Annotated in this window: 47 protein-coding genes and 2 pseudogenes (1 of these 49 running past the window's edge); 33 read left to right on the top strand and 16 right to left on the bottom strand. The window is 63.7% G+C overall.

Annotated features, from left to right (window positions below; genetic code table 11):
* From BN4332_RS35785 to eccE, 14 genes are all read left to right on the top strand, one after another.
* Positions 1–394, top strand: the 3' end of a protein-coding gene (locus BN4332_RS35785) for an EspK C-terminal domain-containing protein (RefSeq protein ID WP_494337824.1). It extends 1310 nt beyond the left edge of the window; only the last 394 of its 1704 coding nucleotides appear in the window; the start codon falls outside the window, past its left edge; it ends in the stop codon at positions 392–394.
* 213 nt (positions 395–607) lie between these two features.
* Positions 608–2128: a type VII secretion protein EccB gene (gene eccB / locus BN4332_RS31905; protein ID WP_066904202.1), complete on the top strand. Its 1521-nt coding sequence runs from the start codon at positions 608–610 to the stop codon at positions 2126–2128.
* Between the two features lie 100 nt (positions 2129–2228).
* On the top strand, positions 2229–2633 hold the full coding sequence (locus BN4332_RS31900) for a hypothetical protein (protein ID WP_160110984.1): 405 nt from the start codon (positions 2229–2231) through the stop codon (positions 2631–2633).
* Between the two features lie 60 nt (positions 2634–2693).
* On the top strand, positions 2694–6527 hold the full coding sequence (locus BN4332_RS31895) for an FtsK/SpoIIIE domain-containing protein (RefSeq protein ID WP_066904196.1): 3834 nt from the start codon (positions 2694–2696) through the stop codon (positions 6525–6527).
* Positions 6528–6591: 64 nt separating this feature from the next.
* Positions 6592–7254 (top strand): helix-turn-helix domain-containing protein, encoded by a 663-nt coding sequence (locus BN4332_RS31890; protein ID WP_066904193.1) that lies wholly within the window; start codon positions 6592–6594, stop codon positions 7252–7254.
* A 183-nt stretch (positions 7255–7437) separates the two neighbouring features.
* Positions 7438–7734 carry a PE domain-containing protein gene (locus tag BN4332_RS31885; RefSeq protein WP_066904190.1) on the top strand — a complete coding sequence of 99 codons (297 nt, stop codon included), beginning with the start codon at positions 7438–7440 and terminating at the stop codon, positions 7732–7734.
* A 33-nt stretch (positions 7735–7767) separates the two neighbouring features.
* Entirely contained in the window at positions 7768–9174 is a 1407-nt protein-coding gene (locus tag BN4332_RS31880; protein ID WP_074133259.1) for a PPE domain-containing protein, read from the top strand.
* 101 nt (positions 9175–9275) lie between these two features.
* Positions 9276–9575 (top strand): hypothetical protein, encoded by a 300-nt coding sequence (locus tag BN4332_RS31875; protein WP_066904184.1) that lies wholly within the window; start codon positions 9276–9278, stop codon positions 9573–9575.
* Between the two features lie 93 nt (positions 9576–9668).
* Complete coding sequence (locus BN4332_RS31870; protein ID WP_160110983.1) at positions 9669–9932, top strand: hypothetical protein; 264 nt, start codon at positions 9669–9671, stop codon at positions 9930–9932.
* A 2-nt stretch (positions 9933–9934) separates the two neighbouring features.
* On the top strand, positions 9935–10942 hold the full coding sequence (locus BN4332_RS31865) for an ESX secretion-associated protein EspG (protein ID WP_066904179.1): 1008 nt from the start codon (positions 9935–9937) through the stop codon (positions 10940–10942).
* A gap of 127 nt (positions 10943–11069) precedes the next feature.
* Positions 11070–12560: a MinD/ParA family ATP-binding protein gene (locus BN4332_RS31860; protein ID WP_160110982.1), complete on the top strand. Its 1491-nt coding sequence runs from the start codon at positions 11070–11072 to the stop codon at positions 12558–12560.
* A complete protein-coding gene (eccD, locus tag BN4332_RS31855; protein ID WP_084459485.1) occupies positions 12557–14095 on the top strand; it encodes a type VII secretion integral membrane protein EccD in 1539 nt (512 codons plus the stop codon). The genes BN4332_RS31860 and eccD overlap by 4 nt, the downstream gene beginning before the upstream one ends.
* 692 nt (positions 14096–14787) lie before the next feature.
* A complete protein-coding gene (locus BN4332_RS35015; protein WP_276079873.1) occupies positions 14788–15759 on the top strand; it encodes a S8 family serine peptidase in 972 nt (323 codons plus the stop codon).
* Entirely contained in the window at positions 15696–17396 is a 1701-nt protein-coding gene (gene eccE / locus BN4332_RS31845) for a type VII secretion protein EccE (protein WP_160110981.1), read from the top strand. Before BN4332_RS35015 ends, eccE begins: the two co-directional genes overlap by 64 nt.
* Before the next feature lie 64 nt (positions 17397–17460).
* Here the strand turns inward: eccE and BN4332_RS31840 are convergent, their stop codons facing one another.
* Complete coding sequence (locus tag BN4332_RS31840; protein WP_066904170.1) at positions 17461–18189, bottom strand: adenylate/guanylate cyclase domain-containing protein; 729 nt, start codon at positions 18187–18189, stop codon at positions 17461–17463.
* A gap of 1747 nt (positions 18190–19936) precedes the next feature.
* Positions 19937–20093: pseudogene (locus tag BN4332_RS31835) on the bottom strand (translation initiation factor IF-2 N-terminal domain-containing protein); the annotation flags it as partial.
* A 92-nt stretch (positions 20094–20185) separates the two neighbouring features.
* Here BN4332_RS31835 and BN4332_RS31830 point away from each other — a divergent pair.
* The 3 genes from BN4332_RS31830 to BN4332_RS31820 all read left to right on the top strand — a co-directional run bounded on the left by BN4332_RS31830 (position 20186) and on the right by BN4332_RS31820 (position 22116).
* On the top strand, positions 20186–20857 hold the full coding sequence (locus tag BN4332_RS31830) for a Pycsar system effector family protein (protein WP_066904166.1): 672 nt from the start codon (positions 20186–20188) through the stop codon (positions 20855–20857).
* Between the two features lie 171 nt (positions 20858–21028).
* Positions 21029–21508: a hypothetical protein gene (locus tag BN4332_RS31825; protein ID WP_066904164.1), complete on the top strand. Its 480-nt coding sequence runs from the start codon at positions 21029–21031 to the stop codon at positions 21506–21508.
* 230 nt (positions 21509–21738) lie between these two features.
* Positions 21739–22116, top strand: coding sequence for a hypothetical protein (locus BN4332_RS31820; RefSeq protein WP_160110980.1), 378 nt, complete (start codon positions 21739–21741; stop codon positions 22114–22116).
* Positions 22117–22171: 55 nt separating this feature from the next.
* On the opposite strand, the gene BN4332_RS31815 is transcribed toward BN4332_RS31820, so the two are convergent.
* From BN4332_RS31815 to BN4332_RS33475, 4 genes are all read right to left on the bottom strand, one after another.
* The gene (locus BN4332_RS31815; RefSeq protein ID WP_096867197.1) at positions 22172–22666 is read right to left on the bottom strand and encodes a hypothetical protein; all 495 of its coding nucleotides are present in this window, start codon (positions 22664–22666) and stop codon (positions 22172–22174) included.
* Positions 22667–22740: 74 nt separating this feature from the next.
* Entirely contained in the window at positions 22741–23484 is a 744-nt protein-coding gene (locus BN4332_RS31810) for a DUF2637 domain-containing protein (protein WP_084459483.1), read from the bottom strand.
* A 104-nt stretch (positions 23485–23588) separates the two neighbouring features.
* Positions 23589–24401, bottom strand: coding sequence for a hypothetical protein (locus tag BN4332_RS31805; RefSeq protein ID WP_235654364.1), 813 nt, complete (start codon positions 24399–24401; stop codon positions 23589–23591).
* Positions 24402–24403: 2 nt separating this feature from the next.
* Complete coding sequence (locus BN4332_RS33475) at positions 24404–24829, bottom strand: helix-turn-helix domain-containing protein (RefSeq protein WP_160110979.1); 426 nt, start codon at positions 24827–24829, stop codon at positions 24404–24406.
* Positions 24830–24948: 119 nt separating this feature from the next.
* On the opposite strand from BN4332_RS33475, the gene BN4332_RS31800 reads away from it, so the two are divergent.
* The 8 genes from BN4332_RS31800 (at position 24949) to BN4332_RS31765 (ending at position 35454) form a co-directional block, all read left to right on the top strand.
* Positions 24949–25341, top strand: a complete 393-nt coding sequence (locus BN4332_RS31800; protein ID WP_066904156.1) for a hypothetical protein — start codon at positions 24949–24951, stop codon at positions 25339–25341.
* Entirely contained in the window at positions 25338–26393 is a 1056-nt protein-coding gene (locus BN4332_RS31795; RefSeq protein WP_160110978.1) for a hypothetical protein, read from the top strand. The genes BN4332_RS31800 and BN4332_RS31795 overlap by 4 nt, the downstream gene beginning before the upstream one ends.
* Before the next feature lie 6 nt (positions 26394–26399).
* Positions 26400–27383 (top strand): hypothetical protein, encoded by a 984-nt coding sequence (locus BN4332_RS31790; RefSeq protein ID WP_074133257.1) that lies wholly within the window; start codon positions 26400–26402, stop codon positions 27381–27383.
* A gap of 204 nt (positions 27384–27587) precedes the next feature.
* Positions 27588–27863 carry a hypothetical protein gene (locus BN4332_RS31785; RefSeq protein ID WP_066904150.1) on the top strand — a complete coding sequence of 92 codons (276 nt, stop codon included), beginning with the start codon at positions 27588–27590 and terminating at the stop codon, positions 27861–27863.
* Positions 27864–28406: 543 nt separating this feature from the next.
* Complete coding sequence (locus BN4332_RS31780) at positions 28407–30854, top strand: ATP-binding protein (protein WP_235654363.1); 2448 nt, start codon at positions 28407–28409, stop codon at positions 30852–30854.
* A complete protein-coding gene (locus tag BN4332_RS31775) occupies positions 30851–33025 on the top strand; it encodes a hypothetical protein (protein WP_066904146.1) in 2175 nt (724 codons plus the stop codon). Before BN4332_RS31780 ends, BN4332_RS31775 begins: the two co-directional genes overlap by 4 nt.
* On the top strand, positions 33022–34866 hold the full coding sequence (locus BN4332_RS31770) for an AAA family ATPase (RefSeq protein ID WP_066904144.1): 1845 nt from the start codon (positions 33022–33024) through the stop codon (positions 34864–34866). Before BN4332_RS31775 ends, BN4332_RS31770 begins: the two co-directional genes overlap by 4 nt.
* Before the next feature lie 27 nt (positions 34867–34893).
* Positions 34894–35454, top strand: coding sequence for a hypothetical protein (locus tag BN4332_RS31765; RefSeq protein WP_160110977.1), 561 nt, complete (start codon positions 34894–34896; stop codon positions 35452–35454).
* Positions 35455–35601: 147 nt separating this feature from the next.
* On the opposite strand, the gene BN4332_RS31760 is transcribed toward BN4332_RS31765, so the two are convergent.
* The 5 genes from BN4332_RS31760 to mobF form a co-directional block, all read right to left on the bottom strand.
* Complete coding sequence (locus BN4332_RS31760) at positions 35602–36021, bottom strand: hypothetical protein (RefSeq protein ID WP_066904140.1); 420 nt, start codon at positions 36019–36021, stop codon at positions 35602–35604.
* A gap of 136 nt (positions 36022–36157) precedes the next feature.
* Positions 36158–37537 carry a hypothetical protein gene (locus tag BN4332_RS31755; RefSeq protein WP_066904138.1) on the bottom strand — a complete coding sequence of 460 codons (1380 nt, stop codon included), beginning with the start codon at positions 37535–37537 and terminating at the stop codon, positions 36158–36160.
* Between the two features lie 102 nt (positions 37538–37639).
* The gene (locus tag BN4332_RS31750; protein ID WP_235654362.1) at positions 37640–39058 is read right to left on the bottom strand and encodes a type IV secretory system conjugative DNA transfer family protein; all 1419 of its coding nucleotides are present in this window, start codon (positions 39056–39058) and stop codon (positions 37640–37642) included.
* 88 nt (positions 39059–39146) lie between these two features.
* Positions 39147–43982 carry an AAA family ATPase gene (locus tag BN4332_RS31745; RefSeq protein WP_338066818.1) on the bottom strand — a complete coding sequence of 1612 codons (4836 nt, stop codon included), beginning with the start codon at positions 43980–43982 and terminating at the stop codon, positions 39147–39149.
* 40 nt (positions 43983–44022) lie between these two features.
* Positions 44023–45051, bottom strand: a complete 1029-nt coding sequence (gene mobF / locus BN4332_RS34780) for a MobF family relaxase (protein ID WP_268811545.1) — start codon at positions 45049–45051, stop codon at positions 44023–44025.
* 307 nt (positions 45052–45358) lie between these two features.
* On the opposite strand from mobF, the gene BN4332_RS31740 reads away from it, so the two are divergent.
* Both BN4332_RS31740 and BN4332_RS31735 read left to right on the top strand, forming a co-directional pair.
* On the top strand, positions 45359–45901 hold the full coding sequence (locus BN4332_RS31740) for a hypothetical protein (RefSeq protein WP_066904134.1): 543 nt from the start codon (positions 45359–45361) through the stop codon (positions 45899–45901).
* 60 nt (positions 45902–45961) lie between these two features.
* On the top strand, positions 45962–46477 hold the full coding sequence (locus BN4332_RS31735; RefSeq protein WP_235654361.1) for a hypothetical protein: 516 nt from the start codon (positions 45962–45964) through the stop codon (positions 46475–46477).
* Between the two features lie 23 nt (positions 46478–46500).
* On the opposite strand, the gene BN4332_RS31730 is transcribed toward BN4332_RS31735, so the two are convergent.
* A complete protein-coding gene (locus BN4332_RS31730; RefSeq protein WP_066904132.1) occupies positions 46501–46827 on the bottom strand; it encodes a hypothetical protein in 327 nt (108 codons plus the stop codon).
* A gap of 265 nt (positions 46828–47092) precedes the next feature.
* Between BN4332_RS31730 and BN4332_RS31725 the strand changes: the two genes are divergently transcribed.
* On the top strand, positions 47093–47608 hold the full coding sequence (locus BN4332_RS31725; RefSeq protein WP_160110976.1) for a hypothetical protein: 516 nt from the start codon (positions 47093–47095) through the stop codon (positions 47606–47608).
* 181 nt (positions 47609–47789) lie between these two features.
* On the opposite strand, the gene BN4332_RS31720 is transcribed toward BN4332_RS31725, so the two are convergent.
* From BN4332_RS31720 to BN4332_RS31710, 3 genes are all read right to left on the bottom strand, one after another.
* Positions 47790–48053, bottom strand: coding sequence for a redoxin NrdH (locus BN4332_RS31720; RefSeq protein WP_066904128.1), 264 nt, complete (start codon positions 48051–48053; stop codon positions 47790–47792).
* A gap of 432 nt (positions 48054–48485) precedes the next feature.
* Positions 48486–48971 (bottom strand): hypothetical protein, encoded by a 486-nt coding sequence (locus BN4332_RS31715; RefSeq protein WP_066904125.1) that lies wholly within the window; start codon positions 48969–48971, stop codon positions 48486–48488.
* 86 nt (positions 48972–49057) lie between these two features.
* Positions 49058–50815 (bottom strand): DNA cytosine methyltransferase, encoded by a 1758-nt coding sequence (locus BN4332_RS31710; RefSeq protein WP_264077649.1) that lies wholly within the window; start codon positions 50813–50815, stop codon positions 49058–49060.
* Between the two features lie 130 nt (positions 50816–50945).
* Here BN4332_RS31710 and BN4332_RS33470 point away from each other — a divergent pair, with 130 nt between their 5' ends.
* From BN4332_RS33470 to BN4332_RS31685, 5 genes and pseudogenes are all read left to right on the top strand, one after another.
* Positions 50946–51677, top strand: coding sequence for a hypothetical protein (locus BN4332_RS33470; RefSeq protein ID WP_131816137.1), 732 nt, complete (start codon positions 50946–50948; stop codon positions 51675–51677).
* Between the two features lie 64 nt (positions 51678–51741).
* Positions 51742–52998 carry a helix-turn-helix domain-containing protein gene (locus tag BN4332_RS31700; protein ID WP_023861397.1) on the top strand — a complete coding sequence of 419 codons (1257 nt, stop codon included), beginning with the start codon at positions 51742–51744 and terminating at the stop codon, positions 52996–52998.
* 82 nt (positions 52999–53080) lie between these two features.
* On the top strand, positions 53081–54286 hold the full coding sequence (locus tag BN4332_RS31695; protein WP_003891614.1) for a tyrosine-type recombinase/integrase: 1206 nt from the start codon (positions 53081–53083) through the stop codon (positions 54284–54286).
* A pseudogene (locus tag BN4332_RS31690) lies at positions 54273–56511 on the top strand (tyrosine-type recombinase/integrase). Before BN4332_RS31695 ends, BN4332_RS31690 begins: the two are co-directional and overlap by 14 nt.
* A complete protein-coding gene (locus BN4332_RS31685) occupies positions 56508–56921 on the top strand; it encodes a DUF6262 family protein (RefSeq protein WP_003891612.1) in 414 nt (137 codons plus the stop codon). The pseudogene BN4332_RS31690 and the gene BN4332_RS31685 overlap by 4 nt, the downstream one beginning before the upstream one ends.
* A gap of 221 nt (positions 56922–57142) precedes the next feature.
* On the opposite strand, the gene BN4332_RS31680 is transcribed toward BN4332_RS31685, so the two are convergent.
* On the bottom strand, positions 57143–57671 hold a 529-nt coding region (locus tag BN4332_RS31680; RefSeq protein WP_066904314.1), incomplete at its 5' end, for a TetR-like C-terminal domain-containing protein.

Raw genomic sequence — 57671 nt, 5'->3', positions numbered from 1 at the left:
TCCGTTCACCCAAGCGGTGATGTCAGTAATGCAACAGGTTGGTGAGTACCCGCAGGAGCTGCGTGAAGCGTGGGCTGTAGTGCGGGCTAACCGGGAGAAAGATTCCCCCATGTGGGAGTCGTATGGGACGGCGTGCAGGAACTTCTACATGCTGGTGGGCGCGAAATGCCCCGGCGGCATGGACGATGACTTCCGCCCTGAGGACGTTCCGGCGTCGACTCACCAGCAGTACCGCGTCGAGTGGACTGCAGCAAGGGCGATGGAAGTGATGCATGGATGGTCGAGGGCACCGCTTCCCTTGGCGGACATGGTCTACGCCGCAGCGGCTGGAGGCCTTGATGTGCGCGAGATCCTGAGCGAGCCGCTGCGCGCTGTTGAGGAAGACATGGATTGATGAGCGCTGTGAGTAGTGCCGAGCGGTGTTCGGAGCCGATATTGGCGGCGTTTGAAAAAACTGCGCGTCAAGTTTGGACACACTTGTAGCGCTTGCGTCCGCGGTAGCGGTAGCGTCCGGAACGTGGTGGGGAATCAAGGGTCATCTGAGCAGCGCCCGTCCGGGGGTCCGTGGGTTCCGCCGGCCCAAGAGTCGAGCCGCGCGGGACGCGGTATGGGCCTGGCGACACGGACGCAGGTAAGCGGGCATTGGTTCTTGCGGCGGCGCCTCGCATTCGCGTTTCTTCGGCGCTCGGTCAAGATGGAAGTTGATCAGATGCGGTTGCAGCGCGTCCTGCTGATGTTGTCTGTGATTATCGGTGTCGTGTTGGTGATCGGCGGATTGGTGGTCGGTTGGTTCCGGCCAGCCGGTCAGATCGACGATTCGACGAAGATCGTGGCCGATCGCAAGTCGTCGGCGTTGTACGTGTTCATTGATGGTCGACTGCATCCCGCGCTGAATTTGGTGTCGGCGCAATTGATTGCCGGTGAGCCGGCGCAACCCAAGTACGTCAATCCTGCGGAGCTGGCGAAGTGGCCCAAGGGTCCCACGGTCGGAATTGTCGGCGCTCCCGTCGACCGGCCGAGGATCGTATCGCCGGAGACTTCGCGGTGGGCTGTGTGCGATACCGCATCGAACACGATGGCGGGTGCGCCGGTGGTGACTGGGATCGATGGTCGACTGACGCTGGGTGATGGCGCCGATTCGCTGGGTGCGGATGAGGCGCTGCTGCTGTCGTTCGATGGTGTGACGTATCTGGTTCATAACGACATGCGAATGCCGATCGATCTGGGCGATCGGGCGGTGACTTCGGCCCTTGGGATCGAACCTGGCGCGTCTGTCCAGGTCATGTCGCGGGCATTGTTTGATGCGCTGCCTGCGGCTGGTCCGTTGGTGGTTCCGCCAGTTCCGAACGCCGGCGCGCCGACGCGCTTCCAGTGGGCGCCTGGTCTGGTGACCGGTTCTGTGGTGTCGAGTCAGGACGTGACCGGGGGCGAGGACAGTTTCTTTGTGGTGTTGGGCGATGGCGTCCAGCGGATCTCACCGGTGGTCGCGGGGATGTTGCGGCAGAAGGATTCCTTTGGTGCGGCGACGCCGCCGAAGGTCTCGCCGGATCAGTTGGGGGAGGCACCGGTCCGTCAGGTGCTCGACGTGGACTTCTATCCGTCCCGACCGGTACAGCTCGTTGATGGGTCGGCAGTGCCGGTTGCGTGTGTGGCATGGGAGTTCAAGGTGGGAGATCGGCAGGCTCAGTCGCATGTGATCAGGGGGCGCAGGTTGCCGATCCGTAGCGATCAACAAGGTCAGTTGGTGCCGTTGGCCGGTGGTGGTAGTGATGGTGTTCAGGCCAACGAGGTTCTGTTGAGCGATGATCCAGCGACCTTTGTCACAGCGACGGGGTCGGCGCTGGATTCGACGCGTAGGCAGACGATTTGGCTCATATCGGATTCGGGTACGCGGTTCGGCGTGCCGTTCGACGGCGACAGTCTCAAGGCACTGGGCCTTGCTCGCGGTGGGGGGTCGGGTAGCGGTCCCGAACTTCTGGGTGTGCGTTCGGCGCCGTGGGCGATGCTTCAGGTATGGCCTTCAGGTCCGGAGCTGTCGCAGCGGGCGGCCACTACAGCACACGATTCGCTCGACGGGGCGATGGCGCCACTCAAGCCGCAGTCGGCTCAAGCGAATCAGGGAGGGTAGATCGGTGTCTACGTTGCGGTTTAATCCTGGGCCGAAGCCTAAGCTGCCTCGTGGGGTCAGTAGCGCAGCCATCCATGTACCGACGTCGTTGGAGCCGTTGGTGGCTCCCCGGCCGATACCGCGGACGAAGATTCAGATCATTCTTCCGGCGGTCGTGGGGCTGGCGGTGATCGGGATGATCGCTTTGATGATGTCGCAGCCAGGGCTGAGACAGGGTCCGATGGCGGTGTTCTCGCTGCTGTTTCCGATCATGATGATCGGCTCGATGGTGTACATGTTCGCGGGCAACCGGTTTGGTGGGGTGGGAGAAAACCAGCAGCTGACGCCGGCCCAGATGGAGGACCGACGGCGCGAGTATTTTCACGAGCTCGACGAGTTGCGTGACGAAGTACATGCGGCGGCCGAGGCCCAGTTCAACCAGTTCAAGTATCTGCATCCAGAGCCCAACCAGTTGTTGGGTTTGGTGGGTTCAGACCGGATGTGGGAACGAAGCAGGAAGAGCTGAGAAGTGGCAACTCAAATGGAGCAGAGGCGTCCCTCCTCGTTGGATCCGACGTTCGGTGTTGTGCGGTTCGGAGTCGGCAACAGCGATCTGTCGCGCAAGTTTGAAGGGCTGCCGACCTTGGGTCGGTCGTCGGACTACGAGCCGACCACGTATCAGGCGATCAGCGGGTTTTTGGGGACTCAACGCAAAGTGCGTGGAATCGCCAAGCCGGTGGCGTTGCGTTCTACGCCTGGCCTGGCACTGGTCGGCGAGAACGGTCATATGGACGCGGTATATGCGTTGGTCCGGTCGATTGTTCTGCAAGCCACGATGTTTCATGCCCCCAGCGATTTGAAGGTGATGGTCATCACCGACGATGTCTCGCGTTGGGAGTCGTGGTTGAAATGGTTGCCGCACTGCCAGCATTCGACGTTGTTGGACACCGGTGGGTCGCAGCGCTTGGTGTGGACTTCGGTCGCTGCGTTCAACGCGGCGATGGGTGAAGAGTTGCACAATCAGCGTGAGAAGTTCGCCAAGGATTCGACGGCGATGCCGCACTGGTTGGTCATCAACGACCAAAAGAGCATCGATCAGGGGGAGTGGCAGACGGTTACGCGGGCCGACGGCGTTGCGGGTGTGACGTTTATGCGCCTGGCTGCTGAGCGCGGAGAGGGATTGGAGTTCCGCGCAACGTATGTGGTCAGTCCTGAACTGATTCGTTACGGAGACTCCCGGTTCGCGGTGCCTGACCAGATGAGTGAGAGTGCGGCACGCACGATCGCCCGTCGGATGGCTCGGTGGCGTCCGGATGCGACCGTTCGCACGACAGTTGAGAGCACAGCCAAAACGCTGGGGCTGGACGACCTGTTGGGCATTGAGGACTTCGCTCGGCTGGATACGCAACGACTGTGGAGCCCAACCCGATCTGGTCCGCGCTTTGAGGACAGTCCGTGGGGCGATCAGTGGCTTCGCTTCCCGATCGGCCGTGATGATTTCGGCAACGTCGTCGCGATCGACATGAAGGAGGACAGCGACGGTGGTGACGGAACCGCGATGGTGTTGGTGGGCACCACCGGGTCGGGCAAGTCGGAGTTCTGGACGACGTTGATTTTGTCGGCCTGCCTGACGCATTCGCCCGAAATGCTCAACATTATGTTTTTCGATTTCAAGGGCGCCACCACGGCGCAGGCCATCGAGCATCTGCCGCATGTGGTCGCTGCGCAGAACAATCTGCGTGACGATTCGCTGTGGATGGATCGTATGTGCGATGTGCTCTACGGCGAGTTGGAGATCCGCAAGAGCCTGCTCAGTCGGGCCCGGGTGGGTAACGCCGCCGAGTACGAGTACCGCCGTATCCACAAAGGCGAACCGCTGCCGCCGATGCCGACGCTGCTACTCATCATCGACGAGTTCACCCAGATGTTCTTGGAATGCCCTCCGGCACTGGAGGTTTGTGACGAGATCGGCCGGCAGGGCCGCGCGCTCGGGGTGCGCCTGCTGATGGGTTCGCAGCGCCTGGGGCACGAGATGGATCGCGGCATCATGGTCAACGTGCCGATCCGTTCGGCGCTGCGCACATTGGATGCCGCTGATTCCCGCAAGGTCATCGGCGTCGAGGAGGCCAAGTACCTGCCGAAGAAGCCGGGCGGGGCGGGATACCTGCTCGTGCCCGGCAAGGACCTGATCAAGTATCAGACAGCCTATGTTTCCGGCACCTACCACCGGCCGCGGCGCGTGGTGGCCACCGAGGAAGTCCGCACGAAGTCCGGCTACGCGCCGCCCCGTGAATTCCTGCTGACCGGGATGGAGCCGATTGCAGCGCCCGCACCGGCCAATGTCCCAAGCAAGGTCCGCGACGACGAGCCGGATGTGATCGTCGGGTCGGATGGCCGTGAGCTGCGCGATGTTCAAGTGGCCACGAAGGCGCTGCAGGAGCAGACCGCCGGCATGCCGCCGCAGCGGCGCCGCTGGCTTCCTCCGCTAGCGCCGCTGCCGGTGGAGGAGTTGGTCAACCGGTTGCGGGGCAAGCCGTGGCATGTCGACTACGGTCAGAATCCCGATCTGCTGTTCCCGGTTGGCATCGAGGACAGGCCTTTTCAGCATGCACAGCGGGTCTATGCGCTGAACCTGCTCAACGACAACTGTGGTGTGCTCGGGGTGGGCGGGGCTGGAAAGACGGTGGCGATCGCCACCATGCTCGCTGGTGCGGCGATGATGTATACGCCGCAGCGGGTCCAGTTCTTCGTCCTGGCGTTCAGCGGTTCAGACATCAATGTTGTTGAGCGCCTTCCGCATGTGGCCTCGTTCGCGCGGGCCAATGAACGCGAGCGTGTGCTGCGCACGCTCGGTGAATTGGAAGCGTTGATCGATGACCGTGAACGCGCCTTCGGGGAGCTGGGGATTGGGCTTCGTGAATGGCGGGACCGCAAGTTCGGCGGCAAGCAGGGCGAGGTGCCCGACGATCCGTACGGCGATGTATTCCTGGTGCTTGACGGCTGGGCGACGTTCCGGGAGCAGTTTGAGGACAACGGTGTCGTCACGCCCTTGACCCGGGTCGTGTCGATTATGACCAAGGGCCGCTCGTACGGCGTTCACGTGATCCTGTCGGCCGGAGGGTGGATCAACGGAAAGCTGCTGTCGGGCATGTCGAATTTGTTCAGTTCGAACGTGGAGCTGAAGTTGGACCAAGAATCCGATCAGCTCACCCACAACAAGTTGGAGGTGGCCAAGCAGGTCCCCAAGGGGGAGGTTGAGCGCAAGCGGGATCCCGATGAGGTCGAGGACGAATCCGGGGTCGCCTCGCTGGGAGGTGCCGGCGAACTCGGTGAGGCCGCCGAGTCGGAGAAGGTGATGATTGTCGGCCGCGGTACGTCCATGGCCGGCTATCACTTTCAGACAGCACTGCCCCAGGTCACAATTGATGGACGCGTGGTGGAGATCGACGAGGCCATCGAGGCAGTGTCGGGCTACATGGGCGCGGCCGGTTCGGAGGCGAAGCTGCGGCTGCTGCCCGGCCGGGTCACACTCGATGCGGTGTTCGCTCAGGCTGAAAAGAATGGGCAGCTTTCTGGTCAGCTTGTTCCGTTCGGCATTTCCGAGGTCGGGCTGCGCCCGGCTGTGATCGATTTCCTGCGCGCCTCGCACCTGCTGATCGCGGGAGACCCGGAGAGCGGCACTACGACGGCGTTGCGCACGTTGGCTCGGGCATTGATGCGGGTGTTCGATCCCGCCGAGGTCGAGATTTTCGTTGTCGATCCGCAGACCAAGCTGGCGGGCGTGGTCGATGGGCCGCACTTGGGCTCGTATGAAGATCTACCAGCGACGAGCCAGCCGGATTATTTGAGTATTCCCACCAACTTTGGTGCGGCGACGGCTCCGCCCGTCGAAGCAGCGCCCGAGGTTCCGGGGGAACGGCACGAAGGTTATGTCCATCGCCAAGACCAGGTCCGCAGTATGGCGGCTCATTTGGCCGCCGAACTCGAGAAGCGCAAACCTTCGGAAAAGATGACGCAGGCGCAGATCGCCGCGGGTATCGAATGGAAGGGCCGCCAGACGTTCGTGATTATCGATCGTGAAGAACTGGTTCACGGCTGGGGCGGCGGAAACCTCTCGATGGCGGGGCACCCGTTGCAGCCACTGGTTCCCTACTTACCGATTGCGCGCGAGGTAGGCCTGCACGTGATCGTTGGCCGCCGGATCACCGATTGGATGCGGGCCACCGGATCACCGGTCATCAGTGAACTGTTGAGAATGAAGGCACCTGGCGTGGTCATGAGCGGCAGCAAGGGTGAGGGGGAGATCCTCGGGGGTGTGAAGGCCAGCAAGATGCCGGCCGGTCGCGGTATCTACGTCGGGGATCGCTTTACCGCACCGATGCAGATCGCCATCTCGGAGGCGAGCCCCGGTGACATTTAATGCACACGCAGCCAGGAGGCTGGCCAAACTCGTCGATCAGGAACGGGTCGATCAACTACTGCTGGTGCAGGACGTCGCCGAGAAGGCAGGTGTGTCACGGGCGATGGTGTCGCGGCTGATTAACCATGCCGAGATTCCCGGCCGACGGGTGAAGCGCGATGCGATCGCGGCGGCGCTGGGATGGGAGCCCGGAACATTTGATGCGGTTCTGGCCGGTGCTCAGGTGACCGTTGCCGCCCGAGCAGGAGGTGAAGACACTCACGCCGGCGGTTCTCCCATCGCCGATGTCGACATCGCGGCAGCCAAACGTCTGGCGTCTGCGATCGATGATGCGCGAAACGGGATTGGTCTGAGCAAGCTGGATCTAAGTCGGCTGGCCGGGGTGTCGAGGCCGGTGGTGTCCCGGCTGATCAATCACGCAGAGGTGCCTGCAAATCGCAGTGTCCGCGATGCTCTCGGTGCGGCGTTGGGTTGGGAGCCAGGCAGTTGCGATGCGGTGCTCGCCGGAGGAGAGCCCACGTTGCGCGCGACGGCCCGGGCGTCGCTGCTGCTGGCTGAACGGTTACGTGAGATCGCGGCTGAGGCAGACGCTGCGGCGGCAGATTCTGACCAACTGGCTAAACGATGGCGCGAGATCGGTGACAGTGCACGCGCGGCCGCCGAGCTGGCGTTGCGCGGTGGCGGTGCAATTCCTGTCTGCGGGACTAGCCGGCAGGGCGCACAATGAGAGTGCGACCGAGCGCATATGGCGTTGGGGAGTGGTTGCTGAAAGGCGAACTGTCGGGGGGTTCAACAGGGCATGTTGAAAACGGTTGAATTGAGACCAATCTTGGACTGGCTTGTTGCCCCGTATTTTGCTGGCGGATTACGCTCTGCTCAGATTAAGCACCGATGGGGAAGGTGAGTTCACATGTTTTTGGTCGATGCACCGATGCTTGCCGCGCAAGGAGCCACTGAGGCTGTCGGCGCGGCCACTACCGGAGCCGTTGTCACGGGTGCGGCGCCTGCGATGTTGGTGCCCATTCCGATGGGCGGCGAGGAAGTGTCGCTGCTGTTCGCGCAGGCGATCGCTGCCCATGCTGCTCAGTTCGATGCCGCAGCCGGTGTGGGTGTCATGCAGCGGGCGATGTTCGCCGCGTCCTCGACCGCGGCATCGGTGGCGCACGTGGCCACCGATGTCACCGCCGCTGCTCAGCTTGCGCTGTAGCCGAACACGGATTACGTGGGCCAGGAGTAACGGATGTATTGGGGTATCCCGCCGGAAGTTAACGCATTTCGCTTGACGATGGCGGGTGCAGGGCCTACAGCGCATGTGCCGGCAGCCACGGCGTTCGAAACGGTCAGTGCCACCCATATTCAGCAGGCGGCCCAGATGTCCAGCACGACGGCCAACACGGGTGGTTCCTATCTTGGCGCTGCTGGTGTGGCGATGGCGGCGAGTGCTGCGGCACATTCGGCGTGGATGGGCGCTGCGGGTGCGTATGCCCAGAAATCCGCTAAGACGGTCGAGAGCGGAATGGGGATGTACAGCGGTGCGGTCGCGGCCACCGTTCCCTTCGGTCAGATCGTTGCTAATCGTACGCGGGTGGCGACATTACACGCGACCAACATACTTGGCGTGAACACGATCCCGATTGCTGAAGGTGAGGCCGAGTACGTCGAATACTGGGGTCAGAATGCCTCGGCGATGATGAGCTACCTCGCCGGAGTTTCCGGTCTCGTGAGTTCGCTGGCGGTGCCGATGGTGGCATTGCCGGGTATGTCCAACCCGGCAGCGGCAACAGCCGCTGGCGTAGCCGCAACCGGGATGTCGTTGGGTTTGCAGGGAGCCGGTGCCGCGTTGTCTGGAGCGGCGCAAGCTGGTACCGGGGTCGCCGCTACCGGGACGAGCCTGGCCACCGGTGGCACGACGGCCGCGCTGACCGCGGGCGGCCAAAGCGCATCACAAGCGGGTCAACCAGGCCAGATCGCCGGTGGGTTGCCTGGGGCGGGTTCCCCCTCCGCCCCAGGCAACCAGCCCAATGACGCCGGTCAGCTCATGCAGTCCGCCCAGGGGATGATGGGCCCGATGATGCAGGCGCCCGCGATGGCGTCAAGCAGTGTGGGGCAATTGCTCTCGCAGGGACAGCAACTCCCGTCGGCCCTCGGCGGTCAGCTGGGCGGGCTCATGTCGCCGATGATGTCGGCCGCGGGCGGTTTCGGCGGCGGGGGGTCACCGGCGGCAGGCCTGTCCGGTCTGACCTCCATGGGCGCTACGCCGTGGTCAGGACTCAGCAGCGCCAGCGGCGGTTATGCCGGTGGCGGATCGGCGGTCAGTGCCGCATTGACCAAGCCGTCGGCTGCGCCCGGAGGTATGCCTGGCCCAGTCGGGGTGCCGCAGTCCTGGTGGAATACCGCAAGCGCTTCCGAGAAACCTCTAGCCGGCCCGCGGGCCGATACCGGCACGGGCGCGCGGGGGATGGCGGGTGCTCCGATGGGTAGCGGCATGCTCGGCATGCCCGGGGCGGGCGGTGCCGGAAGCGGGCGCAAGAACCGTGACGTCGCAGATCCTGACAAGGAGGTCCTTGTCGACGATGGAAGCGGGCAGGCCGTGCCCGTCTACACCGATGAAGGTGAAGTCGTCTACGTGCAAGGTCAGGAGGTGTAGCGCCGCAACCACTTCCACATAAGCAGGAGGAGTATGCGCCCGGGGCTGCCACCCCACACGGCGCGCGACCTACAGATTCGTAACAGAAGGAGAATACCGGAATGTTCAATACCGATACCGACAGGATGCTCGAAGCGGCGACCTCGCTCGACAATATCCGCAACGAGGTTCTGGCCGCGCTCAATCGCTACGTGACTATGAACCAGGACCTGACCGGCGGGGCCTTCCAGGGTGATGCGGCACTCATGTCGATGCGCACCACAGAAGACATCGCCAGCACCGCGCGGACGGTCTCGGCGCGATTCGAGGCGTGCATCAACCAGATCAAGAGTTCTGCGCATCAGTACACGCAGATGAACCACGACAACACCGCGGCACTGGGCAACATCCAGACTGCCTAGCCGCACCCGCGCCTGTTCATCACCAACATCACACTCGGAAAGCGTTAGGAGACAACAAAAATGGTCAGTGTACAGCGGTATGACCACGTCAAGATGGTCGAGCACGCGACGAGCCAGTCCAGCCTGGTCAATCACTTGCTTGAGCTCAAGCAGGGCGCTGACAACGCCATTCGCAGCGTTGCCGAAATCTGGCAGCAGCACGGCTCGAATGCCGCGCAGGAGTGCCACGCTCAGATCGCGTTGGCCTTCCAGCAGGTCTTCGACACCATCAACCGCCACGGTAGTGCGATTCAAGGGGCCAGCCAGAACGCTGAGACCACCGACTTCGGCGCCGCAGCCGGATTCCGCAACATCTAGGTATGGCCGTCGCAACTGGAGCGCGGCTGTCGACCACCTCGGAAGGGTTGTGGCTGACAGCCGCGCTCTGCGGTATCAGCAGACTTCCACGTGCCCTGAAGGTACGTCCCACCGACGGCATCGAAGGTGCCGACCTGTCCTCTCACCCGGGTATTGCCGTTCTGCAGGAGGCCGGCGTCTATAGCAACGGCGCAGTTGACGCCGATGTTGCGCAGTGGGTGATGACTCTGGGGCGTCCCGACATTGAAGTCACCGTGGAAGTTAACGTGCCTGCGGCGCCGAGCGACCGCCTACTTGGGCCGCCTCCAGTGTTCACGACCACCGCAGACTTGGCGGCCATCAGCAAGGGCGGGGATGCCGCCATCGAGGCATACGCACAGCTTCTGGAATGGCGCAAACAACAACCACCTCAACGGATTGCAACCCTATGCTGCCGCGACGGGTCCTGGGTCAGCGCGGCACGTGTGTGGAGTTCAGCAGTTGAACCTTCAGCCGAGTCTGACGATCAGTCGACGGGTGAGCTTGATGAGGTTGTCGTGACGCCTTTGGGACGCAAACCTGTTGGCACGTCGATTCTGGAGCTTCTCGGCTCAACGGGGCCGGCTGAGTTCCGCGGACTCAGCGTCAATAGCAGAGTGCTGGATTCCATTGTGAGCCAGTGGCAGCACGATCCAGACGGCAACAACCTGGTCGCTCAGCTCGTCGACGAGCTTGAGATCAGCGCTGAGCAGGCACGGATCATCGAGGCTGTAGGGGACCAATCGGCGGCCCGAGCCACGATCGGTGCTTGCGAGTACCACTTCGACGGGCCGCGAACCGCGCAAAAGGCAATGCTGGTGACCGACACCATATATGGCAGGGTGCTCGTCTCAGGTGACACCGGTTTCGATGACCAGGAATGGACGATGCTCACCCCTGGCACTGAAGCTCGCATTCAAAGTGCGCTCGATGAGGTGCTGTCCTCACTGCCGTGCGGCTCGGAATGGTCGCACTACCGGCGACACTCGTAAAAAAGTTACGCGCGAAGTTGGGGTGCGTTCTGGACGTATAAATCCGGCGATTGTTACGCTCGCGACGTGATGAGAAATGCCGCCGTGCCAGGGCGGAATCTCTGGCCGGGGGAGTAGAGGGGAACCCATGAGCGAGCGAGACATCTTCGAGCAGATGGGCGCATCGACGCCCAGCGACGGCACCAGCCACACATCGAATTACCCTCCACCCCAACATAATCAACAAGAGTTCGGCGACGCCGCACACCGGCGGCAAGCTCCACCACCGCCGGTGAACAGCGCGCCGCCGAATCATGTCCCCAGCGGGCCAGACGCTCCAACATCGGTGCCGCCCCGATCGGGCGAGCCGACACCAAGCGAGCCAGCCGGGCACTCACCGGACACGGCAGCAGCGCGCTACGACGACCTGACACAAGAGATCACCCCTCAGCAACTGCGAGAGGCCCGCGACTACGCCGCCCAACAGCGGCAGACGCCAGCCGCTCCGTTCCCGCCCCAGCCTCCCCAGGTTCCCGGCCAGCCATGGCGTGCCGCTCCGCCAGGGACGCAGCGCCGGGATCAGCCCTTCAGCCAACAAAACCCATACCAGGGCGGTCCGCGCGACGGCGGACTCGGCTTCATCTCAGCGGCCGGCAGCGGCGAACTGCTCGGCGACCAGGTCCGCGCCACCGATCTGGTCGCGGTCAAGAAGATCCCGTCGAGTCGAGGCTGGCGCAAGTGGCTGTACAAGGTGACCTTCGGCGCAGTCAACACCGGCGAGTCGCCGGACGAGCAGCGGGTACGGGCCATGAGAGAGCAGATCGCCGCTCCGATGGGCGGAACACTGAGGATCGCGGTCATCGGCGGCAAGGGCGGTGCGGGAAAGACGTCGGCCGCCGTGGCCATCGGTTCAGAAATCGCGGTTCATCGCGCCCATGAACATGTGATCGCAGTGGATGCAGATCCTGCTCAAGGCGCCAACCTGGCAGTCCGAATCGACCGCGCAGCTCCGTCGTCATACGCCGAAATCATTGCTGCCCAAAACATTGTGCGATATTCGGATATGCGCGCCCGGGTCGGTCACAACGCCGCGGGCCTGGACGTGTTGGCATCCCCGTACCACCGCGGCGCCGCGTCCCAGGCCGGCGGCGTCACCGCTGAGGGATATCAGCGGGCCCTGACTAAGTTGGAGAACTTTTACAACGTGGTCGTCACCGACTGCGGTGTTGATATCGGCCATCCCGTGATGGATGGAGTACTCAGCAGCGCCAACGCCGTGGTGATGGTGGCGTCAGCGGTGCCCGACGGCGCCGAAGGCGCGGCCAAGCAGATCGATTGGCTCAGCCATCATCCACGTCACCGGAAACTCCTGGATCGAATGGTGTTGATTGTCAACCACATCCGCCCGGCCAGCAGCGGCAGCGATCGCAAGAGCACAGCGAGTTTGGTCGAGATCATCCAGGAGCGTTTCGGACGATGGATCCCCCCGGAGCGCATTTTCGTCGTGCCCTATGACGGTCATATCGCCACGGCTGGTGTGGTCGAGCTCGACGAGCTCCAGCCATTGACACGTCGTCGAATCCTTGAAGTGACCGCCGCGATCGCTAGCGGCTTCACCACGGTGGCGGAGGCGTCATGAGCACCCCGACACAGAATCGCGACGGTCAGCCGGGACCCACCCTCCAAGGGCCGGCCCGATTGACCCGAGTTGTCCTGTTCGTGGGCGCCGACACCGAAACCGACTATGTGCTGGCCGCAGAAGTCCCACTTATTGCCATCGTCGAGGACCTCATTCCGCGGATCAACCGTCGCCTGCGTCGTCTGCGGCGGCCCGAGCTCGACACAGGCCAGACTTACCAACTGTGCTGGGCGGACTCTCGCCCGCTAGACCCGCAGCGCTCGCTCGACGAGAGCGGCGTGGCCGACGGCGATGCACTGTGGTTGTTGCCGGTTGAAGCGACCGAGAAGTACGAGCCTGTCACGGAAACTGTCTCGACTGCGATTGCCCGTGAGGCTCGCCGCCAGTTCGACACCGTGGATGAGGACACACCTCGGCGCGTGGCCTGCGGACTCGGCGCTGGCCTGATCGCGTGGGCTGAACTGATTATTTTGCGGCAGTGGTGGTTTGACGGGGGCTGGGTGCCGGCAGCGGTGTCCTGGGCGTTGACTGCCGGGCTCGTCGTGGCGGCGTGGTTGGCGGCGCGGGCCGCCCAGCCGCAACGTCGTGCCGCGGCGAGTGCTTTCGCGTGGATTGCGATCATCCCGTTCTGCACGGCGGCTGCGGTGTCAATTCCCGGGTCACCGGGGGCGTGGCACGCGGTAGCGGCGCTGGTGGCCGCGATCGGCGGGATGGTCGTGTTGGCCGTTCTCACCGGAGGCCAACACCTTGTAGTGATTTCGGCCGTGATCACGGTCTCGGGCTTTGCCTCGGCTGCGATGGTGGTGCAGGCGTCGGGCTGGCAGCTTCCTCCCCAACGGATCGCGGTGTTGGCGCTGCTGGCGGTACTGGTACTGGTCACGTTCGCGACGTCGCTTGGGGTGGCAGGATCGGGCACACCTGGACCGTGGTTTCCGTCGCTGACGGGTAGCGGGGTGTTTGAGACACGTCCCGGAGCGGCTCGCGACACCGTGTCACCTGTTTATCCCGCTGGTACTGAAAGTCCGGAGCAGATCGCGGCATGGACCCGGCGGGGCAACGCCATCATCACTGGTCTATTGGTGGGTTGCGGCATCGTCACGGTGGTTGCCGCACGTTATGCAGTGATTCCCGGGCAGGTTGCTGATGGCTGGACGCAGAGTCCGGTGCTGCATCTGCTGTTTACCCTGACGATCTGTGCCATCCTGCTGCTCCGTTCTCGGTCGTTCGTCGACCGCTGGCAGTCGGTGACGTTGACGGTGGCGCCGGTGCTCGCAGTGGCCGTGGTCATCGGACGATATGCCGCCGCCAGTACGCCGCCATCGCTGGCGATGACGCTGATCTGCGTCGGCGCGACGGTGGCCATCGTGGTAGCGGGGCTGATCAATGCGTTGGTGATCGCCCAAGCCAAGATCAGCGCGCCGATACGGCGATGGGTAGAACTCAGCGAGTACGTGCTGCTCTTCGTGGTCGTTCCGATGGCGGTGCTGCTACTCAACCTGATTCCCTGGGCTCGCAATCTTGTCGGCGGCGCGTGATGGTGGCGACTACCTGCCGCGCTGCCCGATCAGCGGCCGCACTGGCATCCGTCGCGATCCTGCTGGCCTCGTCGAGTGGTGTGGCGTTGGCGCTCGACCCCCCGGTCGTGCCGTCCGGACCGCCGCCCGCCGATCCTGAACCTGCCCCGGATGAGCCGATGAAGCAGATCGCTGGATGTGTGCAAACAACAGCGTTGCCGGGCAGCGACTTTCGTGAACTGCCCGCTCCCTTGCAGATGCTCGACATGCCCAGGGCGTGGAAAGAATCCACGGGAGCCGGGGTTGTGGTGGGGATCATCGACACTGGCGTCACTCCTCAACCGCGGCTGCCGCACCTAATCGCCGGGGGCGACTACATCATGGGCCGCTACGGCGATGGGCTTGCTGACTGCGATGCCCATGGCACCGTGATTGCGTCCTTGATCGGTGGCGCGCCGTCAGGCGCGCCGCTACCGGCGCGACCCATCGGCGTTGCGCAGGCGCCACTTCCTGCGGCCGCACCGGCGCCCGCGCCGATCCCACCTCCGCCGCCTCCGCCCACGGTGACGGTGACGGCCACCGCCACCGTGGCACCTCCGCCACCACCACCGCCGCCTCCTGAGGGAATGCCTCCGCCAGCAGCTCCGGCATGGGGGCCAGCACCGGGGATCCCGATGCCCGCGGCGCCGGCGCCCGGTGGGGGTCCAGACGGCTTGATCGGGATCGCGCCGGATGCGGTGCTGGTGTCCATTCGACAATCAGCGCAGACCTTTGGATTCGCCGATCCCCAGTACGGGGAGAACACCCAAGACGTTCGTCGCGCGGGCGACTTGAATTCGCTGGCACGAGCCATCGTTCATATGGCCAACCTCGGGGCCAAAGTCATCAATATCAGTGTGGTGTCGTGTCTTCCAGTGGCAAAGCTTGGCGATCAATCCCAGCTCGGTGCGGCGCTGCGTTACGCCGCGGTGGACCGCGACGTCGTGATCGTGACCGCGGCAGGTAACGCGGGCTCTCAAGGCTGCAACGTACAGAACCCCGATCCGATCCCTGGCGACCGTGTGGACCCGCTGGGCTGGAAATCGGTTCGTACGGTGGCCTCCCCTGCGTGGTTCGACAAGTACGTCCTGGCCGTGTCGGCGACCGACAGCGCCGGCACACCGCTGATGGATCAGCAGGCATCACTGCACGGACCGTGGGTGGGCTTGGCTGCCCCTGGAACCGACATCATCGGCTTGTCCACCGATGGGCGCATCATCAATGCCTCCATCGACAACGACACACTCAAACCGATTGTCGGTAGTTCGTTCGCCTCGGCGTTCGTCGCAGGGACCGCGGCCCTAGTGCGTGCGAAATTCCCAGAGTTGTCTGCACATCAAGTGATTCGCCGCCTGCAGGCGACTGCGACCCCGCCACCTGCTGGGCGTGACAACGTGGTCGGTTATGGCGTGGTCGATCCGGTGGCCGCACTCACTTGGGATGTGCCACCGGGGGATTGGCTGGCACCTGGCGTATCGGCGCCGCTTCATATTCCCGCGCCGCCGCCTGAGCCTGATCCGCGCCCGCGATGGGGTGCGGGAGCGGTGATCGGAGCGGTGAGCGTTCTTGTGGGCGTGGTTATTTGGGTGGCGACAGTAATGCGTCGGCGATCTGGCGCTCAGGCTTGGGAGGACCGATGGTTGTGAATCTTCGGGTGACGAAGCGGTCCGTCGTGGCCGCTGAAGTGACCGCTGCAGTCATCGCCTTGCTGTTGATTGTGTGCAGGGTCAGCCTGGCTGTCGCCTTCGGTGTGGCCGTCTTGTTGGCTGTACTGGTGTGCTTGGTCGAGGTCCGCGATCTGACCGCGTGGCAGTGGGCGCTGCGGCTCGGGCGGTGGATGCGGCGGCGGACCCACCGGATTGTCCCCACGCCGAAATCCGAGCCGGCGAAGCCTGCAAGCTCAGCTTCGGCTGAATCGTCGGGTGCCCAGCAGCAGCAGTCAGGCGTATCCGGCGAGGATCGCCGGGTCGACGTCCGTACGGACGGCTTCACCGATGTGCATGTCGAAGGCGACCGCACTGGGGTGCTGATCGACGGACACACCGTGGTCACGATGGTGGCATTGTGGGGCAAGCCCTACATGCCCACACTACTGAAGCCCGACTCCGCCCAGACACCAAATACGGTGCCCCTCAGCGTGGTTGCCGCAGAGATGAACCGGGCCGGACTCGGTGTGGACGTAGACATCGTGAGCGAAGGTAGACGCACCTCCAACGACAGCTATTCGGAGGCCTTTGCAGCCTTCCTGCGCCGCCGCGCTGCCGTGGGTCAGCGCACCGCAACGATGGTGATCCGGCTCGATACCCATGCCGCCGACACCACCACAGGACTTCTGTGGCGGCCTAACACCGTCACCGCTGCGATCGCGGCTACCCAGCGCATCGTCAAAGCACTACGCCAGGCCAACTGCCGCGCTGAGATTCTGACCGCTGCGCAGATGCGCGAGAGCGCTGCGGCAAGCGTCGGCGGCCCTGAGGTCTTGGCTGCGTCCTACGCCGACCGTTGGACAGCGCTGCACCAGCCCGGACACGGGTTTACCACGGGGTTCTACCTCCCGGCCGAACACCTGACTGCTGAGGCCCTGGAGGATGTCTGGGCGATCGACGCCGACCACACCTGCCTTGTCGTGGCGTTGCGTCGCCGCCCGGGCGGCGTCCGGGTCGGGGCCACAGTTCGCTACACCACTGCCCGCCCGATGCGCACGACACCAGCAGCGACGCTGCGCCGGTTCTCCGGCCGGCAGTGGGAATCTCTGATCCGCACCATGCCAGGCGCTGATCGCCTGACAGACCTTCCTACAGCGGACCTGGAGACCGAGCTCGACGAGGTTGTGGGCGTAGGCCCCTCGGGCGTTCTCGTCGGAGGTGTACGCGACGGCATGGTTCTGATGCCGCTTTCCGACCCGGCGCAGCCGACAAGGATCGCGGTCAATGCCTCGGACCTTGTTGTGCGCCAGCTGATTCGTCGAGCCACCGCATCAGGAGAGTTGGTGGCCGTCTACGACCATCAGGGTCGCTGGACCATGTCGGCCGGCTCCTCTCGCATCTGGACCACGGGTAATGCATCGGCGCAGCCGACCCGCCCGCCGACCATGGTGGTCCATCACGGCCGGACCAATCCCTACCCCGGTGCGCCGATCTCGGTTGCCGTGGGCGTGCGCAACGGTTACGACCCTGATATCCGGATCGACCAGCGCGGCCGGATGCTGCATCTGAGCACCAAGCGGTTCGGCGTGGATCTGGAGACCGTCACATTCCCCGCCGAACAGGCATACCTGAACTGAAGCTGTAAGCAGCGTTCAGGGGCGGTGGATTGAGCCGATATAAACACTCACACTGTGGTAGTTCCTAGAAGTTCTCGTCTATCCACGTGTTCATTTCGGTTAGCACGACGTTGCCCGTGTATACAGTGCCGAGCTCGAAATCCCATTGTTGCGCAACGAGTCCACTGTTGTGGTCGTTGAGATTTCCATAGCAGTCCAGGCCGACCCATATCGGGTCAAGGTAATTACGTCCAGCCTTATGCGCCAAATGCGCAGCTCGGTTGACGACATCTCCCATGTAGATCACATCATTGATGGCGCTCCCACTGTAGCCGGCCTTGATCATCAGGACACGGCCATAGTCCACGCCAATACCGACCTGCAGCGGGTCAAGGCTCTTCTTGGCGAACTGTTTGTTCAGCAGCTTGACCAAGGTATTCGCCTTGAATGCCGTGGCGAAGGCTCCGTCGATATCGGATCTCAATGGCGTGTTGTACACGGCCCACACGCAATCACCAACGATGTTGACTTCCCTGACTTTCTCATGGCCGTTCAGTACCGCAACCATTTCGGAAATGAAGGAGCGATAGATCTTGGCCAAGGTAGGGCGTTTGTACTTCTGTGTGAGTCCTGATGAGTTTCGAATATCGATGAAGACAGCTGAGCATCGCCCGTAGAACCCGTTCGTGTATGTGAGTTTGTCACGGCTAGGCAAGTCGTTGGTTTCAATAAATTGCCCGGCCGGCTGATCGAGAATCTCCTTGATCCGGGCACTGCTGGCAACCCAGTCGTAGCTCTTGTAGTTGCCATCCATCGCGCCCCACCCATCTGCCAAAACGATTGCTCGGCTACGCGGACAAAATACCGGGAACCTGACTGGCGAACAGCCTCCACGGTCCACGGTCAATGCTTGTAGAAGTCGTGAGGATCGCCTTCAAGGATCGAGATGATCTTGTCCCGCATGTCGGTGTACTGGTCGGCGTCACCGCGGAAGTACAGCCGCCGTGCGCCGTGCTGGCGCGCCTCTTCCTTGGTTAACTCGAAGATCCGGGCCCAGTGTGCGTCTGCGCATCCGTGGCGCACAACGTAGGTGGCGTGTTCACCGGCCAAGGGACTGATGGCGACGGCACTTTCGTCGGGTCCGGTCGCCGAAGCGATCGACAAGACAAGGTACCGGTTGTCGACGCCGTTAGACGTCACAGAGCCCTTATGCCAGATGCACCGGTGAGCGCCGAAGTGTTCTTGGAGTTCCTCTAGAACGGTAAGGCGGTTCTCGTCCAGGTGGTGCCCGTGGTACCGCTTGGTGGTGCGTAGGTCGGTGAGAAATGTGCGCAGATGAACGCCCTGGGGTAGGACGGTAAAGGGGAGTCCGGAGATGACGCGGCGCGTGGTTGCCGAGCTTGCGCCGGCATCCCGGAATTGTTGGAAGTAGTCGAATCGGCCGTTATGGAGGTCGGTCAGTTCTGCGTGCGATCGGTGGACGAAGTGTTCAAGAGCGGTCTCGTCGGACAACAGTAGGGCTTCGACTGCCGACAGCTCACGAGTGAGTGCTTCCATCGCCGACCGCAGTAGCGGGGTGGTTTCGAACAGTTGGTGTTGCGGTGGTGGTTGCAGCGCATCAAGCATGCCCCACAACCGTTCTGCGCATTGGGGATTGGCAATAACCAGGAGGACGGCGCGTTGAAGGAAGGCGTGTTTGGCCATGACCCGACGACGGTCATCGGATGCTGTTCGGCCGATGTCGTCGGGGTCGAATAGGTCAGTGAAGCCGCCTTCAATGGCGCGTGGCACGAGGTTGGGGTGTTCGAGAATGCGGCCGGCGCTTTCATGGAGCTGGTGGAGTCGATGCTTGGCATTGTCGACGACACGCGCAACGCTGGCGAGCTCATCGCCGGCGGATCTGGCCGGTGGCTGGGCCGGGTGTTGGTGGGTTGTGGCGTATCGCCACGCGAGAAATCCGTAGTCGGCGGAGTCGTCTGGATCGAACGGTACGAGATCGATGGCGATCTTTTCGATGTCGCGTGCGGTGTCTGCTTTCACGACGATGTCGGCGATGGCGACCTTGTGGATATCTGCTCGGGCCGGTGGCAGCCCAGCGCTGCGGGTACGGGGGCGAGGGTCTCGGGTAGGCGCCTGTGGCTGCGGTGGGTGTGCACGAGGGGTTTCGTCGCGGCGTTTGGCTGGGACCGACTGCGGAACCGTTCTGCGCGAGCGTGCGGGTTTTTCAGGGTTGCGTGAGAGTCGCAGCCCCGTGTAGACGGCCACGTTGCGACGTTTGTCCTCTGTCAGGGCGTCGCGCAGTGCGGAGCGGGAAACTCGGTACAGCTGTTGGTATTTCGTCAAGACCTCAGTTATCGCGGGGCCGAAATCCTTGGCGGCATAGGCTTGGCGATAGTCCCTGCGCAGGTCGGCCAGTTGGGATTCTGTGAACTGGGGTGGCGGCGCAGGTGGGTTGATCTTGTGGGGCGGCGTTATGAGGACGGTTCGCTGACCACGCCGGCCTGAACCTGGCGACTGCTGATCGTCACTCTGACGGCGTTGATGGCCGCTGGGCGGTCTGTTCCCGAAGTGCGCCCGCAACCGGTCGGCGGATGCCCTTTCGACAGTCGATGAGGCGGACTTGACGAATTCGCCCTGCTCTCTGAGTTTCGCCAGGAGTTCCTTGCTGGTGACGCCGAGCTCTTTCGCAAGCTCGTGCACCCGCGCCTTACCGCCCATGAGGCCCACCAGCAACCACTGATCCTCCAACAACATGAGACCGCAACTGTGCCGAATCGTCGACCCCGAATCCAGCGTTGGTTGCGCTACAGATGGAAAGGGTATGGCCTGGCGTCGGGCTGCGAGGGATCTTCCAGCAAACGGAACACATCAGGATCCTCGGTTTTGCGATTCAGCATGTTTTGGGGGTCGCTATTCTCATCGCCATGTCGAATTCCGGTGACGGCGAAGAAGTCGATCCTCCGGCCGATCCTGCTGTCGATGCGGCAGAGGCATGGAAGGCGGTGAGTTTGGTCAATGACTGGGTCAAGCACGCTGAGACGAAGTCCGCGGCGACGTTGGCCGCGGCCGGTGTGATGGGCGGAGTCCTGTACAACCTTGTCAAAGAACAGACCGAGTTCGACTGCTTATTGAGGTTAGCGGCTCCGCTGTGCGGGTTGCTGATTGTGCTCGCTGCGGCGGGAGCGATCGTGGCGCTCTGGCCGCGGCTGGCGAGCAACGAGACTCCAACGAGTTCGTTGTACTTCGACCACATCGCCCGTCGTCATCCGCACTCGTCGACCGAGTACGTGAAGGAACTGCGGGCACTTGTGTTGTCGCCCGATGATCTCTTGAGCCAACTGGGCCAGCAAGTTTGGGCGAACGCATGCGTCGCGCGACGCAAATACCAAGCGGTCGGATGGGCGCTGGTGTTCCTGTTCTCTGCGGGCGGTGCGCTGGCCTTGGTGGCGTTGGACCTGGCATTGAAGTCGGTTTCGCAGTAGGCAGGGTTAGCCGCGGCGGGCATACAACACCGCAGTTGGGCATGGCTGCGCCGAGATGCGGCGTGCCGCCTTGACAGCGCAGGCAGATCTATGGGGGGCTAGCTTCCAGCTAGGCCCTGCACACCGATGTGCCGTGGCGTCCATAGAGTCAAATGTACGGGGGTACAACACATGGTGGTCGCGGACGAAACCGACCAGTCCGACGCCAGCGAACGGCGCTGGAAGTTCAACTGGGTATGGGCGGCCGGATTGGCGCTGGCCCTCGGGGCCGGTGCATGGCTGGCCTGGTCGATCGAGCTGCTCCAAACCCAGCCGCTCACTGACACCAAGAGCCTTGATGAGCTTGTGTATCAGAGCCTCGATGAGACACAGGTACGAGTAGGCACGCGGTGCTTCGACAGCGTCGAGGAGCGCAACGCTGCGTGGCTGCGGATTCTCGTCGACATCGACAGACAGACCTGGGCCGAACGGGAAGGCGTTGTGGAGCGGGAAGGTGCTAGCGCCGCAGCTGGGACATGGGGGCCACCTGATGGCATCCCAGAGCTGCGGGCGGCCAAGGACGAGGACATCCCCCGAGGCATGTTCACCGATCCTGACCTGTGCTTCGTGGTCAGTGATGGGAAAGAATCGAGCGACACCGCGGCCGGGTGAAACCGGACTGGGAGCTTTGGAGGCAGCTGCAGCTGCGCTCTGCGCCGGGCCCCGTTGAACTGTCGACCTTGTGTTGTTCCCCCGGCTATCGTGTGCCAATGGTGTTGCGGGACCATCGGTGTAGACGTCTCTCGGCCGTAGCAGTGGCCATGTTGGCGTTGAGTGGGTGTGGTAGCAATCCGTCGGCTCCACCTACGTCAACGGTCACGATGACGGTGACACCGCCGCCAGTGGCAGCTCCAGCACCGATCGAGTTGCCTGCCGGTTCGGTCCTCGAAACCCGGGAGAACCGTGAGAACGGTGCGTGGGTGGATGTGTGGCAGGTTCCGCACGCTGGGCCCAACGCCATGACCGCTGACGACGTTCTCGAGTACCTGCAGGCGAAGCTGCCCGGCGGCCGGCCCTACGAGACCCCGAGTTCGCATCTCGAGTGGTGCCGGGGAGGTAAGAACTACTGGTCGTGGGAGAGCCCTTCGAGGACTGGTCCGACGAATACACCCGACGCGATCGACCGGTTGCTGGTTCAGGTGATCGCGGGGCACTACATCGAAATCCAACGTGACGCCTTCGAGCGGTTCGACTGCAACGAGGATGGACAGCCCGGTTAATCCCTTAGGGGTATTCGGCCACGTGGGTTACGCGGTCTGGGGCCGTTCGGCGGAGCTATTCCGGAATGCGTTCGATCGCAGGCCCATTGCGCAAGGCTTCGCGATGCGAAGCCCATTGCCGCCAGCCGCTCCGCAGTCCGCGTAGACCGACCGCGGCCCAGAACACTGTCGACAAGACCGACATGAACAATGACGCCCGTCCTTGTGCGTCGGCCATAGTAGAGATCGAGCCGGTGGCGAGGACAAGACCGATGAGTCCGCCGAAGATTTGTCCTGTTGCCGTATCCGTGAGTAACGCACCGACCTGGCGTGCCCCAGACGATCCTCGCTCGAAAATGTGCCGAGCGATCAATCCTGCGGCGACCAATCCGCACAATGCAAACCCAGCGACCACCGCATTCAACGTGCTGACCGCCGACGCGGAGGATTGCAGCCAAGCGATCAGCTTGATCGTTGTCAGTACAAATACAACGAAGATCGCGCAGCCGCCGGCAGCGGCCAGCGCGCGAATGAGCCGTTCACTGCACGGCTCACCATCGAAGATCTTCATGGCCTGATTCTCCCTCTCCGGTCTGACATTTAAACATCCACGCGCATGATCGAATTGCCGTCGACATAGCGCACTTACGCCTCGTGGAGTGCAGCAACTGCACGGTCGGTTCCGAGGATGCGCCGAACAGTACCGGGGGTCATCTTGGTGATGGCTGCGATGTCGTCAACGGTTTTTCCGTTGTCCGACAGCGCCAGAACTCGCTGGACTTCGTCGGTGGACTTGCGCAGCCTACGGCGCGAGCGGATGGTGGCGGCACGTTCAGCGTGTTCCTCACGCAGTGTGATGGTGGTCGCGCTGGATTCGTTATCTGAAGGATCCGACAGTTCGTCGGGCTCCTCGATGTTCTGCTCGACGTTCACGTCGGGTAGCCGACCTTCGCGGAATCGTGACAAGTAGACGACGGAGGATGTGGCAATGGCGGTGGCCACGTCAACGATGACGGGCCACATGAACGCCATTTCACGGGGGATTCCTGCGCCGATTGCTAAGTCGCGCAATGCTTCAAAGGAGAGGACGCAGGCGAAGATCGCCAGGATCGCCGTCATGACGACGTTCGCCCAGAACAGCCACGTCGCCTGGTACAAGGTACGGATGAGAGCAGCAATGCCTTCGATGCAGAGAATGAGAAAAACCGGTGGTGCCACCGCGACGGCGGTGGCCAGCTCACGAGGAATGGTGACATCGGTAGCTACCCAGGTGTGTGCACCGTTGCCTGCGATGGAGGTAGCGCTGGACAGCAGGATGACGGCCCAGAAGAAGATGCGGGCTCGTCTGAGTTCAGCTGCAGCGCTGGATCCGAATACTTTGCTCCACATGGATAGGGCGCCTTTTCTGAGGGTGGTGGGGTTGCGTGAAATGCGGTGACTGGCTTGCTTGTTGAGTTCTCCGCGTCCCTCAACCGGTGTTTGGGGGCGTTGGGCTAGAGGTAGGGGCTGGCAGGCGGGTAGTTGGTTTGGAGAAGTTCTGAAGGCAGTGAGAGCAGCGCTGCGGCAACCTGCCACAGGTACCAGGTGATACCGAGCGTGATTGGGATTCCGGTGACGAGCAAGGGAATCCAGCGGATGGCGGGCGTGCTGATGCGTGGCATGGACAGCGGGTTGCGTCGCGCTGGTACGGCACGGTCCGGGGGGTCGAGGATTGTGGGCATGGCGACGTCGCGGCCGCCCAGAAACAGATCGTCGTCGAGTTGCGCGGCGACGGGAGTCAGGGGCCACCAGTGGCTGGAACCATCGACGGCAAGCCAGCCCTCCAGGACGCCATAGAGCCCGGCGGCGAGAAACACCGCCGGCAGTTGTGCCAGCAGCCACGGAGTGACAACGACGGCCCACACGCTGGGCGAAGGGTCATAGAACAGCGGGAGCGGTAGTCCGCACAGTGCCGCGGTGCCCAGCAGCGCTGGAATGGGATAGCCAAGCAGTCGATCGGGGATCAACGTGGTGATCCACCCGTAGAGGAGCCGCCCCAGCGGCCAGGCCAACGGGGCTGCGACGGCGCACGCCACCACGATGGCTGTCTCGAACCCTCCCGTGGCGGTTGAGGTTTGACGGAAGACCAGGGGCGGTGTCACGTCGTCGTCGTGAGGGTCGGGCCGTACGCCGAGCCGCTGGCGATCACGGGCGCGAATAGCCTTGCCGAGTAGTTCTGCGCGGCGCTTCTGAAAGAGGAAGATCCCCGCGTGGGCGGCGATCCACGCGCGGCGTTCTTCAGCGAAGGTATAGATCGCGGTCGACACTCCTATGCACCCCCGGTAACAGCAACGTGGGGCTCGTCGTCGGTCACCAGTTCTTGCAGCAGGGTCTGAGTGTTGACCAGCAGGTCGGTGGCGTCGCCGAGCATGGTCAACGCCGCGCTGATCACGGTGGTGACCAGTTCATCGGTCTGGACTGCGGCCATGCGGGTTTCGGGCACTCCTCCGGCGAGAATCCGTGCTGCCGAGCCCTCTGCCCAGCCCAGCGCGGTGTCGATGCGAGTCAGAGTTGATTCCCGCAGTCGGCCCGTTCCATTTATTGCCTTGTGCAGGGTTGTCCGGTTGGGGCCGCCGCGGCGCGCCAGCTCACGAGGGCTGATGCGCATCTGGGCGGACCGTCTGCGCACGAAGAAATCGAGGCGGGCGGGGCCAGACGGGGGCGCTGGGTCGGCGAGATTCTCGGGTTTGTCCACCGCCCAAAACTAACCATAATCAACCAAAGTCGTCCACAGTTGTCGACATAATCGACTACACCTGACTACGGTTGCGTGCAAAGCTGACTATCCGAGGAGTGGGGAGCGAGGAGTCGACGATGAAGATGCTGTTGTCACTGGTGGCGATGGGTTGCGCAATGGCCGCCGTCGCGGTGCTCGTCGTGGTGGATCTCGTGCTGCGGTTTTGGCCGGTCTTGGTAGCGGTAGCCGTTGTGATCGTGGCTTTGCGCTGGTGGCGATGGCATCGTGCGACGGCGCGTACCGAGCAGTCAGTTGCGCCCTCTCATCTGTTTCCGACACCGTCGGCAGCCGTGGTCGCGTCGCGGCCTGCGCAGTCGGCCTCCGTCGAGGTGCCGCTTGTGATCGGCGATGAACGGGGTCTTCGCTCCCTGACGTCGGCTGGATCACTGGCGTGGGGCAAGCCCGTCACTGAGATTCTCTGCAACGAGGACCGCATGGCGCTCGCACACCACGGGCAGGTGCGTCGGTGAGCCAATCTGAATTGCCTCGCGCGGAGGCGGCGTGGATCACCAAGATTCGCGAAAGCATGGGCCAGCCCACCGAGGCCGACGACGACTTCAGCGACCTCGATGACGGCGAGGACGACGGCGTCGCTGGTGACGAATGGTCCGGTGATGACGATGACCAGCAGTTGATCGAGGGGCCAGACGAGTCGGTTGAGGCGGCTGGGCGAGATGTCGAATCAGATCACAGTGGCATCGAGGTCGAGCGAGCCGACGAGGACCCCGAGGTCGATGAGGACGAAGTGGGCTCCGAGGGCCGCCGGTTCAATCCCTGGGTGGCCGGAGGTTTCGGTGCGGCCGCGGTCGTCGCCACGATTGTGACCTTGGTGGCCAGCTCGGTGTTCTCTCGCGAGGACCCGCCGCCACCACCGGCGCCCAGTGCAGTCGCTAAGCCGGCCGTGCCGCCACCACCGCCGTCGGCGCCTCCCGCCGCTGTCGATGGCCCGTTGCGGTTCACTGCTACGTCGCCGTGTGACAAGCTGCCGGGCTCCACGTCGGCGCAGCTGCTTGCCGATCCGCATTCGAACGCTCCCTGGGTGTGCGCCAGTGCGGTGCCTGGTGAGATGCTGACGCTGACCTTGGATCGGCCTGCGGTGATCACGGCAGTCTCGATCGTTCCGGGAGCGGTGAGCAAATCCAACGCTCCTGACCAGGCCGACCCTTGGCCGCAGTACCGGGTGGTCAAGCGTCTGCAATGGCTGTTCAACGACACTGCCAACACACTCAAGCCGCAAGACACCGGCAACGCACACGGTGAGGCGGTAATGCCGGTGCCGCGTCCGCTGGCATCGGTGGTGACCGTCCTGATCCAAGAGACGAACCGTCCACCGCTGGTGGCACCGCCAACCACACCAGCCGCCGCTGGGCCGGGCAACGACATATTCGCGCCGATCTTCGGTGGCCCTGGGCTGCCCGCTACGACCGATCCTGTGTTCGGAAACGGAGACGACCAACCACATCCCAGCGACGGCAAGTTCGCCATCAGCAGCATCAAAATCATTGGGCACGAGGTGAAGTGAACTGCCATGCCGAAACTCAACAAGGTCTGGAAGCGGCGGCTGACCGTCGGCACGCGGGGCGCAGGTCGCATCATTCTGGGCGTTCTGATAGTGACGTCGTCAATTAGCGGGGCCAACACTGTACTGGGCTGGGTTTTTCCTGATCCGCCACCGCCGATCGCCGAGATTGCTGATAAGACGATCAATTCCTCGGACTTGGTGAAATCGTTCGCGATTGACTGCGTGACAACGTATCTCACCGCTGCTAGCGCCCAAGGTACCGACTTGTCGCGGTGCTTTCCCAACGCAGCCAAACTGACGGTGCCCTCAACACCATCCATGATGGTCAGCAATCCGTCGGCATACGCTCGGCGTCACGGGCCCGATCGCGCTAATCTGCGGACCTACGGCGTGTTGGTCGGGGTGACGACTCAGGCATATCCGAGCGCATCACCGGTCCGGCTGTATTACCAGATCCCCGTCGGAGTGTATGGCGGGGATGCCGTACGCGCCCTGGACAATTTGGCCTACGTTGACGAGCCTCCCGCCGGAGTCGATGTCGAATTGGGCTATCCGGTCAACATTCCCTCCACACATCCGCTAGCTGTGATGCTGGCCGGATTCATCGGCGCCTATCTATCGAATAATCCCTGCGTCGGTGGGACCGGCGAAGGGACGCAGGTGCCATGCCGGCCCACCGGAAGTCTCGATCGCTACATCACAACCGACTCCCGCCTGAGACCTGTAAAGAATCCCTACGCCAGCGCCACTGTTACCGGCGTGCAGGCGATCACCAATCCGCCAGACGATGCACCGGAGAACACCACATTGTCTGTGCGGGTGACTGTTTCGGCGCGGTCCGCCGATTACACCCCCTATGACCTGTCCTATCCGCTCACGATTCGCGCGACCGGAGGGAGCTGGTTTGTTGCGGCACTGGATGCGGTCCCTGCGCTGGCCGAGTCCGACCCCGAGCCACCCACGCCCAGCGCTAACGGCAGCGGCAAGTAGAGGAGGCCTGCACCACATGAACATGATCGGGTCGGTGGTCGGCGACACGCTCCGGGCAGTTGAAGCACAGTCAAATTTGGATCGGCCGCTACTGGTGGCCATGGTCTGCGCGCAGCTGGTCCTCGTCGCATTGCTCGGCCAACGGGTCGTCATTCCAGAAACGTCGCAACCCAGATCAGCACGAGAAAAAGGAGATTAGTCACGATGGACGCCAACGTTCAGGCCGCAGGCGGGATTATAGGACTCGGCCAAGAGATGTTCAGCTACGTGGTGATTCTGGGCGGGCTTGGGGCCATGGCCCTGGGCATCATTATCGGGCTCAGAACCTCATGGAAGGTCGGTATCGGCGCCGGTATCGCCACGTTCTTCGGCGGGATCCTGTTCTCGGTATTGATCTACAACGCAGTCGCGTTCCGCGACATGGGTGTGCAGGAGGTCCGTGACCGGACTGGCTACACGCCCAGCATCTACGCCGGATAATGACCAAGCCAACAGCCCCGAGTTCGGGCGACAACGCACGCATTTACACCGGTATCCGAGACGTTCCCATCTGGGCGGGGGAGTCCTCGCAAGGCAACCAGCTCCCGGGCGGTCCGTACCGGTGGCCTGAGCTTGCCGTCATCGCCATCATCATGACGCCAACGCTGTTGTGGGTACGTCACAACCAGCAGTCACCCCATCTGTTGATGGTTCTCGGTATCACTTCACTGAGCACGTTTCTCTTAGTGGTCACCTTGCGGTTTCTTCTGCCCAAGGCGCGCCCCGATTTGCTGACCCGCACACAGTTCTTCGTCAATGCGGTTCTGTGTCGGCCGGTGGCGACGTCGGTGCGCACGCGGGAGTCCTCGAAACGGTCACCGATTGGCCGATCAACAGGTCCGAGTCCATCAACGAGGAGACACCGTGGTTCGCGTTGATCCCACCCTGGATCCACCGACGAGGGTTGTCGGCAACCTGCGGTTCACGAACTCGGGTGTATACGCCGACTACCTCGTGCACGGGTTGGCCACGACTCTGCGTCCGATGTCGATCTTCGAGCGCGCAGCGACCTCGCACCGCAATTTGGGCCGCAACCTGGCCTCGGGCAGCCTGCTGTATGGATTGGTCGCTGACGCCGACCAGGCAGCGATCCTCGACAAGATTGTTGGACGTCATGGCGAGCAGTCGTCGTGGGCGCTGTACTCGCGCGAAGCGTGGACGCCGATCGTCGCTGATCCTCTACAGACGGGCGAAGGGATCGGGCCGCAGGATCGCTTGTTCTGGATGACCATGCCGGTCGACGCGGGCCGGCTTGGCCGTACCGCCGTCGGCAAAGTCCAAAAGCTCGCCACCTGGCTCATTGGCCGTGACCCGGACTCCGAGGAGTCGGTTCACGGCTACGCGGCGCTGGCCAGTGAGATCGTCTCGGCGCTGCCTGACGAGTTCCACTTCACTGCGGCTACCCCGTCCCAAATTCTGTGGCATCACCGTCACAACACACTGCGCGGCGTGTTTACAGAGCCACTGCCGGATGCCAGGTCGGGCCCGGACGAGTTGGCCGGCTTCATGTTTGGCCGTTGGGATTTCGATGAGAGCGCAAGCCGAGAACGGTTGCGGCGCTGGTGGCCCAGTCGTCGGTCGGTCCTACGAGTGCAGGAACTCGACGAGAACCAGAATTTGACCGGGCCGGTCAGCTATCAGGCGCTGCTGTCCGTCGAATCGTTCCCCAAATACGGCCTGCGGTTTCCCCGTGCAGCCTATCTTCGGGCTCTTGACAACGTCGAGACTCCTGCTGTCGTCGACTGGCTACAGCACGTCAATGTGGCTACCCCTGACCAAGCGCTTACCGCTAACCGGCGCAACGCCAAGAACATCCGCGATCAGCGACGTCAGCGTGCGGCACGGCGCGACGAGGCCGACGACGAGAAGCTCAAAGAAAAGCTCGACGGCACGATGGACTATTCGGGCGAGCTCAACGGCAATCCGACTGAGCGTGAAGTCGACAGCTCAACGATCATCGCGATCGGTGCTGGATCGCTCGACGTCGTCGAGGATGCGGTCAAGCAGCTTCGCCAAGAGCTCGACTCGGTGTCGATCGCCTTCAGCCGGCGGCGTGGTTCACACCGTGTTCTGTGGAAATCGTTCAACCCCGGCAGTGAAACCTCCAGCCCGATCGACCAGTTCCGCAATCCCACAACCGCGCACCGCTGGTCGAGGTTCCTGCCATTTGTCAGCGATGACTGCGGCAACTCGACCGGAAGCCCACTCGCGCTGAACCAGAACACATCCCGCCAGAGAATCATCCTGCACGATCCGGAGGGATGCGCCCGCAGGGATCACAACACCGGGCTCGGCGTCGTCGGGGAGCCCGGATCCGGAAAATCCAATCGAACCAAGCTATCTGCCTTCGAGCTGATGATCCGACGGGCACAGCTGCGCATCTTCGACCCTGGGGTACACGGGGAATGGGCCAAAGCGTTTCGCAGCGCTGGCGACGATGTCGTCCGCGTGATTGATCCAACCAAATCAGACATGTCGCTCGACCCGCTGATCATCTTCCCCTATGAAGAGGCGGGGTCACGAGCCGCCGATCATGTTCTGCCCATGATCGGAGTCGACGCTCGCAGTCGGCTGCGCGCCGAGTTCGAGGTAGCCCTGCGCCCAGACAACCGGGAAGCCAACGGCATCCGACGCATGCGCGACCTCATCGAATACCTACGCAGACAACCCAATCCGCATGACAACGAACTACTGATCCTGCTGGAAGCCGCAGCCTCCTCGTACTACACCCAGGCGCTATTTGATCCGACACGCCAGCCGTATTTGACTGGCGACTCCCAGGTGACGATCTGGCTCACCCGCAACCTCGCGCTGCCGAACGCCGACGAGATTCAATCGGCCATGAAGGGCGGGGCAGGGTTAGACCTCACCACCCGACAGGTCGCCGGCATGGCGATGTACGGCCTCATCGTCGACCTCGAACAACACCAACTCTTCCAGCGACGCGACGTGTACGGCAGCATGATTTTCGAAGAGTGCGCCGAACTGCTCGCCTACCCACCCGGCGCCCGTGCCGCACAACGCATCACAACGCAGGGCCGCAAGCATGCGACCGGCATTACCCTGATCACTCAGGACTTCCGCCATCTGGCACGCATGGGCGACAAGTTCATCACCCAGAAATGGCTGTTTCGCCTCACTGATCCCGACCTGGCCGAGCAGACGCTGGCATGGGCCGGTATCGACCCCGCCCAATACCCGGATGTGCTGCAGTCCTACACCGAGGACACCAGCCCGGCAAACACCACTCTCACCGGTGACGACGACGAGATCGGCTACGTCGACCCTCACCGCCGCGGAGAAGGGTTCATCGTCGACGAGTTCCGCCGGTTCGCCCGCGCGAAATTCTTCGGCGCACCCCTTGCCGAACTGGCCGCCGACTTCGACAGCACACCTCTTGTGGACGTTCCCAACAATGAGGCGGCAGCATGACCACGGCGCCCCGCACCGATCGGCTGGCCTACTGGTGGGCCAGCAATCCCAAAGCCCGACGCATCGCGACCGTCATCACCATCGCGCACACCCTGGCGCTGTGGTCGGTCGTCAACGCTCCAGCTGCGACCGCCTCAGCCGGGGCGGCAGCTCTGGGCTGGACAGGTATTCGAGACAGCTACGGCGTGCCGATCGCCGCCTACTTCGTGTCCATGGTCAGCACACCCGAAGCCGCTCTCAATAACGGTCAGGAAATTTCACTGCTGGATCCGGTCAGCTGGATGAAGTGGACTGCCGAGGTCCTCCAAACCGGGCTGACCCACTCCACCGCGGCGTGGTGGATCACCAGCACTGTCGGCATCTACATCTTCATGGTGGGAACCAGCTTGTGGCTGCTGCGCTTCGCACTGTCCACCAAATGGCTGGTGCTGATCGCCTCTATCGCACGGCCCGTCTACAACGCCGTTACCACCGTGGCCAATCAGCTCTACCTGGGACCCATCACGGTGACATTGTGCGTCGTGATCGGCGGCCTTCACATTCTGCGGGGACGAGCAGGCCGGGGTTGGGCCTTGATCGGCACCGGCGCCCTCTTCACCGTCCTGCTGCTCACTGTGTTCGCCGACCCGATCGGCGAACTCTACAGCGAGCACGGCCTTCTCGCGATGGGCCGCGAAACCGGCTTCGCGATCGCCCAAGCGACCCGTGGGCACCCATATGCCCCAGGCCAATCCCTCGACGCACAACAGAATGCCCTGATCGGTGAACTGATCACCTCCGGAGTCCGCCATCCCGTGCAGGTCGTCAACTTTGGCATGGTCATCGACGACATCGGAGGATGCGCCGACGCCTGGTCTCGTGCGGTGATGTCAGCCAACGGCGCTGGCCCTGGACCAGCATGGGCCATGCGCGGCATCAACCAGGGTGGATGCGGCGCCCCACAGGCATTGGCACATGCTCAGCAGCTGGGCGGGGGAGACTTCGTTCCAGCACTCCTGTTCTGCTGCGCCGGCCTGGGCCTGTCGATATTCCTCTGGTACGTCTCAATCACCAACTTCCTGGTGGGGTTGAAGGCCACCTACTTCGGCACTGTTGTCGGGCCCGCGTTCATGGTGGGGATGAGTGGACTCGCAGACCGAGCCATGTCCTACGCCAAGCACAGCGCCTGGCAGCTCCTCCTGCACGCTGTTGAGCTCGCCGTCTATACCGCGTTTCTCGGAATCGTGATGGTGTGGTTGGGCTTCGCGCTGACCACCACTACGTTGGGCACGGGCACCATCAGCGTGATGCCGCGAATGTTGATCGTCATGCTGGCGGCCGTCGTAGCGCTCGTGCTGTTCCGCTTCATCGAAAAACAGTTCCATACCGACGGCATCGGCACGATCGGCCACACCATTCGCGGCGCCGCCGGTGGACTAGCCGACAGATCGCGGGACCACTACAACAAGGCTCGCGACGGCGTCGACGAGGCACGCGGAATGTTCGGCAAGGCACGCAAGCGCTTCGGCCGCCAAGGCGGCGAGGACGGCGACGCGAGCGAGGAAGCCGCCAGTGAATCCGCGTCTTCAGCGCCAGGATTCGACACATTCAAGCCACGGCCTAACACCCGGGTGAGCAGAAAGTGGGTCAGCGAGCGGTTACTTCCCCGCACAGCGGTCCAGGGAGCTGCGAGCGGGTCCGGCGCAGCGGAGTCCGCCGCCGCCGCAACAGGCACGCGGGCCGCGGTCGGTACGGCTACCAAGGTCCTAGCCCCGGAGGTGGCACTTCCAGCAGCCGCTGTCGGCGCGACGGTGCATGCGGTCCGCAAGCACAAAGAGAACAAGCAGGAACGCAAACCGGCGTCGTCGTCAGGGCCGTCGCCCGAACGTCCGCAGGCATCCTCGGGACCCGACCGGCGCGATCCCGACCGCCATCACGCAACCGAAGGCACCTCGCAGCCCGCGGGTGAGCACGAGACCTTCGGATCGCGGCAGTCAGCGGCGCGACGTTCGCGGCATGACGGGGATCGCTCCGGTGCCCGCGACGTTGTACCCACCGGCGTCGAAGCCCCGCCGATCGAGCGGCACCGAACTGACGAGTCCAGCGCTGACGGAGCGGCCCTAGAATTGGGGACGCTGCGCCGGCCACCAGGCACCAACACTCCAGCGAAGCGCAAAGGTGACCAGAAGTGAACGCATCGGAATACGCCCGCGATTACCTGGATCAGGGAATCGCAGCTCTGGGCCTGCTAGGGGACGGCGGACAGCCTGATCCCGCGACAGCGTTGCGCGCGTTCGAGCGCGCTACCGAAGCCGATCCGGGCATGTGCGACGCATGGGTGGGACGCGCTGCGGCAGGCGACGTGTCAGTCTCAACGCTGCGCACGGCGCTGCACACCAGCTCCACACTGCACCGCGAGACCAGGCGGATTGGGCTGGACGACAGAGCGCTGTGCCCGGTGGTGCCCGCACCCGCTGGCTACCTCGACTTGTATCCGACGACGCCGGTCGGGCTGGCATTAGCCCACGCCGTGGCGTTGATCTCCGCTGGTGAATACGACTCCGCTGAGAAGACCCTCGACGACATCGACCTATCGGTTGAACCCCGCCAGACAGTGGTGCACACCTTTGTTGGCACCACACTGCATTTCGTCACCCGACGGTGGACTGATGTAGTGGCCTGGAGTTCACGGACCCACAACGAGCGACCCAGCGTCCTCGATGACGCCATTGCGCTGCTCGCCGGCATCGCACACACAAGCCTCGGCCAATTTGAATCGGCACTGGCCCTGCTGGCACCACTGACCGACGGCGGTGCCGACCCCAGCGTGCCTGCCATCATCGCTGACGCCCACTTCTACCAGGGATTGTGCCACCGCAGCCTCAACGACGAAGCTGCCGCACGAACCCATCTCCAGTCTGCCCGCGTGGACGGCCAGCTCCTGCCGGGTGCACAGCAAGCACTGCGTGACCAAACCTACGGACCCATCGTCACCACCGCCGAGGCAATTGCCGCGCGCGTGGATCGTTGGAATCCGGAATCCGGCCCCAGCCAAGCGGACCTGAAACGCAAACAACAACAGCAGGCCGCTGAAACCATCCTGGCTGAGGCTGAGGCTGATCTTATGAACCTCGTCGGGTTGCGCAACGTCAAAGCCCACGTGCTCGAACTGCGAAACATACAGCGCTACGACCAGATTCTCGCCCAGCGCGGCATCGACACCAGCGACAGCCAGGGATCGCTGCATACGGTCCTGACCGGCCCGCCCGGGACCGCCAAGACATCCATCGCTCGCATCATGTGCCGGATGTACTTCGGGCTGGGAATCCTCGACGACCCTGGGTTCATCGAGGTGAAACGTCAAGATCTGGTCGGGGCACACATCGGCGCCACCGAAGAAAAGACCTCCAAGGTCCTCAACGAGGCACTCGGCCGAGCATTGTTCATCGACGAGGCACCCACCCTGTTCAAAGAGGACCTCGAGCGTGACTTCGGCCGAATTGCACTGGACACGATCATGACCTTCGCCGAAGACCACCGACGAGACACCATCATCTTCCTGGCTGGCTACGCCCAGCCAATGAAGTACATGATGTCTGCCAATCCTGGACTGCGCGGCCGCTTCCCGCACCGACTGGAATTCGACTCCTACAGTCCCACAGAGCTTGTGGAAATCGCCGACGTATTCGCCCGTTCATCCAAAGTGACGCTCGCCGAGGATGCCCGCGAGCATTTCGCGCGTATAGCGGCCTGGCTGTGCGCCACTCCCGCCTCAGAGGGGGGCTTCAGGGACCCCGACACCGCAGGATTCACACTGGCCGACATCGCCAACAACGGCCGGTTCGTGCGCAATGTGCTGGACAGAGCCACGGGAAAAATGAAGCACCGCCTCATCGAAGACAGCAGTATCGACCTGGCCACCGCCGACCTCGACGCGATCCGCACCGTCACCCTCGATGACATGCGCATCGCCGTCTCCACTGTGGTCGATGCGGCCGAGATCGCCCTACCGCCATCCTTGAACGCCATTTGATCGTGCTCACCAGTTAAGAGGGGAACATTGACGGATAACTTCGATTCCAGCCATACATCAACGGAGCCAACGACTTTCGATGACGCCCTAGTGTGTTTCGCCGACGGCAGCCGCGCACGTTTCACCCGTGTTGAATTCCTACCCGACGGGCGGCTCAAAGCTGTCCTCACGCGGTCAGTTGGCGACGAGCTGCGTGCCACCGCGCGATCAGACTCCCACACCATCACCGAAACTGCCTATTTCGCACCGGGTTCCTACATTTCGGTGCAAGGTCCTCGCCGAGGCGCCTTGGTCGCCGACACAGCATCGGAGCGACACATCGTGAAGCTCAACCTCCTGACCGAGAATGTCCGCGAGGCCATCGAGAAATTCGTGTGGCACCACTGGGGACTTCCCTTGTACCCCAGGATCGATGATGTGTCCGATGAGAACCTCATTGACAGGCAGTTCAGCGTCTGGGACGAGGAGGGTAACGGGGTGGCCGTCGATACGGTCACCTTCAGGTGGGTGTGGCCTAACGGCCACGACCAACCGATCCAACAGCTTGCCCGCGTGCCCAGACACGTTGAGCAGCAGCAGACGAGCTGATACACGACGAGAACATCTCTGGCGGTCACCAGCCGTGGGAACCGTTCGCCGTCGGCACCGACGCTCACCTATCCCATTTGGCATTGGGCCAGGACTCGGTACTGGACCGAGGGCGGCGGATGACGGGTGGGAACCCGGCGTCAGCGCCTATCGCCCAGCGATCTTTCTTACGCGTGCAAAGAAGTCATGTCGATGCTCGTCGCTCCAGCCGTCAGGCGCGATGGTGAAGTCCAACACGTCAATCCATACGTCAGTGGGCCATCGGCTTTGGCCCCGTACGCGCACCCAGATGTCAGCCGCGAATCTGGCCGCCTCGTCGTGGCATTCGTTCCGCCAGAGAAACGTCAATACTTCGGTGGGAATATGGTTGATTACTAGATCGGCCGGGTTGGGAGGAACTTCTGCGTCAATACCTGCGGCGGCGATGATCGCTCGGATGTTGGCGGCTTCACGCTCGGCCAGGTCGCGCGCGAACCAGTCCCAGGCGAAGCGCTTGTCGATATTGCCGTAGGGCTTGAGGATTCGGTCGAGGAAGTGGGGTGCGGGCGGAACGTCGATTGCGGTCATAGTGTGGGATCGTAGGTACGGCTGAGCAACGTTCTTCATGCCGCGACCTTGAAGTTTCTCTAAGAATCTGCTGACTGTGCCATTGGCCCTCGGGTTCGGCCCCGTACACCGCAGCGGTTACCGCAACAGCGCGCACTCAAGTTCCTGACCCGTACGAGAGGTTGTCGAGCGCCGCGGCAAGCTCTGGGTAGTTGTAGTATTTTTCGTCCGCATCCACTTGTTGCCGAACAGCATCGAGAAATGTTGTGAAGGCGCCGGCCCGGTCGTGTCCGAGGTGATGGGTGTCGGCCAGTAGGTTCACCGCCGCCTCGGGCATCAGACCGGCGCGCCAGCACTGGTCGTTGCTAGCCCATGCCTGGAGCGCGGATTCAAGGTCGTGCATCGTGAGGAAGGCAGCGTGCTCGACGAGTAGCTGCCCGACGGTCTCAGCGAACCGGTAGGACCCGGCATCTGCCAGGAGGTTGATGATCGCCGGAACGAAGTAGGAGTCTGGTCTCGCGTCGATGACGTTCACCTTTTGGTGCGATGACAGTCGATTGAACTGTGTTTCGAGTTGGCCGAGCCGGTCTCTGACGGATTCAATGGCGACGAGCGACAGCGTCGTCGCGGTCCGGCTGAGCAAAGGTTCGTAACTGGGTGTCGTGATCTTCTCGCCGACGAGGTTGTTCAGATGTTCGGCGAGCGGGCCGTCTGTCATGTCCCAGAACGCGTCTAGATCACCGAGGCGGCTGAGGGCACGTCGTTGACAATCCGGGCTGGCCTCTCGGAACCGGTCCCGAAGTAGCGAAAGTTCCCCACGCACAAGCTCTCGTTCACGTGCTGCGAATGCCTTCAGCACGGTGGCGGAGCGATCGGCATAGCTGGTCGGATCCATACGATCGGCGGGGTTGAGTTCGAGGAGCGCGTGTTTGGCTGCCATGGCAGCCAGGTTGCGGCGTGTAGCTGGACGTACGCGGTCGAGGTAGGTCGCCTGGATGTGGGCGGTGCTGGGGACGAATGCCGGCGAGCACGTGAACTCGACATAAGACTCAACGATTTTGCGGCCTTGTGTGGGGCGTTGGATCAGTAGGACATCTAGTGCGATGGCGAGGTGAGCGCGGGCCGCTTCGGGCTGTGGGGCGAAAACTTCGTTGAACGGCCGCAGGGACGGGTGGACGCAGAGGTTGCGGTCTTCGCGTATGCGTTCCAGTGCGCGCCTGTCGATGGGATCGAGAAGTTCCAGTTGTACAGCGTTGTCGAGTAATTGGTTCTCGATGGTCTGCATAGATCGGACGCCCTCTGTTGAGAGCCCTTGTGCCTGTGCGTGTTCCACTGCAGATTGGATCGACTTGGCTTCTCCGTCGGAGTCATCGGCCAGGCGGCCGATCTTGGCGATGATGTCAGCTGTGATTGCGGTCCATGTGGCGGTGATGCTGGCCCTGATGGCTCCGGCGTTGTAGCAGCGCCAGGCTTCCTCAGCGTGTGATCGCGTGGTCGGATTCCATACTTTCGCGAGCAGCGTCTCGACATCCGTCACCGGCGTGGTTCCCTTCTAGTGCTGCCGCCGCCGGACCACGGACATCACCCTCGGTGGCGGCAACCTATGGAACCATGCCCGGCCCGGTGGAGGGCAGGGGCCTCACGCTCGGCGTCGGGTGCGTTTGACACGTTCTTCGACCACGCGGTCCCAGATCTGCAGGAAGTCTTCCCAGTCGGGGATGTGCACTCGCTGTCCCGGCTCACCGCGAGCGAGCAGGTGTGCTTCTTCGCGGTTCTGGGGCAGAAAGTCCTGCCAGTCGATCTGGGCTCCGAAGACTGAGGATTGTCCTCGGCTTCCGCTCGTTGGTTCGTAGGATTCGGTGCGCCGGGTCGCCAGACCCAACCAATCGGAGGCCTGTTCGAGGAAGTGCCGCTCGTGTGAGCCGTACATGATGAGCGTGCCGGGGAACATATCTCGCAGTGCGTCAGCGTATTTCGGGCCGAACACCACGTCGAAGTGGCTGGTCGACTGCACGGTTGCCATGATGTTGACGCCGAGGCCAGCCGATTCGCCGACGTAGTTCAGTAGTGAGGGCAGCGGGCAGCTGTTGCACACCTCGTCAAGCTCAAGGAGTAGACGGTGCGTTAACTGGTGCTGGTCGGTTTTCTTGCGGAAGTACTGCACGATGGAGTCGATCAGTGCCACCGCGGCGCCGGCTACCGTGCCGCTGTTGGGCGCGATGACGAACAGGGTGGCATGGGGATCATCGAGCATGGAGACGTCGAACGATTCGATGCTGATCTGGTCAGCCACGCTGAAGGGGTCACTGTTCTTGTTCATCAGTCCGAGCCGAACCCACGGTGTGGTGGCCTTTTTCATGGTGATTGTCACGCTGTCACGCAGGCGGCTGTCCATGGTCATCAGTTCCATGAGTGGTTCGCGCAGATCGGCATGTTCGCACAGCGAGTATGCCGTCGCCCACGAGGGGTAATCGACTTCGCCGGCGTGGGCTTCATCGTCCTCGTCGTCACCGCGCGTTCCGACGGCTCGTAGCACCCATGGCATACCTTGGCTGTTGCCCAGAGGGCTGGCGGCGTAGAGCAAGCACGCCAATGGTGGGGCAGCACTAATTTCCCAGAGTCCACCAGCAGCGACGCTTTGGCCGCTGGCAGCCCCACCGAAGCCCACACCGGAGGTAGCCAGCATTGTCTCAGCCACCGTGAGGGCGTCATCGCCACTGGTGATGGCTCCTGTGGGGTCCGTGACGAGTTGGCGTACATTTTGCGGCCAGACAACAGCTTTCGTCGGTCGAAGGTCGATCACTCCGACCGGCCCGCTGAATCGACGCTGCATAACCAGTTCTGCCAAGTCGGGTTTGCTGGACACACAGACAGCGGGGCCGGGGTGTACGACGGCCGCGCAAGACAGCAGCCTGCGCGTCTTGCCTGTTCGCGTCGGCGCCGAGATGAGCAGGTGTGGGGCGCTTTCGGCCATGTATGGCCGTCCGTCGTCGGTGTAGAGCAGGCCGCTGTAGGGCGTGTAGGGCCTGTGTTTGTCGCGTTGCTGGCCGCCGGGCACCAAGACTGGCATATCGCGATGATGGTCAGTCTCCAAACTCAATGTCCAGCAGTAACGCCCGATCCGCGGTTGAGGACTCTGTCACCGATCAGGGGTCGATGTCGTGTCCGTGCTCACGACTGCGTTCCTGGCTCTGCGTCCGGGCGCGCATCCAGGAGCTTGCCTGGAAGGCGTCGAATGCTCGTCGATGAAGGCGGCGCATGTCGGTGCGTTTGGTTAACGCCGCCGCGAGCCCGTCGGTCAGCATTGTGGGATTGAGTCGTTCGGCTTGGGCGAGCACGGGTTGCAGGTCTGGCGCGTTGGATGTGGCCGGGCTGAGCTTCTCACTGCCGGCTGGACCTTGACCGGCGGTAATGGTCCAGGGCAGATCTGTGCGAAGCAGTTGCAGGACTGCGGCACTGGGTTGGGGTGGCCACGTCGGCGCGGTGGTGTCGAGCAGGATGAGGCGTGCCTGCTGTTGGTTCGCGTGTTCGGCGATATCGGCGAGCTTGGCGGGGTCGGCGGCAGCGGTGTTGTCGACGATGAGGATGTCGCCGGCGTCTGCGTGCCAGGTGCCGATGGTCAGGCGTTCGTGGAGATGGCCGAGGGAGTCAGCCCCGTCGTGCCTGAGTGTGGTGCGGTCGTCTGGGGTTTCACCGGGTGCGCACCAGTACAGGCGGCGCCCGGCGGTCTCAGCGGCAGTGTGCATGGCTTCGAATGCGGCGATGAGTTCGTCGCTGGGAGCAGCTGAGACCACGCTGACGGTGAATGGCATCCGCGCCAGGTTGGCGATCGCCGCATGTTCGGGGGTGTCGGGGGTTGGCTCAGCCAGCCGCAGGACGGGTTGGCCGCTGCGGTGTCCGGCGACCGTCAGAAGGCGCAGTTCGATATCGAGTTGGCTCTGCTGGGCCAAAACGTGCTCGGCGGGGCGATGATCGGCCGCAGCGTAGGCCGCGGCTGCGGCGAGCTCGGCCCGGTCGAGGTCACGTCGCAGGTCGATGCAGCGGCGCCGGAGGGCGAGCTGGTCGTATCGGTCGGCTTCAGTGGCAGCGGCGATGACTTTGTCAGCGTCAGCGTGGGTGACGATATTGTCCGCTCCGCCGGCGGCGGCGGCGCGCGCTTCCTTTGCGGCAGTGAGTGCGGGGTAGAACCTCTCGGCGGGGGACACGCTGGGCAGGGTCATGCGGCGAAGGTCTAGATCGGCTTGTGCGGGGGCAATGTCGAGCGGATCGGCATCGGGCTGGGCTCGCAGACTGTCGAGTTGTTCCTGTGCCCATTGGACTTGGGCGCGGGCGGCGTCGTATGCGGCGTCGGCATCAGCCCACTGGTCGATGACTTCTTGAACGGCGTGGAAGTACGGAAGGTCCGCATCGGCGGCCGCCCGCATTTCGAGGATGCGTGGCATGGCGGCGTCAAGGTGTGGGCCGTCTAATGTCGCGGCTCGTCTGGCCAGCGATTCGTAGTTGGTCAATTCCTGCTGCAGTTGGCTGCGCAACTGGGCAATGTCGAGCAGTGCTGCTGGCAGCAGGGGAGGCGGTACGCGCCGCGGTGAGAGATCCTCAAAGCGCAAGCTGCCGAGCTCTTCTGCGTCGCCTGCCGGTTCGGGGTCCGACGCCGGCGGAGCGGCGTCGAGATGCTCGACGTCGAATGCCGCAACGTCGTGGTAGGCGTCGTTGAGTTCGACCGGGACAGGGTTGGCGTCGACCTCGTAGGAGTGGTGGTACGGGTCCGCGGCGAGAAGTTCTTCTTCCTCCTCGGGCGACAGCGGCGCATGCTCGGGCAGCGGCGCGTCAAGATGGGTGTGCTGGGTCGGGTCCCCGGAGGTGACCATGTCGACGGTGTGCGTGATGAGTCGGGCGTACTGGTAGGGCGCGATGGTCTGGTCATGGTCATGAGCGTCGGCGAGGTGTTCGGCGGCAAGCTCGAGCAGGTCGCGCGGAGTCCAGGTGCCGGGGTCGGCGGCCTCAACCGCTGCCACCAGTGCCGGCCACGCGGGGTCGGTGCTGATGGTTTCGGAGACGGCGGAGCCAAAGACGCTGCGGAGATGGCTGATCCAGGCTGGGCGCAGGTGCGCGTCTGGGGTTTCCAGGGTCGCGGTATGGCTGAGCTTGCCTGATAGCCGCCACCAGAGGGCGGCGGCGGGCAGCTCGTCGGGAAGGGGCCGATCTGCGGCAGTCTGACGAACGAGTGTGGCCAGGTCGGGGCGGCTGGGTGCGGCTTCAGCGAGGTGATTGGCCAGTTGGGGCCAGTAGCTGTCGGCACGCAGACGCGGATCGATGGAGTCAATGAGTTCGGCGAACTGGTGGGTGGCTGGAACACGAGCGCCGATGACGTGGGTGGCGGCTTGCTGCAGGTCGCGTTGAACCTTGCGGGCGCGGACGGCGTACTGGTCGGCGCCGAGGAGTCGGCTGTCTTCGGGTGCGACCCGGAAGGCCGCTCGGAAGACGGCGATCTCGGCAACCAGTACGGGATCGGCGTCGATGAGGGGCCGTGCCCATTGCGGGGCGGTGGCCGGTGTCCATGCCCGCGCCGTTGTGCGGATCTGGTCGGCAAGCTCGGTGGCGAGTGTGGCTCGTGCGCTGAGGTATTCGCCCCATTCGGGTAGGCGGCGGAGCGAGTTGGGTACGGCTGATAGCCAGGCCAGCGGTCCGGTTCCGGCGCTATGCCGGCCCGTTTCATCGAGGCGCCAGTCGAGCACCGCGGCGACGTCGAACGCGGAGCCGAGTTCGCGTTTGCTCGCGGCGGCGGTGAGTTGCTGGATCGGGTCGCCGCCGCTGGCGGCGATGATGGCCAGGTGTTTGCGCAGCGTGGGCCAGGCGGCCTGTTCGGTCAGGCCGGCATGAACGGTCTCGGCCTGCTCGTCGATGACGGCCATCACCTGGGGGCCGGCGTAAATCTCGGCGGCGGTGCCGACGGCGTCTTGATACATCTCGGCGGCTGCGGCGAGGCGAGCAAATGGATCGGCTGCCACGCGCTCTGCGGTGGTGGCCGAGATTTGGGCTCCGTCGCGGGCCAGGATCTTGGTGAGCACATCGACAGCGGTGTCGGGGTGAGTTGCCTTGGGAGATAGGACGCGGTGCGGATCATGTTCTGCCGTCGACAGATACACGTGGTTTTGTTCACGGCCGCGGGTGAGCGCGACGTAGAGCAATTGGCGGGTGATGTGTTCGGCGCCCACGACGTGGCAGCTGTAGCCGGCGGTCAGTCCTTGGGCGGAGTCGATGGTGGTGGCGTAGCCGAGGGTGACGTGCTCGGTGACGTAGTCGGCGGGCAGGGTCAAAGTGCGGTCGGTGCCGAGGTGGCGCACGTCGAGCGATCCGTCAGGGTGGACTTCGACAATCTCGTAGCGGTAGCCGTTGCGGACGTAGTCGGTGGTACTCAGGCGCAGCCAGCGGGCGTTCTCGCGAGTGCGGATGATGTCACCGGCAGAAGCGGCTAGTTGGTCGGACAGGATGGTTTCGCGGCCGATGCGGTAGCGCGGGTTGTCGGCGAACGCGGCCGAGAGCCGGGCGGTACGAGCGCGGGCGTTGAGGTCATCGACTATGGGGTTGGTGGGGGCCAGCAGCAGGCTGTCGCGCCCGGCGCGGGTGTCGGTCAACCATGCGGTGAAAGCCATCTCGGCGGCGGTTTCGTCGGCACCGACATGCACCCGTTGGTGGTCGATGTAGAAGCCGATGCCAGCGGGATCGCCCGTGCGTAGCGCGAGTGAGGCTGCGCCCTCTTCGGGGGCAACGAAGCGCACCAGCTGCGACAGCGTGAGGGCATCGGTTTCGGCGGCGATGTCGCGCAGTACACCGCCTGCCGAGATCGAGGCGATCTGTCCGTCATCTCCGACCAGCCGCACGCTGGCGCCCTTGGCGATCGCGTGAGCGATGACGGTGTCCAGTTGTAGTGTCCCGGCTTTTCCGGCCTCGTCGATGATGAGCAGTGTCGATTCATCGACCTGGTCGAACCACTGCGGCACAATCGAGTTGGACGGGTTGTCGATGAGGTTGATGTACTTGTCGAGGGTGTCGGTCGACGCGCCCAGATCGTTGCCGAGTTCGATTGCGGCGGCCGCGGTCGGCGCCAGACCGATCACGCGCCCGCCCGATGAGCGCCATGCCTGCGACAGGGCAGCCATCGCAGTGGTCTTTCCTGCACCGGCCGGGGCCAGGGCAAGCGCCAGTCGCCGGCCACTGGTGGCCATTTCAGTCACCAGCGTGACCTGCCCGGGGTTGAGTTTCTTGCCACGCGCGGCGGAGTCGGCCAGCGCAAACTCGACATCCTGGTCGGTGACGATACGACCGTCGGTGAGAGTGGCGGTGTGCAGGATGCGCCGCTCGGCGGCCACCACGGCAGCCGAGGTGTAGAGCTTGGCGCCGTCGCGGGTGTAGATGCTGGTGCCGTCACGGCGGCGCAGCGCCGCTGGTTCGTCTCGGTCGCCATCGTTGATGCGCGCCAGTGGCAGCGAGATCGGCTCGTCGAGCGCTGCGGCGGTGATCTTTTCGGCCAGATCGACCGAGCTGGCATGGCCGGTGGCACGCACAATGCGTTGCGCTTCGGCTAGGACGTGGTGGCGCTGCCAGGTCGCTCGTGATTCCGAGACGACAGCGATGGCTTTGTGCGCCTGGTTGGTGACCCAATCCGGTGTCACCGCGGCGCGGCGGCGTCGTCGGGCCGCTGACAGTGACTGCCCGATCATTCGGGTCACGGCGCGTTGACTGCCGAGTACTTCGATGGCTTCGACCCGCCACGTTTGGCGTTGTTCGGCCAACGACCGTGGCTCGTGTTTGGCCTCGCGCGATTCGAGTGTGGCCTGCTGTGCCAGCGCGATTGCCTCGATGTTGGTGGGCTCGCGGCCGTGGTCGACTTGGAACTGCTTGGACAGCTCGGCGGTGCGTGCTTCGATCGCTTGACGTCGCGACGACCAGCGCGCCATCAATTCGGTGCTGACGCCGACAATCTCGCGGATCGGTCGCTTGTTGCGGCCGGGGGGTGTGACCTCAGCGAAATCGCAGCCCGAGGCGCTCCTCCAAATGCGCCTCGAGTCGGGTGTTGTAGAGCTCAGAAGCGCTCACCATCATGCGGTGCAGGGGTTGTCCGTCCAGCGCCAGCCAACGCTGCACGCCGTGTGCGTCGATGTAGGCGACCTTGTTCGAAATCGCCACGTGTGTGTGCAGATCCGGGTCACCCGCGCGCGAATCGCGGTGTGTGAAGGCTGTTCCGATGAGGCCTGTCGTATCCACTTGGGCAACACCGCCGGCACCGATGCGGGTGAACGCGGCGTTTTGTTGGATGAACGCCAACGAATCTGTCACCGCGGCGTCGTGGCACTCTTCGATCGCGGCCGACACATCCAGGGGGGCGATGGCCCACAGCGTCGACACCGATTTCACCGGTGAGAACGTGATGTCGTAGCCGGCGACGGCGGTGGTAGGTAGCCGTGAGTTGCGCGCGATGAAGCCGGAAAGCTCGCGGTCATCGGCGGGCTCGCGGTCGTATTCCTCGCTGAATTGTTCACGCGCGATGGTGGTGCGCAGTCGGGCACGGTCCTCGTCAGGGATGGGTGCGTTCCATCGCTTGCCGTGCTCGGCGTTGTACTCGCGGTAGGCGACCGCGAGTGCCTTTTGAAACTCGGTCGCCCCGCTGCGCACGGTGAATGGCCGGCCCAGATGAGCCGCCTTGATCGCGACGTGGGCAGGTGCGCCTCGACCTACCTGATGGTTGGCGATGTCAACGGCGTTGGGGTGCAACCCTTCCCCGAACAGTGCTGCCATCTGTTCCTCGGTGACCTCGGACCCTTCGGGTACCGTCCAGACCTCGTCTTTGACCTGTTGGGATACGCCACGTACCCCGGTATCCGACAGTGATGCCAACCCCTTGCCAACCCAGCGGCCGGGGGATTCACCTTTGGCCGAGTAGTAATCGGAGAGGGTGTTGCGTCCGCGCTCGGTGGTGTCGTGCGCAGCGACCTGGCGGATCAGATACAGGTAGCCATCACCGGCGGTGAGTTTGTGCAGCGTGGCCGTCATGAGCCGCACGTTAGAAACTTGACGCACGTCAAATCCAACAGTAGCCCTGGGATCGTTATCGAACTGTGATCCTGAGTGCAAGAGGTGTGTGGCTTTTGGCTGGCGGGCGGCTGGATGCCGGCGGGGGCGCTGGGTGGCTTCGAAATGCGGTGAATCGCGATAGGACGGCAGCGCTGAGGGTGCGACTGGATCAAACAAGCGCAGAGCGTGTAGCGCTCAATCGATGTGGAGGGAAAGAAAATTCGATCAGCGCGAATGTGGGGCTACTGTTGGACTCGGCCCACAGCGCCGCCGTACGGTCCGCACTATGGCCAAGATCGAGTCTCGTAGCGACGTACGTCGCAAGGTCCGCGAAGCGCAGACCAGAGCCCAGCAGGAACGGCTGAAAAGGGAATCGGACAACCGCGAAGACATGGTCGCGTTCCTGCTCGCTGAGCAGAAGCTCCAGGCCGTGGACGGCTGGGAAGCCGAGCACCTTGCTCAGGTACGAGGTGAGGCTGAGCAGCGGCGCCACGAACAACGCGTGGAAGGCGCCAAGGCGCTGGCCCGCCTGAAGGCGCGCGGGGAAACCATCAAAGACATCGCTGCACTCGGGGATGTCTCGGAAAAGTTGGTCCGCAGCTATCTCAAACTGGCCGCCCAGACTCCGAGCGTTCGAGACGCCGCCGAGCGCGGTTCGCAGGCACTAGGTTCTGGTGAGACGCGGGCCGCGTCACCGGAGGATCCGCAAGCACTAGGTGACCGAGGCCGCGACGCCGATTCGGTCGCCGGGCGGAGTGTTTCGGTTGAGGCGTCGGCGCAGCGAGAACAGTCCGCGAGCGTGGGATCGATGTTGGGAAGTGGACGATGAACGCGGGCACGCAGATTCGCGGGCCGCGACGTGTCTGGGCAGATCGGTAACGTACGGCTCGTGGATGGGCTGCAGCACCTGGCGCACGCGCTCTGGGTGGACCCTCTGGTTCACCAGGTGGAGTGCGCGCGGTTTCGCAGTTACGTCGTTGCCGGGCCTGGGCTGGATGACTGCAGCATCTGGGTGGGCGCCATTGGCGCAGACGGCTACGGCAGGTTCTTCATCACACGATCGGGCACGGGATTCTGCGTGCGTCCCAATCGCTATGCGCTGGCCATGTCGACGGGCCGGCCGCTGAGCGCGGACGTGTTCGCTTTGCACGATTGCGACAACCCGATTTGCGTGAAGATTAGTCCGCCGGAATCGGTACGCCAACATGTCGTCGCGGGCACGCAATCAGAGAACATGCTGCGGATGGGACGGGGCCGACGCGGCGGCGGCCGGCCGTCGATTCGCGGCCTGGGCCGCGAGGCGCGTCGGGAACGGTCTGTTGCCCTTCGGGACGCGGTGCGCGACGGCTGGAATGCCGAAGCGGTACGCGAGGCACTGTTGGGCGTTCATCCGCGCCTGTTCTAAACGCAGGAGGCGGAGATCGGGATTCAGACTGACGGTTGGCGGCGGTAGTGATCCTCGGCCAGTTGCGCAAGGTGATACGTCGACCACTGTGCGTCGGTGGGCGAAGCATCGAGCGGCACATATCCGTGCAGCCAACCGTCAACGATGTACTCCTGGCGGATCCACTCGTCGATATCGGTGCCGCCCTTGCGCACCCCGTCCACGACGAACGCCGCGCGGTCGAGTTGCGCGGCCGTGACTCCGTTGGCCTCGGCAGTTTGGCGGATACGGCGGTAGTACTCGTCGTCGTGCTGGGGGACCAACAGAGCGACTGCCAGTTGGAGAACGCAGGGCCGGTTGAAGGTGGTCATCGGTGATCATGTTCCTCTCGTGGGTGACTCTGCGGAGGTGGCTCCGCCGATAGATTCAAGGTGCGAACGATCGAGTCGAGGTGCCGGTTCGATGTGAGCGGTCCCCGTGACACGTGGACACCGTCCTGTTGCGTCGAAGCTGACAAGTTCGAACGTCGCCACTCCAGGGTCTACTTGGCATCGCAGGGGGTGCAGGTATACATCGCTGACTCGGGCATGGACGAGCAGCGCTCGTCGTGCTCGCGCGAAGTTGTTGTGGCGACTGATGAAGGGTCCTGTCGCAGCGTTGATGGTGAGTTTATGCATCGCGTTCCGCCTCGGCCGGGTACGCATTGGCAAGGGGCTCTGCACGGCGTATTGGTTCGATCGTGGCGACGGCGTGCCGACGATCGTCATGGAGCGCGAGCACATCCCAGCTACTGAAGTCGGGATGGCTTTGAATGGTCTGCAGCATGCAGTCCGACTGGTCGACGAATCGGCCGAGGGCGATCAGTGCCTCATGGGCGTCGGCGTGGTCGCTGGTGGCGGCACCCTCGCGAGGCGTAGCGATAGTGAGCTGATGCATGGCGATCTCCGAACTCATTCCAAGCTGATTGCGCTTTACTTGCAGGGCGGCTCAGGCCGAGACATGCCGGGTGTGCGTGCCGTTTTCCGGTTGCTGCGTTGGCGCACTTCTCAGGTCGTCACGATGGTGGCGAATAGCCCGGTCGAGTGCGACGAGCTGGCTCTCCATCGCGGCGATGTAGCGGTGTCGGTCGCGCCGAGTGATTCGACCGAGTAGGCCGCCACCACTGCGCTTCAAGACGGGGACCCAGAGGGTTCCATCTGGCCAGCGCAACGCGGCGCTGGAGTCTTGGGGGTAGACATCGGGTAGTTGCGGCATGCGGCCGAGGGTTCTCATCGCCTTCTCAGTTCCTTTCGGGCGAGATGTGTTGATGCCGGCACCGCGGCCGGTCGCGCGTTCACGCCGGGAGCGCCGCTGCATCCGATGCAGCGGCAACTGATTTGCTGAGCGCCTTGATCCGATCAGGCCGGAAACCCGACCAGTGCTCGTCGCCCGCCACCACAACCGGCGCCTGCAAGTAGCCGAGAGACATCACATAATCACGGGCCTCCCCGTCGAGGGTGATGTCGACCTTCTCGAATGCGACGCCTTGCTTTTCCAACGCCTTGTAGGTGGCATTGCACTGCACGCACGCGGGCTTGGTGTACACGATTACGGACATTTTCAACTCCTCACCTGAAACAGATTCGCCATTCACCTATACATATATGTTAGGGCACTCAAGCCATTTTTACAATGCTTATAGCTAACTTTATTAATGAAACATACAGCCATTTTAGAAATGGTCACTAGGAGTCTAGGACCAGAGCAAGGGCACATTCCCACGGCGTTGCCGCAGGCTCTTTCCGGTCGAGGCGATCGAGCAAATTCGCTCTAAATACGTGTGATTCGATGCAATGTCCCTCATTCCCCACGTTCCTGATGACACGGCGAGGTCTACTTCCATAAACCTCGCTGCGTTCCTGCGCTGCTCGACTGATATAACAATTACAAGAGTGGTACAGCAATCGGGTGATAGTCCGTATTCCGTGGTGCAAAACTGTCTGACCCGACAAGACTGCTCCTTGCATTGAGCGGCCAGCGGAGCTGGCCTTCAGCGATATGGGAGCGTCTGTCGAGCCGCAATGCGCTGCCGCACCTCGGCGACCTCGCGATCGAGTCTTTCGCGGACCTCGGGTTGGAGCCTGGACAGCATTTGCATCTGGCTATCGCTGAGGTGGGAGTCGCCGGCCAGGTGGCGGCTGGTGAGGTCGAGGGCGACGCACCATTGTCTGCCGTACTCGCGGCCCGTCGTCACCCATGCGCCGTCATCGCGTTTGGACAGGTATTCCCGGCTGAGACCGTGGTTGTTGCTGATCAGGAATTCGTTGGCTTCGTACTGACCGCAGGCGGGGCACACCAAGACGGTGAGGCGGCCGCCGTCGGTAGGAGTGAGCCAGAGATCGTGCTCGCGGGCATCGGCTTCGGTGACGACGAGTTCGATGACCAGGTCTGTGTAGGCGGCGTCTCGTTCGTTCTCGGCGGCGATTCGGGCGGCTGTTGCGTCGGGGTCGAAGTCGATGTTGAGCTGTTCGGACACGGTGCCTCTCTCGGTAGACGTTGTTGGAGGAGGTCCCGCCACGTTGTGCTGTGGCGGTCCTCGGTGGGGGCTGGGGCTGAGCGAAGTTATGCAGCGAGATTGAGAGGCCAGCGTTCGATGTCCTCGCCGGTGATTGCTTCGACGAGTGCTGAGACGATGATCTCGGCGACTGGGGGAGTGACGGCGTTGCCGTACTGGCGGACTCGCTGGCGCTTGTTGCCGAGGACCACGTAGTTGCCGGCGAAGGCCATTGCTCGGCCGATCTCGTGGGGTTCGAGCATCCGAAACAGCACATCGTCGAGGTCGACGGGAAACGCTTCCACCGAAAGCAGGGATTGGTGCCCGGAGGTGGTGATAGTGCGGACCGGCTCGCCGATGGGGGTGGTGTGGCGAGCGGGGTGGCCGCCTCGAACTCCGTTGTTGCGCATGAGCAGTGCATGTCGGTCGGTCGTGGTGACCGTGGCCATTGCTTCGGCGACACTTCGGGTTCCCCCGTTGCCGTAGTAGCTGGTGATCAGGCCGTGGTGGTTGCCCGATGCGGTGATCGTCGCCAGAGGAGCGTTGACCGACCGGGCGTCGCTGGAACCTCCGCGCAATTCGGTAATGAAGGCGGTGGACTGCACCAGGGCGTGGTTGGCACCGTCCGCCACGATGGTGTTGAGGGGCTCGGTGGCGGGGTCCAGATGGCGTGTGCGGTCGCGGAACTGGGTGACGAAGGGGCGGAAGGCGAGGGCGTCGCACTCGCGGGTGGTGCGGGTGGCCATCGGTACGTCGGCGGTCGTGGCGGCGTCTCGCCAGGTTCCGCCGCAGGGGACTACCAGTGCCGTTTCGTTGCGGGTGGTAGCGGTTCGCAACGGGGCCTCGATCGGTGCGGCGGCTTTGCCGTCACGGCCCTCGATGGGGACGACCAGACCACTGGAGGACTCGACCGACGAGGGGCCCCAGTAGCGATCGATCCCGGCCTGGATCCGTGCGATGGTCTTGGGCGCCAAGGGGCTAAGGACGACCTCACCGGTGGTCTTGTCCTTGAACTCGCGTAGCGGTTTGTCGCCCAGGCGTTCGCCGGGCAGTGACCAGTCGATCGCCTCGGCTGCAGGCATGGCTGGCGGTTCGACAATAGCGTTACGGCAGGACACTCTCGGGCAGCGGTACACGTATTGACTGCGATACCGTCCCATGTCGGTGCCCGGCTTCTTGAAGACCTGGATCGCGTCGATCCATTCTTGGCAGGTGTCGCAGAATGCGCGGGGCCGAAGCCATTTGTCCCAGTTGGGTTCGCGCCGCAGGGCTTTGTCCCAGTAGGCGACGTAGAGGCGGTCGCGTGACTGCGGGGCAGCCAGTGTGCGGCCGGGTTGGGCGTGCATGGAGTTGATGGCAATAACGCGGGTGCGGTAACCGAGGCTGCGGATCTCGCCGATCCAGCGGTCCCATTGGTCCCATGCCCGGACTTCGACGACGTTCTCGACGACCCCGGCGCGCACCCGGCCTCCGCGCTCGATGACGCCGCGCAGGTACATCGGGACTTCTTCCATGAGCGCTCGTGATCGATCCGCCTCTTCGTCGCGCGGCGTGTCGAACAGGTCGCCCTGCATCGTCGCGTCGAAGTCGCGCTTCTTGCCTCGTGCGGTTGACCATTGCGGGCATTCGGGCGATGCCCAGAAGATGTCCGCGACGGGCCATTTCGCCACGGGGGCCTCGCGGATGTCCCCGAGGTAGTGGTCGGTATCGGGGAAGTTGGCCGCGTGCGACTCGATCGCCTTATCCCAATGGTTGGCGGCCTTGGTGACCCGCACGTGCGGTACGGCGTGCATGCCCTGAGACGAACCCCCGGCCCCTGCTCTTATCAGGGGTTAAATTCTCAAATGTGGTCATAAAGGTGTGTTGAACTGCTATTTAACCTGCGCACACATGTAACCTATTAGGTCATGGGCAGCCAAAATTTCGCCGACTGCCGGCGGCGTGGCGCGACGTGGAGTGTGGGAAACCGGGGTAAATGTTTACCCCATGGAGCTACACGACGATCCTCAGCGGCTCGTGGAGGAACTCGTTCGCCAGCACGCGCAGGTTTTGGGCGAGGCGCACGGCGATCTGGCTGCGCGACATCCGGAAGTCCCGGATCGTTTTATCGATCAGGGCAGCCATGTCCGACCGATCACGGTGTCGTGCTCGGTTTTGGAAACGTTTCTGATGTCGCGGTTGCGGCGGCAGACTCCCAACTCGACTCTAAAAGTCAAGGCGGGCAACGGGATGGGGGTTCTTCTTGTCGACGAGAAGGGCTCACGGATTTATGTGCGCAAGCATCCGCGAAACCGGCGGACTGGTCAGCTGATCGACACTGTGCCGTTTGTGCCGGGTGGGGAGCAGTACAGCCTCGAGGAGGTGTTGGGTCACCCGATCGGCGGGCAGGAGGGTATCGCCGAACCCCAGGCGTATCGGGAATATCTGTTGTGGTGGCCGGACGGTCGCGGGTTTTTCGGTGGTGCGGTGCTGGCGGCGGGGCTGCTGCTCGACAATGTGGAGGTTTTGTACGGCCGGACGCCGTTGCCCCCGCCGATCATGGAGGACCGCTCGTTCAACGTTGGTCTCGGCGAGGTCGGTCGGGATGGGTCGTTGGGGACTCGGCGCCGCGACGACGACTTCGTCGACGTCGACGAGGACGCCGCCCGCGAGCAGGACGAGGAGGGCGGTCCGCCGAAATCGTCGTAGCCGTCGTGCACAGTGTTGGGTGCATGTGGGTTTCCCAACCCGGTGACGTTGAATTGAGCGCACGATGATTGAGGTTTTTGGTGCACGGGTCCGGCAGGCCCGGTTGTTGAGGCGGATGACGGCGCGGTCGGTGGTGGCGGCCACAGGCTGGAGTACGTCGCGACAGTCCCAGATTGAGAAGTCGCCGACGGTGCGGCTCAACGACGGCGATGTTGCGCGGATGGCGGGGTTGTTCCGGTTTCCTGCAGCGTTTTTCAGCTCGGAGCCGCAGACACGGATCAGCGCGAACGAGTTGTTGTTTCGGGCGCCGAAGTCGATGACGGTGGGTGAGCAGGAGTTTTTGGCGACGTTCGCGTCGTTGGCTGGCGATTTCCTCGGTGAGCTCGACGGCCGATCGAAGCTGCCTCCGGTGAAGGTTCCGACGGTCAGTCCGGATGAGTTGGCGCACAGTTCGATTCCGGTGGCCGCAGCGCGTCTGCGTGAGGCGATGGGCCTGGAACCCGATGAGCCGCTTGATGATTTGATGTATGAGGCCGAGCGGCTGGGCGCTCCGGTGATTGTCCGGCGCCGGGTCGCCGGTGATTGGGAAAGCGAGTTCGCCGCGACCGGTGGGCGCTCTCGTGATGAGCGGCATTTGGGGTATTCCAGTTGGGTGGGCCGGTTGCGGGACCGCCCATTGTTGGTGCTACGGGATAGCGACTCGTGGGAGCGGACCCGGTTCACGGTCGCCCATGAGCTCGGTCATTTGGTGTTGCACAGTCACGCCTATTGCTCGGTCAGTGCCGCCGATGAGTTGGAGGCCAACCGGTTCGCGACCGAGTTGTTGGCCCCGGCAGGGGTTATCGCCGGTGAGTTGCCGCGGGTGTTGTCGCTGTTGAATCTGCGTCCGCTCAAAGACAAGTGGGGCCTGTCGTTGGGGTCGTTGATCATGCATCTGCGGGATTCGGGGCTGATCGCGCCGGACCGGGCGAAAATGTTGACCACCCAGCTGCATTCACGGATCAACCCGGCCACCGGGCATACGTGGGGTATGACGGAACCGGGGTGGGCTGACCGCGTCCCGGAGCGGCCGCGGCTGCTGCGCAAGTGGGTGGAGCGCTGTTACGGCGGCGCGTCGGTGCGGATGCTGAGCGCCCGGGAATCGATGATCTATCCCGCTGATGTGCTGGATTGGTTTTTGGCCACGCAGCGACCGGCGCCGGCGGCCGAGCATAGGCCGGTCGCGGCCAGTGTCGGCCATGGCCGCACCCCGGCCCCACCCGCTGCCGGTGGCTCCCAGGTGATCCGGTTGGACGATTTCCGCAACGGCAGGCCATCGTGAATATGGTGGGGTGCTACTGACGGTGGCACAGGTGCAGCGGGTGCGTTTTGTGGACCGACCACCCACCTACANGCTACTGACGGTGGCACAGGTGCAGCGGGTGCGTTTTGTGGACCGACCACCCACCTACACGGTGGTCGGCGCCGACAAATTGCCCGTGGCCCCGGCGCGCGAGTACCTGACGTTTCTGCGTAACCAAGGGAGCTCGCCGAACACGTTGCGCGCCTATGCCTATGGGCTGGCGGCGTGGTGGACGGTGCTGGAAGGTACCGGTACGGCGTGGGATGATTTCCCCACCAGTCTGTTCGGCCAGTTCCTGGCCTATCTGCGTACCGGGGATCTGCCCGGGGTGGCCCGTATCGGTGAACCAAAGCAGAGATTGGCCGAGTCGTCGCTGCTGCCGCGCAGCGCGGCGGTGTTGTCGATGTACCGGTATTTCGCCGATGCCCATGACCTGGTGCGCCCCTACCGGCGGTTGTACGCCAGTCATGCTCGGACGTCCCGGCGGGGCCGCTATGCACCGTTTCTGGCCGGAGTCGGCCCGAGACGCGAACACGATGGGCCGATTCACCGGCTGCGCGGGCTGCAGCGCGCTGAAACACCGGTGCTGCTGCCCGTGCAGGTCAACGCGATCTTGGATGCGTGCAGTGTCCAGACAGTCTCGGGTGAATGGTCGGGCGGCGGGGCGGGGCTGCGTGATCGGTTGTTTTTCGCGGTGCTGGCCGAAACCGGCATGCGCATCGGTGAAGCGTTGTCGTTGCGCCACCATGACTTTGATATCGCCGGTGGTGGTACCCCGTCGATACTGGTGGCGGGCCGTGATGATCATCCGCACGGGGTGCGCGCGAAATCGGGCCCGCGCCGGATCTACATCGGCGACGATCTGGTCGCCCTCTACACCGAGTATGTGTGGCAGCTGGTGGCCGCCGGCGCGGATATCGCGGTCGGCGACCTGGCGTCGTGTTTCGTGTTCGTCAACCTGGTGCGCGGCGTGCGCTACGCCCCGCTGCGCCCGGAAACCCTCTACGACAAGGTCGATCTGATCACCGCCCGCCGCGCCGATGTGCTGCCTGAGCAGTGGACGCCGCACTGGCTGCGCCACACCCACGCCACCGCGCTGTTGCTGGCCGGGGTGGACGTGCACGTGGTGATGCGCCGTCTCGGGCACGCCGACGTGCAGACCACGTTGTCGACCTACGGCTGGGTGACCGCCGACGCGCAGATGCGCACGCTGGCCGAATGGAAGAACTATGTCGCCGGGTGGAAGGTGAACCGTGACGGCCAATGACAGTCCTGCACCGGCACACACAGCGCCCACCCATCGTGGCGGCGAGGATCGGTGGACGCAGCAGTGGCAACAGGTACCCGCGCAGTGGCGCACCCTGGTCTATCACCTGGATACCGCCCCGGCCAATACGGTCTTTCAGCACAACCCGCGCTACCGGCCCACCCCGGACGGCCACGACTTCACCCCACAGGGTGTGCCGCAACGGTTCTGCGACGAGCTCGCGTGGTGGGTGTGGCTGTGCGGACACGAACAACGCCGCAAGATCGAACCGTCACTGCTGAAATGGACCAGCGGCGCACTGAGCATCGCCGCCACCGACTACCACCAACGGCACCGGCGTCACCCGGTCAGTATCGCTGATCTGAGCGCCGAGGCCATCGTGCGCCACGGGGTGCGCGAGTTCGAGCGCCGCACCGGCCGGCTGCCGTCGGCCGGATTTCGGCGCAACGTGACCAGTTTCATCGAGCACCTGCACCTGTATGTGTCGGTCCGCTGCACCGACTGGCCATGGTGGGCCCATGACATCTGGGATCTTGACGCTGATCCCCGAATCCCGCAACGTGAGCACGAACCCTGCCACGACCAGGTCGCACGCCTCGGAGGGATCGAACCGGCCTGGCTGCGCGACGGGGTACGGTTCTGGCTTCGCACCTGCTTGACGGCTGAACTGCTGCGCTGGTCGTCGGTGATCGGCCGCACCCGCGGCATCACCCGCCACTTGGGCCCGTTCCTAGCCGAACGCGGGATCGATGACCCGGTGATCAGCACCGACCGGGCGGCGCTGCGGCTGTTGTTCACCGAGTTCACCGACTACCTCAAATCACCTGCCGCGCGGGCCAAACCGGAGCGTCCGCTGTCGGCGGCGACGATCGCGGTCGTCCAGTCCAAGGTTCAGATGTTCTACACGTTCATGGTGGACCATGCCGAGGAAGCCGCGGCAGCGACCGGAGATCCTCGCTGGAGCCGGTTGACCGACACTCATACCCGGTTGTGGGGTGCGGCGTTTCGCAGCCGACGCCCTACCGGCGGCCGGGAGCTGACCTGGTTTTCGACCGCCGAGCTCCAGCGGATGCTGTGCTCTCGACGTGCTGGCCGCCGACGCGGGTAAACCGGTAGTCATCACCCACCCCGATTCCACGATCTCGGTCGTGTCCGGTCTCGGCGATCCGCAAGCGGCCCGGATCTGGCTGCTGCAAGCGTTGACCGGGCGTCGGGCCTCAGAGATTCTGATGCTCGATTACAGTCCACTGCAACCGATCCCGGGCCACGACCGCCCCGCCGGAGCCACCGACGATCCCGACGGATTCGTGGCCAAACTGCGCTACCAACAGACCAAAGTCGACGGGGTGGTGCCCACCATCCTCGTCGAGCAGGCCGTGGTCAACGTGATCAGCGAACAGCAAGACTGGATCCGGGCGCGCTACCCGTATTTCGAGCCGAAATACCTGTTCCTCGGGGTGCGCTACCAGCACCAGGGCCAACGACCACGCAGCTATGACTCCTACAGCCGGATCCTCAATCGGCTCGACACCATCCACGGCCTCACCGACACCGCCGGCCACCCGCTGCGGTTCTCCCAGACCCACCGGCTGCGCCACACCCGCGCCACCGAACTGCTCAACGACGGGGTGCCCATCCATGTGGTGCAGCGCTACCTCGGGCACGCCTCGCCGGCGATGACCCTGCGTTACGCGGCGACCCTGCAAGCGACGGCCGAAGCGGAGTTCCTGCGACACAAAAAGATCGGCGCTCATGGCACCGACATCGCCATCAGCCCGTCTGACATCTACGACATGACCCAACTCTCGGCCCGTACCGACCGGGTGCTGCCCAACGGGGTATGTCTGCTGCCGCCGGTGGCCACCTGCGACAAGGGCAACGCCTGCTTGTCATGCGGGCATTTCGCCACCGACGCCACCCACCTCGACGAACTGGTCGACCAACGCGCCAAGACCCTGAAGCTGATCGACATCCGCCGCGAGCAGTACCGTGCCCGCACCGGGCGCGAACTCACCGACGACAACGTGTGGATCCACGAACGTCGCCGCGAAATCGCCTCGCTGGATGCCATCCTCGACCGGCTCCGCCGCGACGACGTGACCGATGGCAGCGTGAGCAGTGTCGCGGGAGCCGGTACCGCCAACCGGGCACCCACCATGCGCACCGCGACCCGGGGAAGCCACGAATCCGTGCTGCGCAAGGCCGACCCGGACCCGCCGCGATGAGCCGCCCCAAGCCGCCACCGCCCACCCAGAAGGCACTCGATGCGCTGGCCGAATACCGCCGGGCCCGCAGCGATGAGAAGCGCCGCGACATCGAGAAGGCGATCGCCCACCTGCGCAAGACCAACGCCACCATCAACTTCTCCACCGTGTCCCGCCGCGCCAAGGTGTCCCGCAAAACCATCTACAAACACGACGACCTGGTGACCGTCATCGAGCAATACCGCGGCCGGCATACCGACCGACAACCGGCATCGACTGGCCGCGAAACCAGCATCCACGCCGCGCTGCGCCACAAACTCGCCGCCAAAGACAAAGAGATCGCCGCACTCAAAGCCACCGTCGCAGAACAACAATCAACCATCGAGCTGCTCTACGGCCAACTCGACACCCTGCACGAACAGACCCCCTGAGCCCAGTACGCCCCCCGAGGTGTGCTGCGGTCACGGCCTGGCCCGCCGTGACGGAGGCCTTCCCGGCCTCCTGGCCAACTCGTGAGTGCCCGCCCGTGCCCGTCGGCCCGATTGCCAGGTCATCGACAAGACCTGGCCCGGCGGGCTGTGGTGGGGAGATCTTTCCAGGGCGTGTCGGTGTCTGCCGATCGGTTGGTCGCTGAACCGGCGGCGGACCGGCGTTAGTCGGCGGTGACCGGCACACCGTTGTCGCCGGGCGGTGTGGGTGCGGTGGGGGTGGTTTTGCGTTGATGCGTGGTGAGGAAGTCGTCGACGATGCGGGTGGTGTCGTGGGGGGTCATGGTGTGCAGTCCGGTCATGCGGGCGAAGGCGAGCGGCCCGATGAGTTGGCACAACGCGAGGTTCACGTCGAAGTCGTCGAGTTCGGCGCGGGCTTCTGCGCTTTGCAGGATGGCGTCGAAGGGTTGTCGGTATTGGTCGACGACGCGTGCGCGCAGCGTGCCGGCCGCGTGTTCACCGCCGGCGTGGTCGGTGGTTGCGGTCGGCCCGAGGGACAGCCAGGCCAGCATGGTGACGTGTAGCGGGGCGTCGGCGAACAGCGCCGCCTGACGGGTGAGCAGTTCGATGAGGCGTTCGCGCACCGTCCCGCCGGCCGGTGCCGGCGGGGGGACCTGGGGGAGGAGCCGTTCGGAGGGGGGCGCCAACAAAGGCGGTGAACTGGCGGAAGGGCGGGAGACGGGGGGTGTGGGG

Source organism: Mycolicibacterium houstonense, assembly GCF_900078665.2.
GTDB classification, from domain to species: domain Bacteria; phylum Actinomycetota; class Actinomycetes; order Mycobacteriales; family Mycobacteriaceae; genus Mycobacterium; species Mycobacterium houstonense.
This window is presented reverse-complemented; position numbering and strand designations above follow the sequence as displayed.

Bases quoted from the DNA above. Each gene is read 5' to 3' on its own strand.
- BN4332_RS31865 (WP_066904179.1), top strand. From the start codon at position 9,935: ATGGCCGTCGCAACTGGAGCGCGGCTGTCGACCACCTCGGAAGGGTTG.
- BN4332_RS31875 (WP_066904184.1), top strand. From the start codon at position 9,276: ATGTTCAATACCGATACCGACAGGATGCTCGAAGCGGCGACCTCGCTC.
- BN4332_RS31885 (WP_066904190.1), top strand. From the start codon at position 7,438: ATGTTTTTGGTCGATGCACCGATGCTTGCCGCGCAAGGAGCCACTGAG.
- BN4332_RS31840 (WP_066904170.1), bottom strand. From the start codon at position 18,189: ATGGATGGCAACTACAAGAGCTACGACTGGGTTGCCAGCAGTGCCCGG.
- BN4332_RS31685 (WP_003891612.1), top strand. From the start codon at position 56,508: ATGAGCCGCCCCAAGCCGCCACCGCCCACCCAGAAGGCACTCGATGCG.
- BN4332_RS31880 (WP_074133259.1), top strand. From the start codon at position 7,768: ATGTATTGGGGTATCCCGCCGGAAGTTAACGCATTTCGCTTGACGATG.
- BN4332_RS31740 (WP_066904134.1), top strand. From the start codon at position 45,359: ATGGCCAAGATCGAGTCTCGTAGCGACGTACGTCGCAAGGTCCGCGAA.
- BN4332_RS31700 (WP_023861397.1), top strand. From the start codon at position 51,742: ATGATTGAGGTTTTTGGTGCACGGGTCCGGCAGGCCCGGTTGTTGAGG.
- BN4332_RS31790 (WP_074133257.1), top strand. From the start codon at position 26,400: ATGCCGAAACTCAACAAGGTCTGGAAGCGGCGGCTGACCGTCGGCACG.
- BN4332_RS31870 (WP_160110983.1), top strand. From the start codon at position 9,669: ATGGTCGAGCACGCGACGAGCCAGTCCAGCCTGGTCAATCACTTGCTT.
- BN4332_RS31780 (WP_235654363.1), top strand. From the start codon at position 28,407: ATGTCGATCTTCGAGCGCGCAGCGACCTCGCACCGCAATTTGGGCCGC.
- mobF (WP_268811545.1), bottom strand. From the start codon at position 45,051: ATGACGGCCACGCTGCACAAACTCACCGCCGGTGATGGCTACCTGTAT.
- BN4332_RS31810 (WP_084459483.1), bottom strand. From the start codon at position 23,484: ATGTGGAGCAAAGTATTCGGATCCAGCGCTGCAGCTGAACTCAGACGA.
- BN4332_RS31725 (WP_160110976.1), top strand. From the start codon at position 47,093: ATGAAGGGTCCTGTCGCAGCGTTGATGGTGAGTTTATGCATCGCGTTC.
- BN4332_RS31815 (WP_096867197.1), bottom strand. From the start codon at position 22,666: ATGAAGATCTTCGATGGTGAGCCGTGCAGTGAACGGCTCATTCGCGCG.
- BN4332_RS31775 (WP_066904146.1), top strand. From the start codon at position 30,851: ATGACCACGGCGCCCCGCACCGATCGGCTGGCCTACTGGTGGGCCAGC.
- BN4332_RS31860 (WP_160110982.1), top strand. From the start codon at position 11,070: ATGAGCGAGCGAGACATCTTCGAGCAGATGGGCGCATCGACGCCCAGC.
- BN4332_RS31825 (WP_066904164.1), top strand. From the start codon at position 21,029: ATGGTGGTCGCGGACGAAACCGACCAGTCCGACGCCAGCGAACGGCGC.
- eccD (WP_084459485.1), top strand. From the start codon at position 12,557: ATGAGCACCCCGACACAGAATCGCGACGGTCAGCCGGGACCCACCCTC.
- BN4332_RS31830 (WP_066904166.1), top strand. From the start codon at position 20,186: ATGGAAAGGGTATGGCCTGGCGTCGGGCTGCGAGGGATCTTCCAGCAA.
- BN4332_RS31730 (WP_066904132.1), bottom strand. From the start codon at position 46,827: ATGACCACCTTCAACCGGCCCTGCGTTCTCCAACTGGCAGTCGCTCTG.
- BN4332_RS31720 (WP_066904128.1), bottom strand. From the start codon at position 48,053: ATGTCCGTAATCGTGTACACCAAGCCCGCGTGCGTGCAGTGCAATGCC.
- BN4332_RS31800 (WP_066904156.1), top strand. From the start codon at position 24,949: ATGAAGATGCTGTTGTCACTGGTGGCGATGGGTTGCGCAATGGCCGCC.
- BN4332_RS31785 (WP_066904150.1), top strand. From the start codon at position 27,588: ATGGACGCCAACGTTCAGGCCGCAGGCGGGATTATAGGACTCGGCCAA.
- BN4332_RS31760 (WP_066904140.1), bottom strand. From the start codon at position 36,021: ATGACCGCAATCGACGTTCCGCCCGCACCCCACTTCCTCGACCGAATC.
- eccB (WP_066904202.1), top strand. From the start codon at position 608: ATGGGCCTGGCGACACGGACGCAGGTAAGCGGGCATTGGTTCTTGCGG.